Source organism: Synechococcus sp. R55.4 (assembly GCF_047461935.1).
Classification (GTDB): domain Bacteria; phylum Cyanobacteriota; class Cyanobacteriia; order Thermostichales; family Thermostichaceae; genus Thermostichus.
This window is the reverse complement of the sequence record NZ_JANSIF010000003.1, coordinates 1-57671: the sequence shown is the minus strand read 5'-3', so window position 1 is coordinate 57671 and position 57671 is coordinate 1. Positions and strand designations below refer to the sequence as shown.

Below are 57671 nucleotides of genomic sequence, written 5' to 3'. Positions count from 1 at the left end.
CAGGAACACCGCGCTCAAATTGAGACGGTTCCATTCATCCCAGACAAAAAATCCAATGCCAATGCCGCCGGTCAGCATTTCGACAGCCACAATGACCAACCAAGCAATACCCAAGCTGATGCGCAAGCCCGTAAAGATGTAGGGTAGGGCGGCAGGCCAGATGATCTTGAGGATCCGTCGCCAACGGGGCATCTCCAGCACCAGCGCCACATCCAGATAGTCCTGAGGCACACTGGCCACCCCCAAGGCCGTATTGATGAGAGTTGGCCACAGAGAGGTGATGAATATCACGAAAATGGCTGCGGGATCCGCCGAATTAAAAATAGACAGGGCAATGGGCAGCCAGGCTAGCGGAGAAACCGGCCTCAAAATCTGGACAATTGGGTTAAACATCGCCATTGCCGATGGCGACATTCCAATCCAAAACCCCATAGGAATGGCCACCACTGCGCCCAGCAAAAAGCCAATCAAAACTCGCCGCAAACTCGCCAATAAGAGCCAGCCAACGCCCAAATCGCCCGGCCCACGCCGATAAAATGGATGAAGAATGTAGTCGAGATTGTCAACAAAGGCTTGTGGCGGAGTGGGCACCAACTCACTGCGAAAAAGAGCGACAACCCACCAAATTGCCAGTAGCAGGGCAAATCCGGCCATTGGCAAAATGACCTGTTCTCGCCAAACGTACCTTTGGATCCAAAAACTTCCCCTGCGACCGATAGCCACAAGTTGAGAGCGGTTCTGCATGTTGTTTGGTAAGGTGAGGAGAAGTGGGAAGAGTAAGCTAAGCAGCCGCCAGAGGGGGGTAGAAAGTGCCGATGGCAACCCTCAACCCCTTGGAAGGCATCCAGTCGATGTACGCAAAATCCCTCTAGGGCAGACGTACAGCTCTGTAGCCACCTCTTAGTGCCGACGGGGTTAGCTGACGGGCTAGAGCTAAGAGATGCTCTCCCTGGCGTTTGCTCAGAGTAAGCCCCCGAAATGGTTCCCCCGCTCTTGTTCAAAAACTGAACAGGATTAGGCTGGCCAACATGGCTAGATGCTATCAGGGCTGATTCTCGATGTCAAGGCAATGCAATTTTATCCAATTTTATCAATATATGTATATGCAATGTATATGCAAACCTGCTGTGGCAAGTCTCTCGGCTAAGGCTTCCAAGAGCCTCAATCCTCCAGTTGCTTAGCGCAGAGTTTGCAACTCTGAGCCCGAAGCCGTTTTTGAGTAGAACGCACGCATTTCTGTAAACCACTCCAATCGCGAGGGATCCCAGGTGTAGAACATGTGTCCGCCGCGATAATGACGTAGGGTGAGGTTGGCCTTCAACCGCGGATCCAACTTCATCAAATCCACCAGGTGATTCGAGGCAAAGTAGGGCGTGACCAGGTCGTAAAAGCCATGATGAATGCTCACCCGCATGTGGGGGTTGAGGGCCATGCTGCTGCGCAGCTCGTCCATTGCCCCGATGAATCCTTGCTTAAACTCTCCTTTTGGGGTGAACCGCCAGGACTTGAACACCTCCAGGTTCAGTAGGTGATAGGTCAACTCCGTTTCTACTTGCAAGGTCTCCCGCAAGTGGCTGTTGATGGCCGCCGTGAACAAGCGATCTAGCCCATCCAAGGTGGGATCGGATCCCTCGAAGGTAGGCCGATCCGGAAAGGGATCCACCGTGGTTACAGAAGCATCGTAAAGCCCCAGCACCAGTCGCTGCGACCGCAACAGCTCGCGGGCAAAACTGGCGATATCGATCCGCCCGCCTTTGTGGGCCACATACTCTGGAGATAAGCCGATCCCTGCCGCCATCTCCTGATACACCGCTTGCCGTTCTGCCTCTGGCATCGCCTCTCCCATAGCCAAGAGGGGCAGCAGACGTTGCCGGGCAAAGCGTTCTGCTTTGGGCAGCAGGATCTGCAAATCCTCCCCCCAGCCACACCGTCCATGATGAGCTGCTGTAGCTACGTAGGAAGGGAAAAGCGTTGCCCAAGTGCTGAGGTTGTAATCGTTGGTCTCCAGCAACCCAAACTCAAGTGCAGGCGAGATGAGAATGGCCCCCGACAAGCCTACGCCAAACTTGGATTGCAGCTCCTTGGCCAGCCGCGCCACCCGAAACCCACCGTAGCTTTCGCCGGCAATGAAAATGGGGGAAAGCCAGCGTTTGTATCGGGAAAGGAAGCCCTGAATGAACTCGCCCAAGGATTGCAAATCCCGTTCCACATCCCAGAAAGGTGATTCCTTAGGAGGCTCCTCCGCCTTGGCATCCGGCTGAGGGGGCTTGGATGCCGGATCGGATTTCTCCCGGGAATCTTTGGGGTCTTGAGAATCCTTAGGCAGGGCGCGGCTGAACCCCGTCCCCACCGGATCGACAAAGACCAGATCGGAAAAGGGCAACCAACTTTCGGCATTGTCCACCAGCCGCACCGGGGAGGGGGGCAAACTGCCGTTGGGCCCGAAGCAAATCCGTTTGGGCCCCAGCGCTCCCATGTGCAGGTAGGCAGAAGCTGCCCCAGGCCCACCGTTGAACACAAAAGTGAGAGGGCGGTGCTGAGAGGCGGAGTCTTGCTTTAGATAGGCGACGTGAAAGATCTCGGCCACCGGCTTTTCCCGCTGGAAAAGGGTCTGCCAACCGGCCAGCGCTTGGTAGGTGAAGCTTTCCTCTCCAGCCGTAAACCTGTGCTCGGTGGAGGAGAGGGGGGAAGTGGGCTTAGATTCAGTAGCCATGAAAACAGGGATCCGCAGTCTGATCCCCAGTGAATCACAAGTTGCCGACCCTCAACACTCCCAGAGGAATCTCCAAACGGCACCTCACAAAGTCAGCGGAGCTTCCAAAGTTAGATTGAAAGATTGGCCGGGGCGCAGCACCACCACCTGGGGAGCGGTAACATTGCCCACCACCACTCCGGTCACGGCGCCTCCTAAGACATTGCCCACCGAGACTCCGCCCGTGATGGCCCCCAAAATGGCCCCTGCGGCTGCCCCAATGGCTGCATCTTGAGCAATGGCCTCAGCCGAATACTGACGGGGATCCTTTTCGTCGTGGAGGATGTTGGAGGAAGCCCGTAGGCTGTAGGTACGACCGCCGAGAACAATAGAAGTACCGACAAAGCGGGATCCGCCCGGTGCAGGTTCCATCTGTCCAAAAACGCGGCTACCCGCCGGGATCACCAAGCGCCCCTGGCTGTCAAAAATGTTCTGAGTAACGGCCACTTCCAGGGGATAAACGGTGTCCGGGTAAAAGTATTGCGGCTCTTCGCTGCTCAGGCTGCCGACCGGGATAATCGTCCCCTGCTCAAGGCGGTAGGCACCCAATTCAAACAGCGGCTGAGCCGAACTGGGCAAGGGGGCCAACGAAGGGATCCCGGCCAGGCCAAGAATGGCTGCTGTTAAGATAGCTTTCATGAGTAGAGTCTCCAATGCTTCTCCAAGTTCTGCCGAGTTCTGAGCAGTTGCCCGAAGCTATTCCAAGTCAATTTGCTTCCTTGTCTCAGCTTCTCTCCACTTCTAGGTTATCGAATCCTTCCTAGGGCTTGTTTTCTCCCACAAGTCGATTTGTCTTCAACTGTTGGCAGTTTGGGTGGCCATCCTGCAGCACAACTTCTCTCAGAAATGCTGGAAGGCTTGTTGACGGCTGAGGGCCTGCCCGTCCTTCAGCCAGACGGTTCCCTGCGGATCCCAGCCTGTCACTTCTCCAATCCAAACGGCCCCCGGCAATCTTTCCAACAGATGCTTGGCCACCGACACCTCGGCACTGAGGAGCAGCTCAAAATCTTCGCCTCCATAGAGCGCCCATTCCAAGGCTTGGGCCGGGAAAGCCTGCCGCAAAGCTTTTGAAATCGGGATCCGCTCCACGGCAATCCTTGCCTCCACCCCACTGGCCTGACACACCTGCACCAGGGCATCTGCCAAACCGTCGCTGGTATCCATACCGGCAACGCGCAAGGGATCCGGGATCCCTTCCAAGAGGGGCACCAGATCCAGGCGCGGGCGTGGGTATTGGTGAGCCCTGATCAACTGCTCGCGCTCGGCCGCCGTAGCTGAGGATCCCTGTTCAGGATGGAGAAGCAGCTCCAAGCCTGCCCGCGCATCTCCGTGCGGCCCTGTCACCACCAGCCAATCGCCGGGTTGAGCCCGTCTGCGCTGAATGGCCCGCCCCGGCTGCACCGATCCCAGGGCCGTGATTGCCACAAATCGATGCGGCGACCGACACAGATCCCCTCCCACCAGTTGGCATTCCCAGCGGGCGCAACAGTCCCGCATCCCTTGATAAAGCTCCTCCACCCAAGCAACCGGTGTGGAGCCCGGCAAGCCCAAACCCACCACCAACGCCTGCGGACGGGATCCCATCGCGGCCAGATCCGACAGATTGGCGGCCACCGCGCGCCAGCCCACCGCATGGGCCGGGGTCGTCAGATCGCTGAAGTGAACTCCCTCCACCAACACATCGGTTGTCACCACCAACTGCCCCTCCGGAGCAGCTAACACCGCCGCATCGTCTCCCACCACCTGGGCCGGACAGTAGCGCTGCACGATCTGCAGCAGCCCTGCCTCCCCAATTGCCGAGATGGGTAGGGGGGAAGGATCGCCGTTTTGTGGAGAAGCACTGTCAGGAAGACCGGAGAACAAAACAGCCCTCTGAGGGTAGCGAGGATAGCAAAGCTGAAAAAGCTGATGGATGATGGGTTCTTGTTGGATATTTCCAAGGATCCCGCCTGCACGCCACAGGCAAGCTGGAGAATTCTACCCCGCCGTCCGCTGTCCAATCAGGGCATAGAAGGGATCCCCGCCTCCGCCTGCCCAAAAGCCCAGCCAACCCATAGGGGCAGGCCGCTGGATCACCTTCACCACCGCAAACCCTGGCACCGACTCAAAATAGCGCCTGACCAACTCCACTCGCCCCGCCTCAGAGTTGTCCCGCCAAGCCTGGATCGCCTTCTGGAAAAACATGCGATTGGAGAAGCTGACGATGAACAGGCCCTGGGGCTTTAGAATGCGATACACCTCGGCAAACACCTGCTCCGGCTGCTGCAGATACTGCACCGAAACCGTATTCAGCACCGCATCGAAGGAGTGATCGGGGAAGGGCAGAACTGGGTTTTGGTTCAAGTTCTGGATGAAGAAGTGATCCAGCCGGGGGTTGGCCGCCAGTTCCTCCGGGTTCATCCCATGCCCCTCCACATGGGCAAACTCCATCTCAGGCGGCAAATGGGAGACCCAACTGCTCATCAGATCGAGAATGCGGGTCTGGGGCCGCAGATGCTCGCGGTACAGATCGGTGAGCTGGCCGATGAAGCCAGAATCCACATGAGTCACGAAGCGAGGATAGCTGTAAAAGAGGGCATCGTCGCTGGGATCCAACTTGGAGCGCTGCCAATCCTTGAGCACCACCATGGCCGAATGATTTCAAAGCTTAATCAAAGCTAACATTTTGGAACCTTCAGAAAAGGGGCAGGCGTGATAGCTTAGCAGAGCAACGGTGGCAATTTCGCGAGGGACTCCTTGCCATGATGTCTGCATCTCACCCCTCGGCAGCGAGCCGTTCTTCTGCTGAGTCCGGCCTTGGCCTGCGGGAGTACGTAACCGAACTGCAGCTCCACATGGCCCTGCAGGCTCGCAGCCTTACCCCCTCTCTAAGCGTCTCCCCGGCTCAGGACAGCCCCCTGGCTCTGGTGCAGCAGGCACAGGCGGCTATGGAGAAGTCCGCTTCCCGCCGATGGCTTTGAGGGGCACAGCCTGGGCAGAGAGGCTCAGGCCAAACTTTTGCGCAACACCCCCTGCACCAGCAGAACCGACACTACGACAAACCCCGTCAAGAGGCCCAGGGATCCCGCCAGGGTGAGATCGCCCCAGGGAGCCTGCAGCACCACATCGGCCCAGCTCCAGCTATCGCTGCGGTAGACATGGCGAATGGGCTCGATGGCAAAGGTGAGGGGGTTGAGGCTGGCCACCCAACGCAGCCAGGTGGGCATAAAGCTCAGGGGAGCCAAGGCCGTGCTGGAAAAGATCAGGGGCAAGTTCACCAAAAAGATGAAAGCCAGCAATTGCTGGTGCCCCGGCATGGCAAAGGCCAAGCCCAAGCTCAGCGCCGTAAAGCCCAAGACCAACAGGCCCACGATCAGGGCCACCACCGCCAAGCCTGGCCCGTCGGGGATCCCGGCCCCAAGGGCGTAATCTGCCCCCACAATCACCGCCGTCTGCAGCAGCGCCAAGCTGACGATGAACAGGCTAGAGGCGAGAACAATGGAAAAACGAGAGGTGAGGGGAGCCACCAACAGCCGGTTCAAAAAGCCAAATTCTCGGTCGAAAATCACCGGCACCCCAGCATTCAAGGCTCCACCAAAAGCCGTAAACACAATGACTCCCGCCCCCAAAAACTGGGTGTAGTTTTGTCCGGCCCCGAAAATGCCGGCAGGAGCATTCTGAAACAAAGCCCCAAACAAAATTAGCCAGAGCAACGGCTGGATAATGCCAACCAGCAAGGTTGTGGGGCGACGCTGCAGTTGGATAAACAAGCGGCGCGTGAGGGCGAAGGTCTCCTGCCAAAAGTCAGCCGTCAAAAGGGGGATCGGGTTAGATTGAACCGGAGAAGAGGCAGAGGTCATACCCAAGCTCCTGTAGAGTTGTGATCAATGAATGTGTGATGAATGAATGCAGTATCTAATCCATCAACCAATACAACCAATAAATATCTCGATATGCCTTTGTACAGGGATCAATGGGGCTCGATCATGAGGGGATGAAGTTACTTTTTCTTTTTGCCCAGATTGGCCTCGGCAGCGGCCAGCTCCGCATCCATGAGGGTTTGCCCGGTTGCCGCCAAATACACATCATCCAAGCTGGGACGAGATTGGGTGCTGCTGAACACCTCCAGCCCATGAGCTTGCAAGTGAGCGCGGATCTGGCTGAGGGGATCCTCCCCATTCCGCTGCACCACCAGGTTCAGGGCGTTGCCCTGGGCGCTGTTGATCACCACCTTCTGGACAAAGGGCAGGGATCCCAGCAGTTGGGCACCCCGCTGGGCCAGTTCTGCCGGGGCAAATTCCTGCAGCTTGACGGTGATGCGCTCGCCGCCGACGCGGGTTTTCAGCTCCTCTGGGGTTCCCTCGGCGATCACCTTGCCCCGGTCGATGATGGCTACCCGATCCGCCAGCAGGTCGATCTCCTCCAGGTAATGGCTGCTGAGCACCACCGTGATCCCTGTGTTCTTGAGTTGGCGCAGAAAATCCCAGATGGCCAACCGACTGGGAATGTCCAGGCCCACCGTGGGCTCGTCCAAGACCAGCACCTGGGGTTGATGGAGCAGTCCTGCCGCCAGATCCAAGCGTTTGCGCAGCCCGCCGGAGTAGGTACCGATGCGCTGGTCGGCACGGTCGGTCAGCCCCAGCAGCTCCAGGACGGCAGCGATTCGCTCTTGGGCCAGGGGGCGCGGCAGGTGGTAGAGGTCGGCCTGCAACTGCAACAATTCTCGCCCGGTCAGCACCTTATCCAAGGCCACCTCTTGGGCGACAAACCCCAGTTTTTCTCGTACCGCTTTGGGGTTTTCGCTGGCCGGGATCCCGTACACCTCTATCCGGCCTGAGTCGGGACGGAGCAAGGTGCAGAGGCAATGCAAAGTGGTGGTCTTGCCCGCTCCATTGGGGCCGAGAATGCCGTAGATCTGGCCGGGTTCCACCTGAAAGGAGACATCCGCCACGGCCACTGTGGATCCGTAGCGCTTTTGAAGTTGCTCCACCAAGACCGCAGGAGTATCTGACATGGGTATCCACATCTCGCTTCCTCTAGGCTATCAAGCCTGTTCGGGAGATGAGGCCAGGGATCGCCACCATTTCTTGCTCGTCTTGCTCGTTGCCGCCAGCCCCCTAGGGATGGTGGGAGCTGAACCGAGGCTCACGGTATAGTGGTTCAGGCGAATCCGATGAGTGCAGAGGGATCCCCGCCCATCCTCAACTCAGTCCGGTTGGGTTTAACCCTCGCCAAGGTGTCTGTTGTGGAGAGGAGATGAATGCTGAAGCCAAAGCATGCCTGCCGGCCCCTGCTGCCGACTTGTGGGAGCTCGGATTCCCCTATCGAAAAAGGATGCTCTGTTGTAGCTTATACAGCCTTGGCCATTTTAGCGCTTGGCTTGGTCGGTTGCGGCGAGGGAACAACTCCTCTGGGCCCCCTGGAAAATGTCTTCCTGCGGGCGGATGATTTTGAAATCACAGGAGGATCCCCGGCAGCGGGCGCAGTGGGGCCCTACCTACAGTTCAACATGCGGCGGCAGCGGGATAACCAAATCCTAAATCGCCCCCTTAATGTCTATGTGGACAATGCCGGGCTGGCAGAAAGGCGGAATCCCCTTTTGGATAACCAAAACCGTCCTATTCTCTTACAGCGCTCGGTGGCCTTCTTGGGCAATGGGCTGGATCTGAACAGAGATGGCCAGCCGGATCTGCCCCCCAAAGAACCCCCCAACTTCACCAGTGGCCCGCTGCTGCCCTACACCCCGCCCAATCAGTGGCAAAGCCGGGCTGCCCTTGCCTATGTCCCCGGACAGGCCAATATCCCCGGACGGAGTCCCAGCGACCGCTTTGGCATCTACTTTTCTTCCATCCTGCCCTACACCGGGCAGCTTCGCTTTCGCGCCCGCGACGAGCTGGGCAATGCCTTTGCCCGCACCTTTGAGGTCACCTACCCGCCGGCAGCCAGCCGCGCCACGGTCACGGTTACCTTGGCCAACCTCACCGCCACTGCCCAAGAGCCGGTTCTCATTGCCATTTGTAACCAGTTGGGAGCTGCTGCCGTGGTGGGCCTGCGGAGTGGCACGTTCACCGAGCTGGTGGATCTCCTGCCGGCCCCAGGGCTGCCGGTGGATCCCACCTTGAGCGAGCCCATCCGCTATGTGGCCGAGGCTTATCAATTTAACCGCGATCGAGCCGTCATCCGCGTTTCCCAGAATCCCACGGATCCCAGCCGCATGAGCGTTCCTCTACTGGGATCCGAAGGGGCAACCGGTCGGGCAGATCTGACGCTGGTGAACTCCGCAGGGGATCGGCTGACTTGCTTCAACGATCGGCTTTCGGATCTGCGGGATACGTTTTCTGACTTTTTCAGATAGCGATTGATCGCAGTTCTCCACAGAGCCAGTTGGCCGTGAGCTGGCGCCTATGCCTCGGTTTTCTCAGATCGTCTCAAAGTCTGCCGGAGAAGCCTGCAGAAGAAGCTCGAAAAATCTGTTCATAGTGAGCCTTTTTGAACTCTACTTCGCTGCTTCCTTCCGCTGGAACATTCTGTTGCCTTACTGGCAAAATCCGGCCCTAACTTGGGGCTGCCCCCTTTTCCTGTCGGATTGGAGTGCGATATGCTGGTTTTCCACCTCTAAAAGCGTGATTTATTCCAAACTGTTTTGACTCCTATGAATCCCCATCGCTCTCAGGTCTCGGTTCCTATCCTGCAGGAAAACTGGCACTTTCAAGAGCGGGATGCTTGCGGGGTCGGCTTTTTGGTGGATCAGCGGGGAAGAGCCAGCCACGACCTCTTGCAGAAAACCCTTCAGGCTCTCACCTGTATGGAGCATCGGGGTGGCTGTGGCGGCGACGGCCAGAGCGGCGATGGGGCGGGCATTGCGACGGCGATCCCCTGGTCGCTGTTGCAAGCAGAAATGGAAGAAATTCGAGCTTTGGATCCCGCTTACAGCGCGGTGGGGATGGTCTTTTTGCCTCAGGATCCCGCTGAGTGCCAGGCGGTGCAGCAGGTGATCGATGAGTACTTGACCACCACCGACTGGCAGCGGGTGGTTTGGCGGCAGGTACCGGTCAATCCCAATTGCCTGGGGCCGATGGCGCGGCAGACCATGCCCTCCATTTGGCAGATGCTCCTCACCCATCCCACGCTGGAAGGAGACGAGCTAGAGCAGCAGCTCTATCTGTTGCGGCGGCGCATTCGGCGGCGGGTAGAGGCTCGGTTTGGCTTTTATGCTCTGTATTTTGCCTCTTTGTCCTGCCGGGTTGTCGTTTACAAAGGCATGGTGCAATCGTCGGTTCTGGGCCAGTTTTATCGAGATCTGCAAAACCCCCTCTACACCACCACCTACGCCACCTACCACCGCCGCTTCAGCACCAATACCCTGCCGCGTTGGTCGCTGGCTCAGCCTTTCCGCTACCTCTGCCACAACGGCGAGATCAACACCTACCTGGGCAATGTCAACTGGATGGCCGCCCGCGAACAGACCCTTTCCCATCCCCGCTGGGGTACAGCGGTCGAGGATCTGAAGCCGATTATTGACCCCGGCACCAGCGACTCGGCGGGCCTGGACGCCGTGTTTGAGCTGTTGATTCAGTCCGGCTACTCCACTCAGCAGGCGATGATGGTGCTGATCCCGGAAGCCTATCGCAACCAGCCGGAGCTTCAGGATCACCCGGAAGTGGTGGATTTCTACGAGTTCTTCGGCGGCCTGCAGGAGCCCTGGGATGGCCCAGCGATGGTGGTTTTCTGCGATGGCAAAACCATCGGCGCCACGTTGGATCGCAATGGCCTGCGCCCAGCCCGCTACGCTCGCAGCCGCGATGGTCTGCTGGTGGTGGCCTCGGAAGCTGGCGTGGTTCCTCTGCCGGAGACCGACATTTTGGAAAAAGGGCGGCTAGGCCCGGGGCAGATGCTGACGGTGGATCTGCAGAGCGGGCAAATCTGCAAAAACTGGGAGATCAAAACCCAGGTGGCAGCCCAGCACCCCTACGGCGAATGGCTCAAAGCCCATCGCGTTCAGCTCAGCACCCAAGGCTTTGAAAATACCCCTCACCTCTCGGAAGAACAACTGTTACAAGCCCAAACCGCCTTCGGGTACTCCTCAGAAGATGTGGAGATGATCATCGAGGAGATGGCGGCTACGGGCAAGGAGCCCACCTTCAGCATGGGGGATGATGCGCCGCTGGCTGTGCTGTCCACCCAGCCTCATCCCCTCTACGACTATTTCAAGCAGCGCTTTGCCCAGGTCACCAACCCTGCCATCGATCCCCTGCGGGAGAGCCTGGTGATGTCTTTGGATGTGTATCTGGGATCCAAGGGCAACCTGCTGGAGATCCGCCCTGAGCATGCCCGCCTGTTGCAGTTGCGCAGCCCGGTGCTCAACGAAGCGGAGCTGGCCGCTCTGCAGCATACCCCTTTTCCCTGCCACACGCTCCCGATTCTCTATCCGGTGGCTGCCGGCCCAGAAGGACTGGAGGTCCAGGTACGGGCCCTCTGCCAGCAGGCGGCTCAGGCAGTGCGGGGGGGAGCTGAGATTTTAATCCTCTCGGATCGCGGCCTTGATGCCGAGCAGGCTCTGATCCCACCTCTGTTGGCGGTGGGCGCCATCCACCATCACCTCATCCAGGAGGGGCTGCGCCTACGCGCTTCCCTGGTGGTGGAGACTGCCCAATGCTGGAGCACCCACCACTTTGCCTGCTTGATCGGCTACGGGGCCAGCGCCGTTTGTCCTTATCTGGCCTATGAAGCTGTGCGGCAGTGGTGGCACAAGCCCAAGACGCAAACCCAGATGGCTGCCGGCAAGTTGCCCCAGCTTTCCCTGGCCGAGGTGCAACTGAAGTACCGCGCCGCCATTGAGGCAGGGCTGCTCAAGATTCTTTCCAAAATGGGCATTTCTCTGCTCTCCAGCTACCACGGAGCGCAGATTTTCGAGGCCATTGGCCTGAGCCAAGAGGTGATCGATCTGGCCTTCCGCGGCACGGTGTCGCGGGTGGGAGGCATGACGCTGGCGGATCTGGCCCGCGAGGGCATGGTGAATCACCAGCGGGCCTTCCCCGAACTCACCTCGAAAAAGCTGGAGAACTTTGGCTTTATCCAGGCGCGGCCCAAAGGCGAATACCACATCAACAGCCCGGAAATGGCCAAGCTGCTGCACAAGGCCATCGAATCGGGCCAGCCTGCCCACTATGAGATCTACAGGGCCCACCTGCGCAGCCGCACCCCCACCGCGTTGCGAGACCTGCTGGATTTCCGCAGCGACCGGGATCCCATCCCCCTGGAGGAAGTGGAACCGGCATCGGAGATTTTCAAACGCTTTGCCACAGGCGGGATGTCCTTGGGGGCCCTCAGCCGCGAAGCCCACGAGACCCTGGCCATCGCCATGAACCGCATCGGCGGCAAGTCCAACTCGGGAGAAGGGGGCGAAGATCCGGAGCGATATGCCCCCATCACCGATGTGGCCCCGGATGGCACCTCGGCTCGCTTTCCCCACCTGAAGGGACTGCGGATGGGGGACAACGCCAGCTCAGCCGTCAAACAGGTGGCCTCGGGGCGTTTTGGCGTGACACCAGAGTATTTGCTCAACGCCCAGCAAATCGAGATCAAGATAGCCCAGGGGGCCAAGCCGGGCGAGGGGGGGCAACTGCCGGGCAAAAAGGTGAGTCCCTACATTGCCAAGCTGCGCCGCTCCAAGCCGGGGGTGACCTTGATCTCGCCGCCGCCCCACCACGACATCTACTCCATTGAAGATCTGGCGCAGTTGATCTTCGACTTGCACCAGGTCAACCCCCAGGCCCAGGTGTCGGTGAAGCTGGTCTCGGAAGTGGGCATCGGCACGGTGGCGGCGGGGGTGGCCAAGGCCAACGCCGACATCATTCAAATCTCAGGGCATGAAGGGGGCACCGGGGCTTCCCCCCTGAGCTCCATCAAACATGCCGGGGCACCTTGGGAGCTGGGCCTGGTGGAGGTGCATCATGCCCTGCTGGAAAACGGCCTGCGGCAGCGCTCCATCCTGCGGGTGGATGGCGGCATTCGCACCGGCTGGGAAGTGGTGATGGCGGCCATGCTGGGGGCAGAAGAGTTTGGCTTCGGCACCGTGGCCATGATCGCGGAGGGGTGCATCATGGCGCGGGTATGCCATACCAACAATTGCCCGGTGGGGGTGACCAGCCAGAAGGAAGAGCTGCGCAAGCGCTTCCCCGGCACACCGGATCACGTGGTGACCTTCTTCACGTTTGTGGCGGAGGAGGTGCGCCAAGTCTTAGCCCAACTGGGCTACCGCTCTCTGAAGGAGGTGATCGGGCGGGTGGATCTGCTCTGTCCGCGCGCCGATGCGGTTCTGCAGAAGACCCAATCCTTGAACTTGGAGTGTCTGCTGCGAACTCCCCCCGGTTTTGATCCCAACACCCTGCCCGACTGGTTGGAGCATGAGCCGGTTCACGCCAACGGCCCGGTGCTGGATGAGCAGATCCTGGCTCAGCCGGAGGTGCAGAAGGCGGTGGAGACCTGCGGCACGGCCACGGTGGAGATCCCTATCGCCAACACCGACCGCTGCGTAGGCGGGCGCATTGCCGGAACCTTGGCCCGCTTGTACGGAGATACCGGCTTTGCCCAACAGGGGGGGCAGTTGGATCTGCGCTTTGTCGGCAGCGCCGGCCAGAGCTTTGGCGCTTTTACGCTGGCGGGGATGCGCCTGACCCTGACAGGAGAAGCCAATGACTACGTGGGCAAAAGCATGTGCGGGGGTGAGATCGTCATCTTGGCTCCCGGCGATGCGCCACGGGATCCCTCGGAAAATGTGATCTTGGGCAATACTTGCCTGTACGGAGCCACCGGGGGTTACCTATTCGCCAACGGCCAGGCAGGGGAACGCTTTGCGGTGCGCAACTCGGGAGCGCAGGCGGTGATCGAGGGATCCGGCGACCACTGCTGCGAGTACATGACCGGTGGTGTGGTGGTGGTGCTGGGGCGGGTGGGCCGCAACTTGGGGGCTGGGATGACCGGCGGCCTGGCCTATGTGCTGGATGAGGAGGGCGACTTTCCCGCCAAGGTCAACGGGGAGATCGTGCGCATTCAGCGGGTGCAGACGGCGGCAGCAGAGGCACAACTGAAGAGCCTGATCCAGGAGCACTATCGCCGCACCCATTCCCCCAAAGCGGAGCGCATTCTGCAAAATTGGGAATCCTGCTTGCCCCTGTTTTGGCAGGTGATCCCGCCTTCGGAGGAGGGCAGCGAGCTGACGGATCCCTTGCGATCCCAGCCGCTGGCAGTGGAGTCTTAAGGATCTCTCAGAGCCTGCCGGTAACACTTCTTATCCCCACGACGGCCAGAGAGGCTGGTAAACTGCGAGAGTATACCTGGCCTTTTCATCCGCTTTAAATCACTATGAGTCCCAGTTTGCAAGCTGCTCAAACTCAAGCGCGAGTGCCCACCGAGACCATCCTGACGCCGCGCTTCTACACCACCGATTTCGAGGCCATCGGCAAAATGGGCTTAGGGGATCGAGAGGCCGATTTCCGGGCCATCCTGCAGGAGTTTCGCGCCGACTACAACCGCCATCACTTCGTCCGGGGTGAGGAGTTCAACCAAGACTGGGAAAGCCGCCTGGATCCGCAGGCGCGCCGGTTGTTTGTGGAGTTCTTGGAGCGCTCCTGTACAGCCGAGTTCTCCGGTTTTCTCCTCTACAAGGAGCTGTCGCGCAAGCTAAAAGAGACCAACCCCGTTTTGGCCGAGTGCTTTGCCCTGATGAGCCGCGATGAGGCCCGCCATGCCGGCTTTCTGAACCGCGCCATGGGCGACTTCAACATGGCCTTCGACCTGAGCTTTCTCACTAAGCACAAGTCTTACACCTATTTCGCGCCGCGTTTCATCTTCTATGCCACCTATCTCTCGGAGAAGATTGGCTACTGGCGCTACATTCTCATCTACCGCCACCTGGAGGCCCACCCCGAGGATCGCGTTTACCCGATCTTCAACTTCTTCAAGAACTGGTGCCAGGACGAGAACCGCCACGGCGATTTCTTCGCGCTGATGCTTCTGAGCCAGCCCAGGCTGCTGCAGGGGTGGGTGGCCAAGCTGTGGTGCCGCTTCTTCTTGCTGTCGGTGTTCGCCACCATGTACCTCAATGATGTGGGAGAGCGCCCCGATTTCTACCGCCTCATCGGCTTGGATCCCCATGCTTATGACATGGAGGTGATCTACAAGACCAACCGCGAGGCGGCCAAGGTGTTTCCGGTGGTGTTGGATGTGGAAAACCCTGAGTTTGTGCGGCGGCTGCAGAAGTGTGTGGCCAACAACGCCAAGCTGAGGGAGATTGCCCGGGGATCCGGCCCCTTCAAGGGTTTGCGCAAGCTGCCCCTCTACCTGAATAACTTCTATCAGTTTTTGCGGCTGTTTCTGCTCAAGCCCCGCCGTGCCGGCTTCTACTTGTGGGAGCAGCCTGAGCCCCGTTTTGAGGGAGCGGCTGTTTCTGCTTAAGCTGTCTGCTGCCTCGCCTCAGTCGCGTCAGGGGTGTGGAGCACTCTTGCAGGTAGGCCATCACAGGTAGACCATGAACATCGCCACCGAGATTACTCCCCTCTTTTTGCTGGGAACGCTGGCCTTTTTGGGTTGGGGATTTTGGCGGGCTCGCCGACGGGGATCCTTGGCCGTCTGGGTGTGGTTGCAGGGATCCCTGCTCTTGTTGCCGTGGGTGGTTTTCCTGGGGCTGCTGCTGCTGGGGATCTACCTCAATTTTGCAGGCTTCCTGGTGTTGCTGTTGGTCTTTACAGGGCTTTACATTGCTGTGGGGCGCAAGACCCGCCAGTTGGCCCAGCAGGAGCTGCAGGCCCGTCGCGAGCAGTTGGCTCGTCTGGAAGAGCAGGGGGAAGCCCCTTCGGCAGGGGAGGCGCCTTTGGAAGCGCCTGCGGTTCTGCAGCGGATCTCGGCTGAGGATCTGCAGGCCATTCAGTCTATTTTCGGCCTCGATACCTTTTTCGTCACCGAGACCGTCCCCTATGGGGAAGGGGCGATTTTTAAGGGCAACCTGCGCCAGGAGGCGGAGGTGGTGGTACCCCTGCTGGTGGAGAAGCTCAAAGAGCAGGTGGGCAGTCGCTACCAGCTCTTTTTGGTGGAGGATCCGGCGGAAAAGCCGGCGGTGGTGGTCTTGCCGGATCCCATCGTCAATTACCGCGCTTCCGTGGGGGCGCAGATCCTGGCGGGGGCGTTGCTGGTCTTCAGCTTCGTCGCCACGTTGGAGGTGGGGGCCAATCTCTTGGGCTTCCGGCTGTTGGATGCGCCGGGGCGCTGGGTGGAAGCCCTGCCGGTGGCAGCCGGGATCTTCGCCATCTTGCTGGTGCACGAGACCGGACACCGCTGGATGGCGGGCAAGTACGGGGTGCGCCTCAGCCCTGCCTTTGTTATCCCCAGCTTGGGCATTGGCACGCTGGGATCCCTGAACCGCATCCAATCGCCAGTGCCCAACCGCAAGGCTTTGTTCGACATTGCCTTTGCTGGCCCGGCGGCGAGCGGGATCCTGTCGCTGCTGGTGCTCTTGGCTGGCCTGAAGCTATCCGGCTCAGGAGGGCTGTATGTGCCTACCGAGATATTCCGCAGCTCCATCCTAGTGGGCACTCTGGCCCGGCTGGTGCTGGGATCCGAGTTTCAGTCGGAGCTGATCCCCATTCATCCTTTCGTCGCCGTGGGCTGGATCGGCCTGGCGATAACGGCCTTGAGCCTGCTGCCTGCCGGCCAGTTGGATGGAGGTCGCATTGTGCAGGCGGTGTACGGGCGGAAGACGGCGGCCCGCGCCACCTTCATCACCCTCATTGCCCTGGCGGTCGCTTCCTTTAGCAACGTCTTGGCCCTCTATTGGGCGCTGCTGATCCTGTTCATTGCTCGCGAGCCAGAGCGTCCCCCTCAGGATGAAATCACAGAGACCGATGGCCAGCGGGATGCGCTGGCTTTGCTGGCCCTCTTTTTGATGGTGATGACCCTGCTGCCGATTGCCCCGGCTTTGGCGGGCTTTCTCAATTTCCCCAACGGCTGATGGGGCACAGGCTCAGGATCCGCCCGCGCGAGGAGCGCACTGCCATCCATGCCTAGACCGGGGAAAGGCTTTGGCCCAAGCAGAGCTGGAAAGGGCAAAGGAGAGCATCTGCAGCGTCTGTTGGCCCAGGCCGTTCGCCATCACCAAGCGGGGCAATGGCCACAGGCCGTCTCGCTTTACCAGCAGGTGCTGCAAGCCCAGCCCACTCACCCGGAGGCGCTGCACCTCTTGGGGGTCTGTCGGCAGCAACAGGGATCCCTAGAGGAAGCAATTGCCCTGATCCGGCAGGCCCTTGTCCAACAGCTTTGGTTCCCCGATGCCCACTTTAACCTGGGGATTGCCCTCAAGCAGGCGGGGCGGCTGGCGGAGGCGAAAACTCACCTGCAACTGGCCCTAGAGCAGGGGGGGCCGGATCCAGAAGTCTTCTACCAGTTGGGGCTGGTGCTGCGGCAGCAGGGAGATTTGGAGGCGGCCCTTGTCCCCTTAGGACAGGCCCTAGAGCTGCAGCCGGACTTTGCCGATGCTGCCTACACCTTGGCCATTGTGCTGCGGGATTGTGGCCAAGAGGAAAAAGCGGCGGAGCTGTTTTACCGCCTTTGGCAGGCCGATCCTGCCGACTTGGCCGCGGCCCTGGGCTGGTGTGTTAGCCAGTTGCCCTTGCTGTACGCCTCGGCAGACCAAGTTTCCGTGGCTCGGGAGCGCTACCGCCAAGCCCTACAACAGGTGAAGGGCCGCTGGGAACACCTGCCGCGGGATCCCGAAACCCTGGAGCGAGCAGCTGCCGGGATCGGCTCCGTCCAACCCTTCTTTTTGCCCTACCAAGGCCAGAACGACCGCGATCTGCAGCAGCTCTACGGATCCTTGGTGAGGGACGTGATGGCGGCCCGCTATCCCCAGCCCTCCGTCCTCTGGCAGCGACATCCTGGCCGAGTGCGGGTGGGCATTGTCTCCGGCCTGTTTCGGGATCACTCCGTTTGGAAGATCCTGACTCGCGGCTGGGTAGAAGCCCTGGATCGTGCTCAAGTGGCCCTCTACGGCTTCCACACCTCGGTCATCCAAGATGAGGTCACGTGCTCCCTGCCCCCTCGTTTTGAGCACTTTGTGGCCGGATCCCGCAGCATAGAAGAATGGCAAGCGGCTATTCGAGAGGCACAGCTGGATGTGCTCCTCTACCCGGAAGTGGGCATTGACCCGGTCTGTGCCCAACTGGCCGCCCTCCGCTTGGCGCCGGTACAGGCGATGGCCTGGGGCCACCCGCAAACTTCTGGCCTGCCGACAATAGACGTTTTCCTCAGCAGCGAGCTGATGGAGCCGCCGGACGGGGCCGGCCATTACACCGAGCAGCTCCTGCCCCTGCCTGGCATCGGCACCTACTATATTCCCCTAGAAGTTGACCCCGCCCCTGTGGACTGGCAAGCTTGGGGGGTGGATCCCGACAGGGTGCTCTATCTCTGCGCCCAATCCCTATTCAAGTACTTACCTCAGTACGACGAGGTGTTCCCCCGCATCGCCCGGGAAGTGGGGAAGTGCCAATTTCTATTTTTGCGGGGCCGCCTCTCCCAAGGGATCCGCGAGCGCTTTTGGCAGCGGCTGCGACGAGCCTTTCAGGCCTATGACCTAGCTGCCGAAGAGTATGTGGTGCTCTTACCAGAACTCTCCCCCGCAGAATATGCGGCCTACAATGCCCTGGGGGATATTTACCTGGATAGCCTCGGCTGGTCAGGGGGCAACACCACCCTGGAAGCCCTGCCCCACGGGCTGCCCATCGTCACCCTGCCGGGATCCCTGATGCGGGGCCGCCACACCTACGCCATCCTGCAGCAGATGGGGATTCTCGATACCATCGCTCATAACCTCGATGAATACGTCCAGATTGCCAGTCGGTTGGGCTTGGATCCAGAGTGGCGAGAGCAAATGGGCCAGCAGGTGAAAGCACGTCAAGATCGCGTCTACCGGGATCCCGCGCCGATCCGCGCTCTGGAAGAGTGGTTGCGAAGCCTGAAGACCTGAGGGGGCAGTTTGGGTGAAAGGATAAACGGGCGAGTGTTGTCCTCTTGAAGGGATCCCGGACAGATGGCAGGATAGGCGGGGTTGTCTTGCCGGGCTTTGCCCATGTCTTCTGAGTCTGCTCCCGGTCAGTTCCCCAGGCCGGAAAACGCCCCCGACAACTTGCCCTCCCTTTCAACGCGCCTGAAAGAGATTGCCGTGGTATTCCTGCGGCTGGGATCCCTGGGTTTCGGCGGCCCCCAAGCCCACATCGCCATGCAACACGATGAGGCGGTGATCCGGCGGGGCTGGATGAGCCAGGAACAATTTACCGAAGGGGTGGGCCTATGTGAAATGTTGCCAGGGCCAGCTTCTACCCAGATGGGGATCTATGTCGGCTATGTGCGGGCAGGCTGGTTGGGGGCGGTGCTGGCGGGGATTTGCTTCATTGCCCCTGCTTTTGTGATCGAGGTGATTTTTTCTTGGCTTTACTTTCGCTTTCAGGGGGTGCCGCAGCTAGAGGGGATGTTTTTTGGGGTGGCCCCGGTGGTGATCGCCATTATCCTGGCCTTTTGCTGGAAACTGGGCCGTAAAGCTGTGAAGGATTGGAGCCGGGGGCTGATCGCGGTGGCGGCCTTTGCCCTGCTGCTGATTGGGGGGGTGAATATCCTGTTGCTGTTCGGGCTGGCGGCTCTGGTGGGGCTGCTGCTGTATGGGCCCAAAAAAGGCCCACTATCGGGGATCCCGATTTTACTCCCTTGGCCAGTATTGACGTTGGCCCAGACGGTAGTGGCCACGGTTCCACCGGAAACCCTTATCCTGAGCAGCTTTTGGGGTCTGGAGCGGATTGGTGCCTATTTCTGGCCTTTGACCTTGTTTTTCCTGAAAGTAGGCGGCGCCATCTTCGGGGGAGGGCTGGTGATCATCCCCTTCATCGCCGACGAGGTGGTGGATCAGTTGGGCTGGTTGACGCCGACAGAGTTCTTGGATGGGGTGGCCATTGGGCAATTTACTCCTGGCCCGGTGGTGCTGACGGCAGCCTTTATCGGCTACAAGGTGGCAGGGGTGCTGGGGGCCCTGACGGCAACAGTGGCCATCTTTGCCCCTTCTTTTGCCTTTATTTTGCTGGCAGCTCCGGTTCTGTTGCGCATACGGCACAATGCTTGGGTGAAGGGATCCCTGCAGGCAATTACCCCAACGGCCCTGGGGGCTGTTGCTGCGGCTACAGTGCCCTTGGCCCAAAATGCGCTGCTACAACAAACAACTCCCGCTTCGCTGGTGGCTTTGGGGATCGGGGTAGCGGCCTTCATTGCCTTGATGCGCTTTCGCCAGCCCACTTGGCTGTTGGTGTTGATGGGAGGGGGGGCGGGTTTGCTGGCCCGAGGTCTGCTGGCCTAAAGGTTTTGCTCCCTGGCCCTGCTTTCTCCTTGGGGGTGAGGGAATGACCCTGATTCAGCCTGATGGCCACGGCACTAACTGGCTTGGGCCAGCCCTTCCTCAGAGGGATCCCTGCCTTCCAGGCGACAAAACAGTTGCCGCATGAGCAGCTCCCGTTGGCCAAGAGACAGGTGAGGGGCAAGGGTGCCGGGAAAGTGGGGCATGGCGAGGGTGACACGATCCAACAGGTCGGCGCGGCGATGTCTCTGTTGAATAGCCCAAGCCCGTTCCAGAAGGTTTTGGGCTGCTTCTGGCGCTAATCCCGCTTGCTCCGATAACCACGCTGCCAGTTGTTCCAAATCGGGGTCGAAGCGCAGCCGGTACATGTAGATCAACATGCCGATCCCGATCACCAAGCCCAAGCCACTGGCTACATAGGCGGCTTTGATGGAAGTTCCCGGCAGATAGGCCACCGCCGACACGCGCAAGATTTCGTAAGGGATGCGAATCAAGCTGTAGCCGACCACATACGTCCAAACCCAAGTGCCATCTTTAAGCTTGGGGAATCGCCAGAACATCCCCATCAACAGAGCAAACAGGGCCAGATTGAGGATGCTCTCGTAGAAAAAGATCGGGTGGAAAAACTCAAACTGGCTGTATTCCGGCTCGCGAGCTTGGGGAGGAATGTACACCCGCAGCGGCCAAGGGCTGTCCGGGGGAATAGGGGCACCATAGGCCTCGGAATTGAAAAAGTTGCCCCAGCGCCCAATGGCTTGGCCCAAAATTAACCCAGGGGTGAGAACATCGGCATACTTCCAGCCGTGGATCCCGGTGGCGCGGCAATAGAAGTAGAGAGCCAGAGCACCGGCCAGCACCCCGCCATGGATGATAAGGCCCCCCTGCCAAATGGCGAAGGCCGAGAGGGGGTTATCTCTGAACTCTGACCAATGGGTGATGACGTAGTAGAGTCTGGCCCCCAGAAACCCAGACACCACCAGCCACAGGGCCAGTAGCTCCACCCGTTCGCCGGCTTTGCCGGGTTCTTTCTCCAAATGACGGGATTCGGCCAGTGCTTTGGTCAAGATCAAGCCGACCAACACGGCCACTGCCATCAATAGGCCATACCAGCGCAGGCCCAGCCCTCCCACCAGCGGGGTGCCAGGGGGAAAACGGAAGACAAATTCTCCAGGTGAGCTGAAGGTGAGACCCAACAGCCCTGCACTCCATAGGTTCATCAACAACACGCTCTGCACCCCAAAATCCCTCAATTCAACTAACCTCACAGGCAAGATTCCACTGGGGGGTTTTGGACCCCATACCCCTACTCCCGCAGCACGTAGCCCACCCCACGCACGGTCTGGATGAGGCGCTTTTCCCCTTGGCCTTCGATCTTGAGGCGCAAATAGCGAATGTAGACCTCGATGATGTTGGAGTCGCCCATGTAGTCCAGCCCCCACACATGCTCCAAAATCTGCTGGCGGGTGAGCACCTGTCGAGGGTGTTCCATCAAGTAGCGCAGCAGGTCGTATTCTTTGGCTGTTAACTCCACTTGCCGCTCTCCCCGAGTGACCTCCCGCGTTACGGGATCCAGAATCAGATCCATGAACACCAACTGGCCATCGCGGGATCGCCTTGGCTGCCGCAAATAGATCCGTATCCGAGACAGCAGCTCCTGAATGCTGAAGGGTTTGACCACGTAATCATCCGCCCCGGCATCCAACCCCGCTGCTCGATCCGACACCTCATCTCTGGCGGTCATCAACACCACCGGCACGCGGTTGCCCGTTGAGCGCAGTCGCCGACAAATTTCCAAACCTGAGATGCCGGGCAACATCCAGTCCAACAGCACCAAGTCGGGGTTTTGGTCGCAGGCTGCCCTCAACCCGGCCATGCCATCGCTGGCTACGCTGACTCGATATCCCTCACAGGTCAGCTCCGTTTCCACAAAACGAGCCAGCTTAGCTTCATCTTCGATCACCAGAATGTGGGCAGAAGAGGGTTCAGGCTCTGGCATACGCTCTCTTGCTGAATCCAAGGAAGACGCCGAAAAACTTGCTCATTGCCCCCAAGCATATCTCAACCGTATGGATTGGCAGTCGAGATGACTGAATCCGTCCTAGCCTGCAACAGCCTTGTGGAATTGCCTGGGGTTGATATCAGCAAGTGCTTTGAGTTATTCAAAAGGCATTCATGTACCTTATCACCATGAGTATCCTAAGCCATGACCCTCTCTCCTGTTCGGCTCACCCCGCCCCTACCTCCCATTCGATGGGAAAAACTGCCGGAAGACTTTCCCTTGCCGGATGAGCCTGTGGAAAGCACCTTACAGCCCCTTTTGGCTGCTGCTCTGCGTGAGGCATTGGAACTCGCTCAGATGATCCCTGCCCAGGCTTTGATCGCCTCCAACTTTGGCCTTTGCAGCACTGTCGGGGACAAGGTGGTGGTGAAAGCCCCCGACTGGGTTTATGTGCCCGCAGTACAGCCGATTCCCGAAGGAGAGATCCGCCGCAGCTATACCCCCCACCTAGAAGGGGATCCCCCGGCGATTGTGATGGAATTCATCTCCGAAACCGAGGGCGGCGAGTACTCCATCAATCCCCACTATCCCTATGGAAAATGGTATTTCTACGAGCGCATTTTGCAGGTGCCTGTCTATGTAATCTTTCATCCCAAAACCGGTGAGCTGGATGTCTACCGCCTGGAGAATGGCCGCTATACCCCTGTATCGGCGGATGAAAACCGTCGCTACTGGATCCCGGAGATTGGCTTGTTTTTGGGGGTGTGGCGGGGACAAAAAGCCGAGACCAAAGCCAACTGGTTGCGGTGGTGGACTGCCGATGGGAGTTTGCTGCTGTGGGGGAGTGAACATATAGAGCAGGAGCGGCAGCGGGCCGAACAGGAGCGGCAGCGGGCTGAACAGGAACGGCAACGGGCCGAGGCGGCAGAGGCAGCTCTCGAACAAGCCCGCTCGGAGCAACGACGCCTAGCGGCAAAGTTGCGGGAACTGGGGTTGGATCCTGATGCGGCAACCGACTATTGTTGACTATCTGTTGATATCCCCCCATTTCCCCAGTAGGTGCGCCCTCGCCAAGACCGGGGTCGGCTGAGAGCAGACAGGATCACCCGCAAGACTGCCAAGGGATCCGCCAGCGGAGAGATCCAAAACGTCCAGGGGGGGTCTTGATAGGAGCCGCGAATCCCCACGAGCACACCCAACCGTAGGGCAAGCAACCCCAAGTTCAGCCCCAACAGCAATTGCTCCGTCAGGGAGAGGGAAAGCCCTAAGCCGATCATGCCCAGTAAACCCACCGCCGCCAGCCCAGGGATCCCTTGGGTGAGGACGAGGAGAGCTATATCCCCCCACAACTGGGCCACAGGGGTGGCATCTTTCAAATCGAGGGATCGGCCCCACTCTCGCCAAGTTTCGCCAAAAGAAGTGTACATGCGCACCTTGAGCAGGTGCCGACCGTCGTAAAAAGCTACTTTAAAGCCGGCTGCCGCAATCTGCCGCACCAAGGTGACATCGTCACAGAAGGAGGCCCGCGCCAGCGTGTAGCCGTTCATGGCTTCCAGCACCGACCGGCGCACTAGCATACATTGCCCATTGGCCATCGTCCGTTCTGGCAGGGTAGCCCTGTCTCCGGCTGCCCCATAGCGATAGATCAGGGTCACCAAAAGAGCCGGTTGCAGCCAGCCTTCCCCCCAGTGCTGCAAGATAAACTGCGGTGCCAGGGTGATCAGGTCGAGCCTTTGGGCCTGGGCGGTTTCCAGCAGGCGCTCCACCAAGCCTGGCTGGGGACGGGTATCGGCATCAATGCCCAGGATCCACTCAGAGGCCGGATCCGACTGGAGAAATCCGTAGTGCAAAGCCCAGGGGCGGCCCACCCATCCGCCGGGGAGGGGATCGTCGGTTACCAGACGGAAGCGCGGATCCCGCTTGGCCATCTGCAGCACTTTTTCGGGGGTGCCATCTTGAGAGCGGCTGTCCACCACCAGCACCTCCCGCAGGACGGAGCTCTGTTGGTGTAATCCTTCCAGGCAGGGATCGATGCGTTCCGCTTCGTTGAGGGTGGGCAACAACACGCTGACCAAGCCCGGCTGCAAAGGGATCCCAGGCTGACCGGGAGGCAGAGGGGAAGGGCGCCGCAAAGAGGGCAGCAGCCGCGCCAGCAGCACCGCCAGCATCGGCACTTGCATAACCAATAGACTCAGGGCGGCAGCATCTCCAGCCCAGGCAGGGATCCCGTTCATGCCAGTTCTAACCTGTAAGGGAAAAGTGTCCAAGAATGCTTGCAAGAGAAGCCCAGGGAGGACAAACTCATACTCATGGTGATTTAGCAATTCAAAATCAGTCTGGTTGCATCGTGCCTGTGCTCATTCCCCCTCAAACCTGCCGGGCTCTTCATGGATGTCTTCATCCGGCTCAGCCACAAGGGATCCCCTGTTACAGTTGTGAAATTGCACAGTGAAAGGCTCAACGCCGCGATTGCCCGCGAGGTACGGAAAGAGCTAAGCCAAATTCTCACCGAGAAACCGGGACATTTCTTGTTGGATCTTAGTCAGGTTAGCCTGATCGACAGCATGGGGTTGTCGGTTCTGGTTTGGGCGCATCGCCATTGCCGCGCTTCGGGCTATCAACTCAAGTTCTGCAGCCTGCAGGAGCAGGTCAAGCTGCTCTTCTCCATCACCGGCTTGGATGCCATTTACGAGATCTACCCCTCTGTAGAAAAGGCACTTGAGTCTTTTCCGTAGCTCTCCCTATCGGGTCAACTGAGAACCGTCAGGGATCAGCTTCTCAACACCTGGATTAGCCTAACGGTTGAAAACCTGCTCAGGGGGAGGGGTTGCTGTTTTGGTTCTCGACCGTCTGGGGCCGGTTCACCTGGGCATAAACTTCTGCCTGTTGCCGAATCTGCTCCCGAACTTGGGGTGGGGCCAACCGCGCTGCTTGCTCAAACAACTCAGGTGCTTTTGCCCGTAGGTTTTCATCGGTGGCGGAGCTGAGGGCTATGGCTTTGCCCAACACGGGGGTGAAATCACTGGGATCCGCCGCAATCAACTTGTCGTAGAGGACTACAGCTTTCTCAGTCTGGTTGTTGCGGGCGTAGACAAAAGCCAAGCGCAAACGTACATCATTATCTTCCGGCACTTCTTCCAGATGCTTCTCCAGCAGGGCAATGGCCTCAGAGGTGCGGCCCAGGGTTAGCTGCACATCCACCAACTGTTGTAGCACTTGCCCATCTTTGGGATCCCTGTCGTGAAGGAGCTGGAGCTGTTCTAACGCCCCTTCAAAATCCCCCGTATCCTGCTGGATTTCGGCCAAAAAAGCTCGCAGTTGCCGATTTTCGGGCTCCAGTTCCACCAGCTTCTTCAGCGGCTCGATTGCCCCTTGCGGCTCGTTGAGCTGCAGTTGGGTGTCGATCAACCCCCGCAGGGCAATGGGGTTATCCGGCTCCCGCTCCAGCACGACGCGATAGCCGTCTGCCTGGGCCCGCAGTTGCTCGGTTACCAGGCTGGCCTCTGGAGATTCGGAAGGCCCGAGGGCCTGGAATAGCGGGCCAAAGGAGAAGCCCAAGAAAGTTACCGTGCCCACCACCAGCAGCAAAATGTTGAGGAGCTTGCGGGCTGGGGATTCTTGGGGTTTGGACTGAGGCATAAAGGGCTCGCGCAGAAGACTCCTCTGTACTCTATCATCGGCGCCGGGGCAGGCTGCGGGGTGAGGTTACCCAATACCCAAAACTTTTGAAAACAGCATCCAAGGGGAGGGCAATGCCGTACTGAATTTAGGTAGTGCTGAATCTTTTTGCCACCCCTCACTCCCTCTTAACCATGCGGATCACCTGTTACCCCGACAACCTCACCTTGGAAGCCAATCCCCTGCTCACGGTTCTGGAAAATCTGCTCAAGGCGGGGGTGCACCATGTCCATGCCTGTGGGGGCAATGCCGCCTGCTCCACCTGTCGCATCCTGATTTTGGAAGGCAGCCAAAACTGCCGCAGCATGACTCCTGCCGAGAAGAAGTTAGCTCAACGGCTAGACCTTCCTGTACATATTCGTCTGGCCTGTCAAACCCGCATCACTGGAGATGTCACCCTGCAACGGCTGGTGATCGATAAAGCAGATGTGGAAGTAGCTCAACATCAATTGCAGGCCCATTCGGTCGGCAGCCAAGTCACCGCCGCCATTCTCAGCGCTTCCCTGCGGGGGACGGCCAACTTCGACGAGGAGAACTTTCCCTACGATGTTGTCTACACCTTGGGTCGCTACTTCGCCCAAATGGGGGCCTTGGTGCAGCAATATGGGGGAGTACTGGCCAACCAGAGTGGGCTGAGAAGTTTGGCCTTGTTTGGCTTAAAACAACCCGAGCTGGCCGTACAGCAGGCACTGCAGGCGGGATTGGCGCTTGGACAGTCGGTGGCGGAGTTGAACAGGTCTCTGCGGCAACTCTCCTACCCCCAGGTTAAGCTCACCCTCGGGATCCACTACGGCCCAGTCCTTTTGCTGCCCCTCGATCCCCAAGATCCGCAGCGGTTGTCCGCCTTCGGGAAGTCGGTTCAGTTTGCCACCTGGCTGGAGTCGGTTGAGGATGTTTCGCAAGGGGGGGAACAGACTGAGGAACAGAGCTTTCGGTTGCTCATCTCGGCAGCCGTGTATCGAGCCGTGGAAGGGCAACTCCTGCAGGTGGAGCCTCTTTCGGTGAAACCTTTTCCCAACGCCAAACCCATCCGAGTTTACAGGGTGCACCCTGACCAAGTTAGCTTGCCGGCTGGCGAGGAGGAAGCTCCAGAAGCAGCCAAGCCCGAACCGATTGGATGGCTGGAAGCGCTCCGGGAATGGCTACAGGCTTGGTCTCGTTTTTGAGGGATCCCTTCAGGCAAAAACGCCATCCCTTTGCTTAACTTGGGCCTGCAAATAGGGGATCCCCATCCGGTGGCAGTAATCTCCAAAGCTCTCGCCAGGACGGCGCTCCTGCTTGTAGGCCTGCAGGAGAACTCTCATGAGCGGCACGATCTGGCTGATGTGTACCCGATCCTGAAACACTTGCGCCAGGCGATCCCCCTGCGGGCTGGCTCCCAGCCAAAGCTGGTAGTAGCCATCGGGGGCGGATCCCACCAATCCCAGTTCCGCCAAGTAGGGTCGGGCACAGCCGTTGGGGCAGCCGGTCATGCGCACCAAAAAGGGCGAATCCTGCAGATCCAGCTCCTGCAACAGCCGATCCAACTGGCGAACCAGCCCCGGCAAAGCCCGCTCCGACTCGGTAATCGCCAACCCACAGGTGGGCAGGGCAGGGCAGGCCATCGACAGCCGCACCAGTTGGGGGATCTCTTCCTTGGAAAGCACCCCGTGGGATTTGAGGATCTGGTTGATGGCCTCCCGCTGGCCATCCTCGATGTCAATAAAGATCACGTCCTGAGTGGGGGTCAGCCGCATGTCCAGAGAAAACGCCTCCACAATCCGGCGCAGTGCCGTCTTGAGCTGTCGCTCTGGGGTGTCCTGGATACGGCCATTTTCGATGGAAATGCCCAAAAACCAACGGCCATCCCCCTGCTCGTGCCAGCCCAGGTAGTCGTCGCTGTTGGGAACAAACTTGGGTAGGGGGCGAAACCGGGGCAATTTTTCCCCCACATACTCCTCGACAACGCGGCGAAACTTGCGGATCCCCCAGTCTCTCACCAAGTATTTCAACCGCGCCTGCTTGCGGTCGTAGCGGTTGCCGTAGTCTCGCTGCACGGCCAAAACCGCTTGGCAAACCCGATACACCGATTCCGGCGGGGCAAAGCAGAGCTTCTGGGCCAGCAAGGGCTGGGTTTCTTCCTTGCCGTGAGTGCGTCCCATCCCGCCACCTACCACGATGTTGAAGCCCTTGAGGTTGCCCTTGCGGTCGGTGAGCACAATCAAGCCCAGGTCCTGGGAGTACACATCTACCGTGTTTTCCCCAGCTACGGTGATGGCTGTCTTGAACTTGCGGGGCAAATATACGGGGCCATACAGAGGTTCTGGCCCCTCCAGGCGCACCCCGTTGCCCACAAACTGCTCTGCTTCCCGCACTTCCTCATCCACCGGTGGGATGGGAACCGGCTCCCCATCCACCCAGATCTCGTAGTAGGCAGAGGTCTTCGGAGCCAACAGATCCGCCAGCTTGCGGGCATACTCTTGGGCATAGCGATAGGCAGGGCGATTTTTGTAGGGGGCAACCGGTGCCATCACGTTGCGGTTGACATCGCCGCAGGCGGCCAGGGTGGATCCCATCTGTTTGAGAATGCTGGCTATGGTGGCCTTGAGGTTTTTCTTGAGGATCCCGTGCAACTGAAAGGTTTGCCGCGTTGTGGCTCGCAGGGTGCCATTGCCGTACTCATCGGCCAGCCGATCCAGGGTCAAGTAAAGCTGGGGGGGCACGTGTCCCCCGGGGATGCGGGTGCGCAACATCATCGAATAGGCCCGCTCCAGCCCCTCCTGCTTTCGCTGCTGCCGCCGATCCCGGTCGTCCTGCTGGTAAGCCCCGTGAAACTTCAGCACCTGCACCGCCGCCTCGCTGAAGTGGGTGGTGTCTTGGGCCAGCTCCTGCTGAAGGGGATCCCGTAGAAAGTGGCTGTCTGCCTTGATCTGCTCCACCTTGGAGCGCTTGGCCTCGGATGGGATCATGGGGGGCATTGGTGATCTCCGGTAAACCGGTCGGAATACTTGTGAATAACAGGCTATCACCTCCTTTGAAGAGCGTCCAGTTGGAAAAGTCAGCCTCCTATCCGGGTTTTGTCCCAAACCCGCAAAACTTGTTATTTGAGTCAGCTGGAGATGTCGGCGCTTCTAGCTAGCCAGGGCTAGGCGGGCACCATACTCCTGCACCGACCACAGTTGCCAGGCACAATTCCCCTGCAGCTCCAAAACCAGGTCGTGGTAGGCCAAGAGGGTGGGACGATGGCCGACGCTGATGTAGGTGGTGTTCAAGTGTTGCAGTTGCAGGTAGAGCAGTTTTTCGTTGGCCACATCCAGGGCGCTGGTGGCCTCGTCCAAGATGGCGTAGCGGGGCTGGGTGATCAAAATGCGGGCGAAGGCAAGGCGCTGCTGCTCCCCAAGGGAGAGGGTGCTGGCCCAATCTTTCTCCACATCAAAGCCGCCCACCCGCTCCGGCAAGTCCCCCAAGTTCACCTGGGCCAAGACTCGGATGAGATCTTCATCGGTGAGGTCTCGGCGGCGTTTGGGATAGAGCAGTTGATCCCGCAGGGATCCCAGCAGCATATAGGGTTTCTGGGGCAAAAAGAGCATCTCCTGAGTATCTGGGCGGGCGATGGATCCCTGGCCGTTGGTCCATAGGCCGGCAATGGCCCGCAACAGGGAACTTTTGCCGCTGCCGCTAACACCGACAATCAAAAGCCGCTGGCCGGCTTCCAAGGCGAAGGAGAGATCCCGCACCAGGGTTCGTTCTGAATTGGGGGTGAGCAAAGTGACGTGGTTTAGCGCCAATTGCTGGGCAATGCGAGTTTGAATGTTGCTTTCCCGAGCGCCGGTGTGGCGCAGCGCCGGATCTTCCAGAGACTCGTGAAAGGAGCCTAAGCGGTTGATCCCAGCGGCAAAACTGGAAATGCTTTGAATCTGGTTGGCCACAATGGAGAGGGCGCTCAACACCTGGCTGAAGGCAATGGTGGCTTGGGTAATGGTGCCGAAATCTCGCACGCCGCTGAAGTAAAGGGGGGCGACGATGACATAGGGCACAATGCGGGTGAAATAGTTGTAGGCGTATTGGAAAATATCGATGATGGCCTGCCAGATGATCAGCAAATTAAAATTGCGCAAGGCCGCACCAAAGCGATGCAAAATTTGCCTGAGTTCTTGATCCTCTCCCTGGTAGAAGGCAATGGACTCGGCATTATCCCGCACGTGCACTAAGCTGTAGCGAAAATCAGCTTCGTAGCGCAGTTGATCGAAGTTAATTTTGATCAGCTTGCGACCGGCCAAAATGGCGATGGCAGTACCGATAGTGGCATAGACCACCAGACCCAACGCCAACGGACGAGAAATACCATAGAGAATGCCAGTAAAAGCATAGAGGGTGAGAATCGAGTCGAGAATGTCCAACAGGAAGGAGAGGGTGGTGCCGGTAAAGGAGCGAACATCCTCGGAAATGCGCTGGTCGGGGTTGTCGATTTCGGTGTTGGCGGCGTTGGAATCCAGCTCGTAGTAAGCCCGCTGATCGAAGTAGCGATCCAGAAAATGATCGGTCAGCCATTCTCGCCAAAACAGCCCTAGCTTGAGGCGAGTGTAGCGGTAGATCACCAAAATGGGAATAGCTGAGATAATCAGCACTCCATAAATAATCAAAAATTGCCAGAAAGTGGGCTCTTCTTTTTGCTGCAGAGCTGTGTCGATAAACCGAAAGATAAAGCTGATCATCACGTTCAGCCGGTTGACCGTCAGCGACAGAAACAGCAAAAAGGTGAGCAGCACCCACTGCAACCAGCGCTGGCGAAGCTGCCGCCACACTGCCCCAAAACAAAGGCTGCTCAAAGCCAAGCTGACCGAGGCCACCCACAGCACTGGCGAGGACAAGTTTCTCTTCGTTTGCGCCACCAATCCGGCTGCCACATTGGTGAAAAACTCCGGGAACAGGGCTTGACCGACCAAAGTTACCCCAATCTCCACAAAGAACATCAGGGCAACCACAAACACCATGGCCGCTGCCAGCAAGCCCAAAAAGATCCAGCCCCCATAGCGCACTCTGGGGTAAAAGTAGGGCTGGGCCACGGTGATAAACCGATCCCACAGTTTGCGGTCGAAGTTAAATTGAGAGGCTTGGGATTCCATTTTTGCGGTCGGCGGAGAGAGCAAGATCGACATCTCCCAGGCTAGCAGGCCATGGGTGCCAATCTGTGTTCAACAGGAGCGGATTCATTGGGGGTGAAACGCGGATCCCCCTTGTCCCATCCAAACCGTCTTGGCTCTGGGTCTTGCTCACCCACACACCCCTTGCTTAAAGCCAGTGTCCCTTCAACCTTGCAACCGGCTTTGCCAAGCCGATTGGGCCGCCAGCCACACCGTCTGAACCGGCACGTGAAACTCCTGGGCGCGGGCCACACAGTCGCGAAACTCCGGCTGAGCGTTGACGATGCGGCCATGGTGGCGGGCCACTTTGATGTCTACCAGGCCGTAAGGGGTTTCCACCCGCTCAATGACCCGCTCCAGTAGGGTGCGCTGCTGTTGGAAGTGGCGAATGCCCAGGGTGGTGGTCTCCCGGAAGATGAGATCTTGACACTCCGGCACCCGATCCGGCGGACAGATGACGGTAAGCAGGATCCCCGGCCGCCCCTGTTTCATGGTGATCGGCTGGGTAAACACGTCCCAGGCCCCCAGGGCCAACAACTGCTCGCAGGTGTAGGCAATCACTTGGGGGTTGAGATCGTCAATTTGGGTCTGCAACACCGATACCGTTTCCGTTAGCTCTCCCCCATCGGCTTCCCCAATCCAGAGACGAAACACGTTGGGAATAGGCAGCTCTTGGGCACCGGCCCCACGCCCCACTTTTTCCACCCGCATCGGCGGACAGGGGCCAAACTCTTCCGCCAACGCCACGGCCAAGGCTGCTCCTGTGGGGGTCACCAGCTCCGCTTCCACCCCGTTGCTGAACACCGGCACGCGGCCCATTTCCCACAGCTCGATCACCGCCGGCACCGGCACGGCCAATTTGCCATGCTCTGTGCTCACCCAGCCGCCCCCAATAGGATGGGGGGATGACAACACCCGCTCCACCTGCAGCCAATCCAGGCCGATGCAAGTGCCGACAATATCCACCAAAGCATCCACTGCCCCCACTTCGTGAAAGTGCACTTTTTCCACGGGCACTTGATGGACTTTTGCTTCTGCCTGCGCCAACTTTTCAAACACCGCCAGGCTGCGGGTCTTGATGGCTGGGGAAAGCTGGGATCCCGCGATCAAAGCCTGAATCTCTGCCCAATGCCGAGCAAGGGATCCCCCACTCTGGGATCCCAGCACCTCCACCACAGCTTGCAGAGCAGGCTGCCCACACCGCTGCACCCGGCTCACCTGCAGGCTATATTCCCCCTCGATGCCCAACGCCTGGAGCTGACGGTTGAGGTACTCCAAAGGCACCCCGCAATCCAGCAGGGCTCCTAGACACATATCGCCGGCAATGCCCGCCGCACAGTCGAAGTAGGCTATTTTCATGCTGGAGAACTGGGGGTAGCCGCTGCCGCCAGAATGGACTTGGATCCCTCTTGATTGTAGGCAGCAACCGGCCTGGAAAAGGCGACGGGAGAGCAGTTAGGCTTCCCTAGAGTCAGAAGATTCAGAAGATCGGGCAGCAGATTCCCGCCACTGTTGGATGACGTTGCCCAAATTGCGCCGAAACTCTCCAATGCCCAGCAGGGATCCCGGCTCGGGATCCCAGGAAGCTGAGAACACACCGTAGCTGATGCCCAAAAAACCAAGGCCAAACAAGGTCAGCGACTCTGCCAAGGTGAAGTAGGGGGGCAGAGCGACCACATGGTTGGTCAAGAGATAGTAATTCACAAAAAAGCTGCTCAGGCCCAGCCCAGAAGGGATCCCAGAAAACACCAGAATCCGCCGCACCATCCGCCGGCTGACCTCAGGGGGAATCACGGCAACAGGCTCCTTCTTGGCCGGCTTCTTCTCCACCTCAACAGAGGCGGAGGGGGAGCGACGGCGAAAGGTTTTGGACTGGCGGCTGGATTTGCCCACGAAGACAGATCTCCGATAGCGTTTTGGATGGGCTGCCTACTTTTTCACCCGGATGTTCAGCCGTTCGGCCAGCTCCCGGAAGCGGTCAGGAGAATGCTTGGCGATGTAGTTGAGCAAACGCTTGCGACGACCGATCATCATCAGCAGGCCGCGGCGGGAGTTGAAATCCTTCGGGTTTCTCTGAAGGTGCTGAGAGAGCTGGTTGATGCGACTGGTGAGCAGAGCCACCTGAACCTCGGCAGAACCGGTGTCGGTGTCGTGCAGTCGATAGCTCTCAATGATCTGCTGCTTCTCTTGTTGCAATAAGGCCATAAGATCAAGGGACTGGATGCACTGCTTCAAGATAATAACATCGGCTTTTCCTCCCTCGCTATGGCCGAGGAGGGTTATGGAGAGAATGGGATATGACAACAACCTCTGGGGATCCTCCGGCACTGCCCGCTTTGCTGGAGCTGTTGAACTCACAAGACTTGGGAAATCGGCTGCGCGCTGTCAACAAAGCCAGAGAACTGCCTGGGCCAGAAGCCCTGACATTGCTGCAGCGAGCGATTCACGACGGGAATGCCCGCGTCCGTTATGCTGCCATCAGCCAGATGGGCACCCTGTCTGGCGTCGATCCGAACCTACTGTTGCCCATTTTGCAGCGCTCTTTGCGAGAGGATCCGGAGTTCGATGTGCGGGCTGCTGCCGCCGCTGCCCTGGGGGATCTCAAGCAGCCACAGGCCCTGGCCGATCTCCTGGAAGCTTATCGGCGAGAAACGGAGTGGCTGGTACGGTTTAGCATCATCGCTGCCCTGGGAGAGCTGGGGAACCCTGCCGCCTTCGACACTCTGGTGGAAGCTTTGCAGGACAAGAGCGAGCTGATCACCACAGCCGCTGCCGCTGCCTTGGGCGATCTGGGGGATCCGCGGGCCATCCCCTACCTGGATCCCCTCATTGATTCCGACGACTGGCAACTGCGCTACCGCGTCTGCATTGCCCTGGCCAAGTTGGGAACAGAAGCCGCTCGCGCCGGACTGACCCGGCTGGCCCAGGATTCCCAAGAACAGGTGGCCGTACATGCCCGGGCTGCCTTGGGATCCCTGTAGTTTCCTAGCTCATGGCATTGATGATGTAGTCAAAGTAAGGGGCGGCTTCAGCGGCTGCCGCCGGCTCCAACAAGCTGAGGGCAGCTTCCTTCAAAAAGACAATCGCATCGATCATGCCGGCGATGGGTACGTTGAGGGCATTGTACATTTCCCGCACCCCTATCAGGCCGATAGACTCAATCGGCTCTTTGCTGCCGGCAATAATGCCATAGGTCACCAGACGCAGGTACCAGTCGTAATCTCGCAAACATTGGTTGTAGCGCTTGTCACCGTAGGCATTGCCACCGGGTTGCACGTACTCGGGCCGCTTGGCGAATAGCTGCTTCTGGGCCTGGTCAATGATGCGCTTTTTGTTTTCTGCTAACACCTGAGCGATTTGCAAGCGCCTCTCGCCGGTGGTCATGTAATTCCTGATGGCTTCCAGTTCGCTAACTGAGAGGTAACGCAGCTGGTCATCCGCGGTCTCGATGATCTGGTTGATCACGCTCACGGTAGGGATTCTCCTGTTTTCTAACTTGCTTTCAATTCGGTTCATCAATTCGCAACCCATCCCCCCAGCCCAAGGTCGGCCCAAGAGATGAGCAGGTAGCTCGGCAAGCCAGCGCCGCCGGCTGCTCCCAGTTTAGGATAGGGCAAACCTTCCCTCAAGCACTTTGGCGTGACTCCATCTCGAGACTGGCCCTAGATCCGGCCTCGCAGCCATTGGGCCATCTCATTGCGGCGTGGGGCAGCCTCCAGACACACCTCTTCGGTAATCCGCCCCTCTTGGTAAAGCCTAAACAGGGATTGATTCATGGTACACATGCCCTCATAGGAGCCGTCGGCGATCAGTTCCTCAATTTCGTCCACCGCCCCCCGCTTGATGTAGTCGCGAATGGCATCGGTGTTGCGCATGATCTCGTGGGCCGCAGCTCGCTTGCCATCGGTGGTGCGCACCAGGGTTTGAGCGATGATCGCCACCAGGGTTTCTGCCAGTTGCAGGCGCATCGGCTCCTGTTCCTCCGGCTTGTAAATCCCCAGCAGACGCTCGATGGTGCGGACGGCGCTGTTGGTGTGCAGGGTTCCAAAGACCAAGTGGCCCGTCTGGCCGGCCTTCAGGGCAATATCCACCGTCTCTCGATCCCGCATCTCCCCAATCAGGATGATGTCCGGATCTTCCCGCAGAGAGGCTTTCAGGGCATTGGCAAATTCCAGGGTGTGGATCCCGACCTCCCGCTGCCGCACCATCGATTTCTTGCTCTGGTGGACGAACTCGATGGGATCCTCAATGGAAATGATGTGTTTGGGAAAGTTGGAATTGATGTAGTCCACCATCGCTGCCAAGGTTGTGGACTTACCGGATCCGGTGGGGCCGGTCACCAAAACCAAGCCTTTGTGCTCTTCGGCAATGCGCTTTAGCACTTCCGGTGCCCGCAACTGCTCCAGCGTCAAAATTTTCAACGGGATCAGACGCATCACCATAGCCGGGCCAAGAAGGGAAACAAAGCAGTTGACCCGACACCGCACCAAACCCTCGTACTGGATGGCAGTATCCAGTTCCAAACATTCCTCAAACTGGCGAATTTGGCTCTCCGGCAGGCTTTCCCGCAGCCAGCCATAGAACATCTCGGTGGTGGTGACCGGGTAGTTGGTCAAAAGCATTTGCCCCCGATCCCGAAAGCGAGGCACTTCCCCCACCCCCAAATGAATATCGGAGTAGCCTTTGTCATAGGCTTCCTGCACCAGTTGGCGCAGAGTCAGGCCCGCAGGAGCAGCTGGAGCCACTGGGATCCGACCGGCAGCCGTTGGGCGAGCTGGTGGCGCAAAAGGCGGGGCAGCAGGATTGGGGCTGGGCGGCGGCACTGGAGGCCGAGCAGCAGCAGCCGGAGCCGGGGTGGGCGGGGGCATCTGAGGAGAAGCGGCAGAGCCCGGCACAGGCACCGGTACCTGAGGGGGAGCGACAGCCACACCAGGAGGAAGGGGCCGACCCAGAATGGGGTTGGGGGGGCTTTTGGCGTTGACAGGCCGGGATCCCATCCCTTGGGAAGCTGAACCGAGCACCGGATCCAGTTGCGTTGGAGGCTCCACCGGGGGCACCGGAGCAGCCGGACGAGACGGACGCTGCATGACCGGCGGAGCCGGGGGCTGCCAATTGGAGTCCAAATCGGTGGGAAACTGGTTTTCGGGGCTGACCTCGCTCATGACAAGCCTCGCTTCTGGCAGGGTTTGCGTCGATCTTAGGCTAGTATTCCCAGCCTGAGCAGAGGGTTAACTCAACCCAACCACCGGCAAAGCTCCGGGAAGCTCCCTAAAAATTGGACGGATGGCGAATAAGACTCAAAAACTCCTCACGGGTACGGGGATCCTCCTGAAACACCCCCACCATCGAGCTGGTGACCGTCCAGGAGCCGGCCTTTTGTACCCCCCGCATCACCATGCACATGTGGGTAGCCTCGATAACCACCCCCACCCCGTAGGGATCCAGCACCTCCATCAAGGCCTCAGCAATTTGCCGTGTCAGGCGTTCCTGAACCTGCAGGCGGCGGGAGTACATCTCGACGATACGGGCAATTTTGCTTAGGCCCACCACCTTTTGCCTGGGGATGTAGGCCACATGGGCTTTGCCGATAAAGGGCAGCAGATGGTGCTCGCACAGGCTAAACAGAGACACATCCCGCAACAGCACCATCTCGTCATGGCCCTCATCAAAGATGGCACTGTTCAGTAGCTCCTCCAAAGACTGCCGATACCCACTGGTCAAAAACTTCAAAGCCGCAACCACTCGTTCCGGGGTTTTTCGCAGCCCCTCCCGTTGGGGATCCTCCCCGATCCCCCGCAGCAGCGTCTCCACCGCCGCCACCATAGCCGGATCTGAGACATCCGAGCTACCCAATTCTTCTTCCGCAAAAGTGGCTCGATCTCGAATCACCCGAGACTTGAAATGGGCTTTGTCATCCATTCGAGATTGCGAGCCAGATCCGGGTTTCGCAAGGGTCATAGCAGGATATTCCTTGGTTAACGAAAGGCTAAGAGAACTCGGTGCATGCAACTCAGCTCAGGTGGCATCCAGTCAAAGGCTGCGATAGCCAAAACCCTCCCAAGTCACGGGCAACCCCAAACCAGCCAGGTCTAAAAGGCTCCCACCGCAGGCATGAAGGTGAGATCTTCCACCACCGCACCTGTGGGCAACCGAACAATATAGGTAATCAAATCGGCTACCCATTCCGGCGAGAGCATTTTGGAACGGTCGAAGTTGACCCCTACCGTGCCCGTATCCCAGAGGGACGTGTCCACGGCACCAGGGCACAGGCTGGTGACCCGAATGCCATGCTGTCGTTCCTCTTCGGCCAAAGCTTGAGAAAAGCCCATTAGGCCGAACTTGCTGGCACAGTAAGCTCCCCAGTTGGGAAAAGCTCGCTTGCCCGCAATCGAGATGACGTTGACAATCGTGCCGCAGCGCTGCCGGCGCATTCCGGGAAGTACGGCTTGGGCACACAGAAAAGCTGCCGTCAAGTTCAAGTCGATCACTCGCTGCCAATCCGACAAAGGTAAGGTGGCCAAAGGGCCAACGTGGGCCATGCCCGCATTATTGACCAAGACATCGCAGACGCCAAATCGATCCAGGAGAGCCTGCAACTGCTGGGGCAGAGCTGCTAAGTCGGCCAAGTCCATGGGAAAAACCGCTGCCTTACCCCCCTGGTCTTGGATTTGGGCCTGCACCGCTAGCAGATCAGGTTGGGAGCGGGCCACCAGAGCCACCGCTATCCCTTGTCGGGCTAGGGCTAGGGCTACCGCTCTGCCGATCCCTCGACTGGCCCCTGTAATCAGAGCACGTTCGGGAAACTTTGTCTCAAAACTCATTTACAACAAGCCTCTGGCGTGCGCCACACAAGCAAGCGCCGCCCAGGCCTGAGAAACTTCGTTAACTAAGTTTAACACTGATTTTCCGCTGCTTCGCTTGGAATCAGGGCGAGGCGTAGAAACCTTATTCTGTCCTGCTCAAGATCTGGCTGCTGGCTGTTGGATCTCGATCCGGTTGGACGGGATCCGGGGACATGGTAGTGTGGTAAAAATAGTGAAAATCTTTTGCAACAACAACCGTCATGGCTGAGTTCTTGTTTTCTCCAAGTCCCACTGCCGTGCGCGAGGATCCCTCCTACATCCTTCAGCTCGAGGGCATCAGCAAGGGGTTTCCCGGCCAGCGGCAGTTGGTTTTGCGGGAAGTCGAGTTTCGCCTGCCCCAAGGAGACATCCTCAGCATTGTGGGCCCATCAGGTTGTGGGAAAACCACCTTATTGCGCACCATTGCCGGATTTGAGCAGCCGGATAGCGGGCGGATCCTGCTGGGGGGGCAGGTTGTGGCTGGGGAGGGGCAGTGGATCCCACCGGAGCGACGGGGAGTGGGGCTGGTGTTTCAGGATTTTGCCCTGTTTCCCCACTTGAACGTGTTGGCCAATGTGATGTTTGGCCTCCGACCCACTACCCCGTTTGCGTCGGCGGCAGGGGGTGGCAATCGCTCCTCCCCAACTGAGTTGCGAGCTGAGTTGCGAGGCACTGCCCAACAGGCGCGGGAACGCGCTTACGAGGTGTTGCGGTTGGTGGGCCTGGAAGACTACACCCATCGTTATCCCCACGAGCTTTCGGGCGGGCAGCAGCAGCGGGTGGCTTTGGCGCGGGCTTTGGCCCCCAGGCCTAGCTTGATCCTGTTGGATGAGCCGCTGAGCAATTTGGATGTGCAGGTGCGCTACTACCTGCGGGAAGAAATCCGCAAAATCCTCAAGCAAACCCAGACCTCGGCCATTTTTGTCACCCACGACCAAGAGGAGGCTCTCTGCCTCTCCGACTGGGTGGCGGTGATGCGGGAAGGCCGTATTGAGCAATGGGGATCCCCGGAGGAGGTCTATCGGGAGCCGGCTACCCGCTTTGTGGCAGAGTTTATTACCCAGGCCAACTTTCTGCGCTGTGAGCGGCGGGAGTTGGGTTGGCAGGCTGAAGAGCTGCTGCACATCCCATTCCAGGCTTTGAGGGATCAGCCCGACCCCAGCTTGCGCTGCGCAGAGTTGATGGTTCGACAGGAGGAGTTGCATTTGCATCCTGATCCTCAGGGCGGCATTGTCATTCGGGATCGACAGTTTTTGGGGCGAGAGTACCGCTATTGCCTGATCACAGCAGCCGGCAAAGAATTGCACGCCCTAGCCCGGGAAGCCCTGCCTGTGGGCGCGCGGGTTCACATTGCTGTTGGGCAAGGTCGGCTGTTCCCCCTCGCTGAGGGGTCCTCCGTGGCTGAAAAAGAGCCAAATCGCGCAAAAAGTAAAAGTGTTGCCTGAGTCGGGGTTCTTTTGCACACCTTTAGCAACCCATCTTCCCCGCGACACGAAAGCCTTCGCCCCAGATAGGGCTTAGACTGGCAAGACGGTGGTCCAGGCTGGTAGCTCCCTCTGGAGGGACAAACTGGGTAGGCTGTTGGTGGAGGATTCAGTGCCAAGCTATGCAGGGATCCCGCATCGTGGCAGGCCCATCGGAGAACCGGATCGCCTTGGCGGAGTTCCGGGTGGGCGTGGATGCGGTCATTTTCTCCATCGACACTGAGCAGAATCGCCTCCTGGTGCTGCTGGTGCGGCGGCGGGAGGATCCCTTCCGCGGTTGCTGGGCCCTGCCAGGAACACTGGTGCGGCGCTCAGAATCCCTAGAAGCAGCGGCCTACCGCATCTTGGCGGAGAAAATTCGTGTTAAAAACCTCTATCTGGAGCAGCTCTACACCTTCGGGGGGCCGGAGCGGGATCCCCGCGAGGCCGAGGATGGCTATGGAGTGCGCTACCTGTCGGTCAGCTACTTTGCCCTGGTGCGGTTCCAGGATGCTGAATTGCTGGCAGACGGAGTGGAGGGCATTGCCTGGTATCCCGCCGACCAAATTCCCTCTTTAGCCTTTGACCACGAAGAGATTTGCCGCTATGCCCGCCGTCGCCTCTGCGCCAAGTTGGAGTACAGTCCGATTGCCTTTGACATTTTGCCCGCCACCTTCACGCTAGGGGAGGTCTACCAGCTCTACGGCACCGTTTTGGGCGAGGGGTTCTCCGACTACTCCAATTTTCGCGCCCGCCTACTGAAACTGGGTATCTTGCAAGATACCGGCCAGAAAAGTTCCCAAGGAACAGGCAGACCGGCAACCCTCTACCGTTTTGATGCGGCTGCTTTCGAGAAAATCCGTCATAAGCCAATGGTATTTGTCTGAAGGCCGTCTAAGGGATCCCAGCTCACCAATACTAATCCGGCCAGTCCAGCCAGATCGTTAACGTTCTCCCCACGGCTAAAGCCGGGGGATTTTTTCCATCGCTCCACGCTCCTCGCGCTTCGTTGCAATGGGCTACACGAGGGCCTATATCCTCGTGGGGGACGCCATCTCCTCAACTACTGAGATGCCAAAACACCCCAGATACTTCTACTTCACCTTTAACGCTGCACCCTTCCATAAGCGGGTGGAGCGAGTCTCCCGTCCTGTCATGAGACGGTGACTTATCCCCAGGCATGAATGCCGGGGCCTGCGACGCCGAGTTTTCGGTCACCAGCAGCCTGGGGGCTGTGCTAAGATCAGAGACCGTGACAGGTGTTGTTTCAGGAGTTATCCAGGCATGTCTGCAGCAATAGATATCGCTGATGCCACCTTTGAGGCAGAGGTGCTGCGCAGCGATATTCCAGTTCTGGTTGATTTTTGGGCACCTTGGTGTGGCCCCTGTCGGATGGTGGCTCCTGTGGTTCAGGAGATAGCTGAGCAGTATGTTGGCAAAGTTAAGGTTGTAAAAATCAACACCGACGAGAACCCTCAAACTGCCAGCCAGTACGGTATTCGCAGCATTCCCACCCTGATGTTGTTCAAGGGCGGCCAGAAAGTGGATGTGGTGGTTGGCGCCGTACCCAAGGCAACTCTAACCACGATTTTGGAAAAGCACTTCGACACACCTGCCGAAGCCTGAGGGCTATGCCTTGGGTGTTTCAGAATGTAACTTTTGGGTTCTGGATTAGAACCCAGCTACCATTTTGTGCCGAGAACTGATTAAAGTAATTCCAGAGAACTTTAGGATCCCAGCTTGACCGATTCCGTTTCTTCCCTTCTGCAAGAAGTTTTTTCCAACGCTGAGACCCGCCTAAAGCAGTTGGAGTATCATCCCAACCGGACGGCCTGGCTGCGTATTTTGCAGTCGCTGCAGCGCATGGGATCCCTGGAGCTGAGCCGTTTAGATGCCAAGATCTTGGCGGCTACTCTTGAGGATCTGGAGCAGGGGTTTGCCGCCTTCCAAAACTATGCCCACCAACGCAAGATCACCGTTTTCGGGTCGGCACGACTGGGGCCAGAAAGTCCCGAATATCGCCAGGCCCAGTTGTTCGCCTACTGCATCAGTCAACGGGGATTCATGGTGATGACGGGGGGCGGCGGCGGCATTATGGAAGCCGGCAACCGAGGGGCAGGGCTGGAAAACTCTTTTGGGCTCAATATCCAGCTTCCCTTTGAGCAAATGGCCAATCCCGTTATTGCTGCCAGCGATCGGGTTATCAACTTCAAGTATTTCTTTTCCCGCAAGCTCTTTTTTGTTAAAGAAACCGACGCGCTGGTGCTTTTTCCCGGCGGTTTCGGCACTCAGGATGAAGCCTTTGAATGCCTAACCCTGATGCAAACCGGCAAAACCAAGCTCATGCCCTTGGTGCTGGTGGACAGAACAGGTGGCTGCTACTGGAAAGAATGGGACGAATACGTGCGGGAGCACCTGCTCGGTCGCGGCTTGATCAGCCCAGAAGATCTCTTCCTCTACACCCTAACCGACGACGTGGAAGATGCCTGCCAGCAGATTGTCGATTTTTATCGCGTCTTTCACAGCAATCGCTACGTGCGGGAACTCCTGGTTTTGCGCTTGAACACCAGACTCTCACCGGAAGCCCTAGACATCTTAAACGAAGAGTTTGCCGATATTCTCGATTCGGGCCGGATCGAGCAAACTGGGGCTTTGCCGGAGGAAGCCGAGGAAGATATTGCCCATCTGCCACGGCTGGTGATGCACTTCAACCAGCGCAACTTTGGACGGCTATGGCAAATGGTGCGCCGGATCAACAAGCTTCACCCGGAACAGCCGGATCCTCTGCAAATGCGCCCTGAACAAAAGTAGATGTATCAGCGCTCTCAGAACCATCCAAGAACCAGCAGCCAATTGTTTTGGTGGTGCTCCCAATGGGCCGGTTGTTTGTCAAAATCTGCGGCATCACCCGTCAGGATCAGGCGGAGGCCATCGCCGCGCTGGGGGTGAGTGCCCTTGGGTTCATCGCGGTGCCCAATACCCCCCGCTATTTGCCCCTCTCGGAAATGGCTCGTTGGGTGGGATCCCTGCCCGACCACGTGGAAAAAGTAGGGGTCTTCCTGGATCAGGATCCCCGCGCCATCGCCGCCTGGGTAGAAACGGTGGGCCTCACGGCTGTCCAGTTGCATGGCCAAGAATCCCCGCAGGATTGTCAGCAATTGGGGAAATGGCTTCCCGGGATCCGCCGCATCAAAGCCCTGCGCATTCGCCAGCCGGCGGATCTGGAAGTAGCCCATCTCTACCGAGACTGTGTGGAGGTGCTGCTTTTGGATGCCTATCACCCCCAACAGGCGGGGGGAACGGGGCGAACCCTGAATTGGCCAGAACTTGCCCACCGCTCCCTGCCCTTGCCTTGGCTACTGGCCGGTGGTCTGAACCCGGACAATGTTCTGCAGGCACTCAGCCACCTGCAGCCAAGCGGCATCGACCTCTCCAGTGGTGTGGAACGCCACCCCGGCGATAAAGACATAGACAAAGTCCGGCACCTGCTGCAGCAGCTTGGCTCCCAAGGGTGGGAGATTGCTCCTACTCTGCCGCCGATAACGCCAAGCGCAACGGGATGATCATTTGGCTGGGTTCCTACTGCAGCGACTGAATATCCAACCCCGGCTCGAACATCAGCTCTTTCACTTCCCCAAATCGGCCCATCACTCCAAGCTCCCGGTCGTTAAAGGTCACCAACACACCGCCCGCATTGCCGGTACGCAACACGATTGACTGCTCCGCTTCCCAATTCAACTCGGCCCCTGGCTGTAAGGTGGCCTCAAAAACCGTTTGCCCATCGGCGATGACCCGCAACCAGGAAGGGCGCTCCACAACGCGAATATCCAGACGCACCGGCTTGCGCCCCGCCCCCCCTGAGTGAGCTTCCAAGACCTCGGGGAAGACGCCCTGAATGCGCGTCCATTGGTCGAGGGTGGGAAACAGTTGGCGGGCCGTGGGCTGAGCTGCCGACAGAGTGGGATCCGGGGAGTTGGCAGCAGGCGGTTGCTGGCCGGATCCCTCCCGACTGACCGTTGACAGGCTCACCAGCCAACGCCCAAAGGGATTGCCTGTGCCTTCCAAAAGAGCCGACAATCCCCCCACCGTCAGCACAATCAGCACCACATAAGCGGCCCAAAGGTGGAGAGGACGCAGGGCAAAGGCAGGTTGCTGGCCGACAACGGCAAGAGGAGCTGGCGCGCGGGGGGTTTTGGCCGATAAAAGCGGAGAGGCACGCCGAGAGAGGGTTTCGCCATCCAACCCCAAATAGTCGGCATAGCGCTTGAGAAACCCTTGCACATACACCGGCTCCGGTAACCGGCTCAAGTCAGCTTCCTCCAGCGCCTGCAGATATTGGCAGCGAATGAAGGTATCGTTAGCTACTTCTGTCAACGTCAGTCCCCGTGCCTCCCGTGTTTGCCGCAACAGGGATCCCAGGGCTTCTAAAGAGTGTGCTGGCTCTTGCATCATTTGGCCACCTGCGGAAGAAAGGAGGCTACTGTGAGAGTTTGCACTCAGTTAGAGGCTCTGACGAGCTAATCGCGTGAGCGGGCCGGAGGCCTTAGAGGGCGCTTCCCGAGCGAGGATGAGCTGCTGTGCCCGGTGAGAGGGGCCAGCAAAGCTTGGAGCTCATGGGGATCCAACTGGCGGAACTGGCCTGCTTTCAGGTTGCCCAAGCCCAGTGGGCCAATGGCTTCCCGATGTAAGCTGAGCACCGGATGCCCAAGACGCTCCGCCACCCGCCGAATTTGCCGGTTGCGTCCCTCAAACAACACCACCCTCAGCCAGGAGCAATTGGGATGCTCCCTTTGCCGGAAATCCGGGGCAGGACAAAACTCCACCTCCGCCGGCAGAGTGGTGTACCCCTCTAAGTCTACTCCGTCTCGCCAATGTTGCAGAGTGGCCTGACTCGGATGCCCTTGTACCTGTACCCGGTAGGTTTTGGGCAGATGATAGCGCGGATGGGTCAGCTTCAAGGTCAAGTCGCCATCATTGGTGAGCAGCAAAGCGCCACTGCTGTCCGCATCCAGCCGGCCCACCGGGTAGAGGCGGGTTTGCCGTTTCCAAGATGGGGGGAGCAGATCCAGCACCGTCTTGCGTCCCCAAGGATCTGCACAGGTTGACAAAACCCCCACCGGCTTGTGCAGGAGCAAAACATAGCGCGCCGGATCCTTGGCCAAAGGGATCACCTGACCATCCACCTCGATGCGATCCCGCTCTGGATCGGCTTTGGAGCCCAGCTCAGTGACCACCTTCCCGTTCACTCGAATGCGCCCGGCCAGGATCCAAGCTTCCACCTGGCGACGCGAGGCCAATCCCTGCTGAGCCAAGAGCTTCTGTAGCCGTTGGGGTTCTGCCATGGGGATTTGAGCAGCAAAAGCAGCAACCGAAGCTGAGGGTACTAGGCGGCGGAGCCTGAGGCGTCTGGCCCGCTTGCGCGAACGGGGTTGGAGAGTCGGTCGGACACACCAGCAGAATTGGGGGGCAACAGCAGCATTTCCGACTGAGACTCTGAGTTTTCTCCTAGAGAATAGCTGAGGCCACAGTCAAACTCTTCTGCCAGCCGGCAGACTTCCTTGAGATCTCCCACCGACCAAATGCTCCAACTGCTGCGAATTTGGTTATCCACCCACACTTCCACGCGGTTGCCTTCGATGTGAAGGATGCGCTTGGGCTGGGCTTCTGAAGGGCAGCCTGCAGGCTCGGCCAAGACCTCCGGCCCGCTTACGCGAACGGAAGATTTTTGCCTCAAGGCCCCCAGAGCTGCCATGAGCTGCGGCAGAGCCAGCAAAAGGTGCTGAGTGGCCTGTTGGGGTTGCCCTTTCAAGCAGGAAACCAGAGCTTCGGCAACACTCTGGTTGAGGGCCTGCAGAGCTTGGAGTGGAGTAGCACCCGCTAAAGAGGGATCCGGTTGCAGTGGGCTTTGAACATCCATGAAAAGGCAGAAAAGGCATGAACAGCAACTTTACAGCCCTTTCGCAGGTTGACCACAACAACGCCGCTGCCCATTGGAGCAGAGCGCTCTGGTTTGCGCAAGCGTGCCGCAGACATTGAGTCCTGTACAGATGGATGACCAGAGGAAGGGCTGTATGGCTCCCTTAAGCCTAACAAATCCAAGAACTTCAGGGCCTCCGGCCCGCTTACGCGAACGTCAAAAACTTTTCTTGGATGTTGTCCGCATTGCTGCAAAGCAAAGGCCCCTCTATCTAGTGGCCATCAAGGCAGATCCTTTGCTCTCTCGTGCAAAGCAGGCTGAGCTCCAGCGCGGATCCCTCGAAATGGTGCAACTATTCGCCGCTCGATTCGTTTTCTTCGCCCTCGGCGGTGTCCTCAACCCCAGCTTGGGATCCCTCCGGTTCCTGGGCCTCAGAGGTCTGTCTCAGTTGGTTAAGCAGAGCCAAAACGCGGGATCCCCGCTCCAAAGAGCGATCCTGCAAAAACACCACTGTTGGCACCCGTCGCAGGCTGAGGCGCTGGCCGATTTCCCGCCGCACAAAGGGTGTGGCCGCCGCTAACCCTTCCATGGCCCGGTGTTGAGCTGTCTCATCCCCATAAATGCTGACGAAGATGCGAGCATTTTGCAGGTCATTGGAAACCTCGACATCCACAATGCTGACCATCCCTGCCCCGACCCGGTCATCTTTGATCTCCGAGAGCAGGATTTGGCTGACCTCTCGTTTGATCAGTTCTGCTACCCGTGCCACTCGTCGCGCTGTCGCCATTTTTGGATACCTAGGCTAACATCATCCGCAAGCCTGCTCTGGTCGGTGTGAAGCATAGCCCCCGCCAGCTTGGCCCCAAGAACAGTAGCCAATGCTACGAGCATCTCTTCCTTCCACCTTTATCCTGAGTCCATGTCCATCTTGCCTTGAGTATGAATACCTAAAGCCATCGATGGATGGATGGAGACGTGATGATCAAGATGCCAGAGGCGCTGCGGCGCTCCATTGAGCAGTTCATGCTGAATGTGACGGAGCCGCTTGACCCGTTGCTTTCCCTGAAGCTGACTCAGCTGGTGGTGATGTTGGGGGATACAGCTTACGCGATGGGATACAGCGATGGCCAGCAAAAGCCGGATGAGCGCTGCCGCTATTGTCCCAGTCGGGTGTTCGACAGTCTAGAGCTTTGATAGGGTTCTTCAAGGTTCTTTACAACGCAGTGTAGCTTCTGGCTGCCCAGGATCCCGGCCTTGGGGGGGGTGAGTTGAAAGAGGCGGTGGAAACCAGCCAAGATGGGATCCCATTGCTTGGCAGCCTATGACTTCCCCCGTTTTGCTTTGGCATCGTCGCGATCTGCGGTTAGAGGACAACACAGCCCTGCATGAGGCAGCCCAGCGCAGCGCTCAGGTGGTGCCTGTCTTCATTTTCGACCCGCAGATGCTGAGACGGTCGGACATGGCCCCAGCTAGGGTGGCCTTTTTGCTTCAGGCTCTGCAAGAGCTCCAAGAGCGCTACGCCCAGATGGGGATCCCGCTGATCTGGCGGCTGGGGGATCCCCTGGTGGAGTTGCGATGCTTGGCCATTGACCTGGGAGCCAAGGCCGTATTTTGGAATGCCGATGTGGAGCTGTTTGCCCTGCAGCAGGACAGTTGGGTGCGGGCCGGTTTGGCCGAAGCCGGGATCCAGTCCTTCTCTTACCAAGACATGCTGCTGCATGGGCCGGGGGAAGTGCTGACCCAAGCTGGAGAGCCCTATTCGGTTTTCACTCCCTTCTGGCGCAGGTGGTCGAGCTTGCCCAAGCGGGATCCCTACCCAACCCCCGAGGGTCTGCAGCCGGTATCGGGACTAAAAGCGCAGCCTCTACCGACTTTGGCAGATTTGGGCTTTGTCTGCGACCAGCGGATCCCAGCAGCGGGGGAAGCAGCGGCTCAAGCCCTTTTGGAAGACTTTTGTCAGGGTTTGCGCATTTTGGACTACGAGCGAGCCCGCAACTTCCCGGCTGAGCCGGGCACTTCTCTGCTCAGCCCCCACTTGTGTTGGGGAACCCTCGGCATTCGCCAGGTTTGGCAGGCCACGCGAGAAGTAGAGGCCGAGGTGCGCAGCGAAGAAGCCGAAAGCAGCTTGCAAACTTGGCGGCAGGAGCTGTGCTGGCGAGAGTTTTACAAGCATGTCTTGGCCCACTGGCCCCACGTGGAAACCGGAGCCTATCGACGAGCCTTTGATGCACTGGAGTGGGACAATCGGCAGGACTGGTTTCAGGCTTGGTGTGCGGGGCAGACGGGATACCCCATTGTGGATGCGGCCATGCGCCAACTGAACGAAACCGGCTGGATGCACAACCGCTGCCGCATGATTGTAGCCAGCTTTTTAACCAAGGATCTGCTCATCGATTGGCGCTGGGGAGAACGCTACTTTATGCAAAAGCTGGTGGATGGGGATCTGGCGGCCAATAACGGCGGTTGGCAGTGGAGCGCCGGTGTGGGAACGGATCCCAAGCCCCTGCGCATTTTCAACCCGGCCACGCAAGCAGCCCGCTATGACCCGGAAGGAGAGTACATCCGCCGCTATCTGCCGGAGCTGGCAGGGCTGGATACGCCTGCTCTGCTGTGGGTGGGGGATGACCCCAAGGGATCCTGGGCTTTGCGGGAACGGCGAAGCTGTGGCTATCCGGATCCCATCGTGGATCACAAGGTGCAGCAGCAGGAGTTCAAACGGCGCTACCAGGCGGTGCAGCAGGGGTACTCCAAGTCTGTTCAACGATCAAACGATCATAGAAATCCAAGCGTTGTGTAGTCTCGTAAAAAAAGGGGATCCAATGGATCCCCCGTGGCTACCAGAGCTTAAGGCAAATGCCCGTCCAAAGCAGGTAACTGCAGCACTAGGGCTTCAGCTCGCTGGGGATGCGCTCCCCGAAGAGCACGAAGTAGAGAATCCGATAAATGTCCGTGTTCAGGATCCCGGTGGTCGGCACCAACTCTTGGGCGTTCAAGCCCGCAGCGCGAGCAATGACTCCACTGCCGACGTCATCTCCGGTAGCCCAAGCCACGGCAAAGGGATAGCGCTTGCCATTCTTGTCAGGAGCAGAAATAAACGGCTTTGTGCCCGTGCCGTCAACTCCGTCAATGGGGGCACCACTGCCTTCGGGGTCAGTAGGGGGCAGCGGCTCCTCGGCGGATTCGATATCCACCAACTGCATCCCGCCGGCGTTGCTGTCGCTGGTGGTAATCATGAAGGTCTTGGGATTCTTCTCGATAAAGTTGAGAATCACCCCGATGGCATCGTCGGCCCGCTTCATGGCCTCCAGGCAGCCAGAGGCATTGAGGTTGTTGCACATGTTATCAGTGCCCTCTTCTTCGATGACGGCGAAGAAGCCCTTAGGATTGCGGGAGATCCGCGCCAGGGCAAATTCGGTCATCTCGGCAATGGTGGGGGCGCTGGCAATGTAGTTGGGCAGGTTTTGGGCGCGCAGCTCTTCCTCTGGCTTGTCGTAGAAGGTGTCCTCCACGTTGAACACCCCCAAAACTTTGGAAACATCAGCCGGCAGCTTCAGCAGCTCGTCGCGGGTGTAGACAACGGCGTACCCTTTTTTCTTGGCCTCCTCAATCAGGTTGCGGCCATCCTTGCGCTTCCCTTGGCCAAAGCGGCCCTGGACACCTTCCGGCAGCAGCCATTCCTCGCCAGCGCCGAGGATGATGTCTACCCCTGACTCCACCACCTGCAGGGCAATCTCCTCATAGTCGCTGCGCTTGGCAGCTTTGGCAACGAAGGCAGCCGTCCCCGGCTCAATGATGGATCCCGTTTGCACCAGAGCCGTACCCAAGCCTGCCGCCACGGCATCTTCCATGATCGTGTTCAGGGTACCGTTGGCAGAAGGATACTCCTTGCCGTCCGGATCCAACCCAAAGCTCTTGGCGTGGGCACGGGTTCCCGTGGCATGGATCACCGCTCCGGCGTTGGAAGTTCCTCCAAGCTGGTCAAGAAGGTGCCCGCGATAGGGGGCAATCACGGGGAGACGATCCCAGTTCAGAAAGCCATCAGGGCCGTAGTGGAGAATGCGCGTAATGTCCCAGTGGGAAGCTGAGGTTCCATCTGGGTGAAAGAAGATTGCACCGTTGCCGGTTGGCTTAGGCGCCGCTTGAGCCACACTAGAGGAAAAAACTGACGAGGACAGCAGACACAAAGTTGCAGCCAAAGCCGCCCTCAAAGAATAGCTACGCATAGCTAACACGCCCTTGCTCGTTCGAAGCTGAACGTTAAAAAACGTAACACAGCTTCAGATGAGTTTGCAAGGGCATAGCAATGCAGCAGCGCGAAACGTGCCTGAAGCGAGTGCGCCACTGAGCGATTTCCCCGTCTGACAGTGCAGCTTACGGGGTCTATAACTAACGTTAACTATCTCTTAACTGTCTCATAACTGTCAAGGCTTCTCGCAGGGCTTTTGGGGTACCTGTTCTAAGGCGCAGCCGTCCCTCTGGTCAAGTGGCTCTTCTGGAGGTGATGGCGGGGTTTTTGGCCAGTGGCTGCCATGCTTGCCTAAGCTGTCTGAGTTGCTGCTGCCAGCGCTGCAGTTCCCCCACCTCCAACGGGATCCCACCGAAGCGCACCTCCATGTAGCGCTCCAAGAACCGGATGGCCAACTGGGCTTGTGGCAAATCGGAGTGGCGCAGGTGCTCAACCCGTTGCGCTGGCCCCAAGTGCTCCGGGATCCCCACTGCTGTCGAAGCCTCCCGCAGTTGCAGGTACAGCTTTGAGATCGCCTGTCGCCGGTGCTGGGATCTGGGCAGAGCTGCCGGACTCCAGCGCACCAGAGCAAAGGTCAGCCCTGGCAGCAGGATCCCTACCATCCAGGTAGGCCATGCAGGGGGCGGCTGCCACAGGGATCCCAGCAAAACCCCATTGCCGGCAGTGGCCAACAGAATCCACCCCCCATCCTGCCAGCGCAAAGCCCGATAGCGGCGGCGGCGACCCCAATAGGCCATGGATCCGGTGATCAAAACCACCCCCAACACCGGCAGGCCATTCTGCTGCAACGTTTGCCCCAAGGCAACCAGGCTGCGACGGAAGCCAGCACCGGCATCCTCTCGATCCGGAGAGGCGGCTACAGCGCTGGCCAGCTCCTGGATCTGCCGCCAGATCTGCCGCTGGGTGGATAGGTCGTACTGGATGACGTACTTAAACCAGCGGAAGCGCAAGCTGTCGTAGAAATCTTGAAGGGGATCCCACCAGGTTTCCCGCCGGCTGACATTGGCCTCTGCCGGTGTGGCATCGAAAATGATCCACCCGTAGGAGCCAAAGGGGATCTCCGTCCAGGAATGGGCGTCGGCATTGCGTACTGCCAGATAATTTTCCTGCGCCACCCAGCGCCCGCCCAAAAAGCCATTCACCATCCGGGCCGGGATGCCAATGCTGCGGGCCAGTATCGTCAGGGCTGTGGCGAAATATTCGCAGTGGCCCCGCCGATGGGTGAACAGAAAGGCTTCCAAAGGCGGTTCAGGGCCGGGATCCGGCAGATCGGTGGTATAGGCGTAGTTCTCCAGCAGGTAATTCTGCAAGGCGGTCATCTTGCTGAAAACGTCAGGGATCCCAGCGGTAACGTCTTCAGCCAAGGCGGGAATGCGCGGATCCAGGTCTGCTGGCAACTGCAGATAGGCTGCCTGTTGGACTGGGTCGAGAGCACTGAACAGCTCCGCGTGGCCTAGCCGGCGCAAGCGCGGGCTTAACTCCCTTGAGATCCGGCTCCGGGCGCGGTAAAGATGGGGCACCTGCCGAGGCAGAGAATGGCCAACATCTCCGGTCTCGCTCAGGATGAGGCGGCGATTCTGCCGTTGCCAAGCTTGTTGCACCGTCGCTGCTCCGCCCCGCTCCAGCCATTCCATCTCCACCAGCGGGGCCACCCCAAAAACGGTGTTGGTGACCAGCGGCTCCAGATAGATAAGCTGCTCCAAGGGGAGAAGCAGCAGGTCGGGAGCAGTGGGGATCAAGCTGGAGGCAGAGAGATCAAATACCCCTGCTGCGTTGGGGAAAATGGGGATGAAGCGGTCTAGCGTTCGCGACCAGGCCCGTCCATCGTAGCGATCGAAGCTGATCCCGCGCCAGTAGAGGGACTCCACACGGGGCGGCACCCCTGCCGGAAATTCCACCCGCATGACAACGGTGTTATCGGTTTTGAGGGTGCCGAATGCTCCCAGGCTGACTTCCTCGGCAAAGCCAGTGGTCATCACCGGCGAGCGGGCCTGGCGACCCAGAATTCCTAAACTGACCCGCGGGAACAAGAAAAACAAAGCCACGGACAGGATCACCGCCAGCAAAGCCAGGGATCCGAGAAAGCCCAAAAAGTTGAGGTTGATGCCACGGGTTTGGCTGGCTGCCTGCGGGTGCTGTTCCGTTTGTAGGCGCAGGTGGTAAAGGGTGAGGTTGATCAGTCCCACCCCCACGTACAACAAAAACAGCAGCCCAAAGCTGATGTCTTCGTTGAACAGAGTGGCAATGGCCATCAGCAGCAGAGACAGCACCGCCAACTGAATGTGATCCGCCGCCCGTTCCCGCTGAAACAGCTTGGCCCCTGTTAGGTAAAGCACCAAGCCAATGGCCCCATCGGAAAAGGCAAGGATCCCGGAGATGACCAAAGCCAGCAGGCTAAGCAACACCGCCACCGTCAGGGGCATCCACAGGGGGGCATAGCGGGCAAAAGCAATCCTTGGCGGCTCCCAAAACCAACTGCAGGCCCCTGCGGCCAAGCAAACGGCAATGACCGGTGGCGACAGAGCCTGATCCCCCAGACAAAGGGCCGTGAAGGCGATCCCCACCAACAGGTAAACAAACACCTTTTGAACGGATGGCAGTGTCCAGGTCATGGCCCTTGGGATTCAATCCTTTCCAGCATAGCCAAGTCTTTTTTGCTACCGGTTTGCCCTCCCTGGGATCCCCTTCTGGACAAAGCGAAGAGCATTAGAATCGTTAGCTAAGAATCGTTAAGATTTTGTTACTCGCCGGTCTCGACGGGATACCTGTGACACGCTGCGCGAAAAGGTGGTGAGATGTCCAGCCAAAACGAAATTCATGTGGTGGGGGCGCGGCAGCACAACCTCAAAAATGTCAACCTGCGGATCCCGCGCGATCGCCTGGTGGTGTTCACCGGCGTCTCCGGATCGGGCAAGTCCTCCTTGGCTTTCGACACCATCTTTGCCGAGGGACAGCGGCGCTATGTGGAATCCCTCAGTGCCTATGCGCGGCAGTTTTTGGGGCAACTGGACAAACCGGATGTGGATCGCATCGAAGGGCTAAGTCCGGCCATCTCCATCGATCAAAAGTCCACCAGCCACAACCCCCGTTCCACCGTCGGCACCGTTACCGAAATCTACGACTACCTGCGGCTTCTGTACGGAAGAGCTGGGATCCCGCACTGCCCCCATTGCAACCGGGTGATCGCCCCGCAGACGGTGGATCAGATTGTGGATCAGATCATGGCTCTGCCGGATCGGACGCGGTTTCAGTTGCTTTCGCCGGTGGTGAAAGGAAAAAAGGGCACCCACGCCAACTTGTTACAAAGCCTGCGACACCAGGGGTTTGTGCGGGTGCGTGTCGATGGCCAGGTGCGGGATCTGAGCGAGGAGATCGAGTTAGCCAAAAACAAAACCCACACTCTTGAGGTTGTGGTGGATCGGCTGGTCAAGAGCCCCGACATAGCGGAGCGACTGGCCGATTCTCTGGCAACCTGCCTGCGCCAGTCGGGAGGAATTGCGGTGGTGGAGCTGCTGCCGCGGGAAGAGGAGCGAGAACAGCTGCTGCAAAAGGTGGCCGAGTCGGCGGGGCAATACCTGAACAGCAAGCCAACGGAGCTGATTTTTTCTGAGCAATTTGCCTGCCCGGAGCACGGTTCGGTGATGGGCGAGCTGTCGCCGCGCCTGTTTTCCTTCAACTCGCCGATTGGGGCCTGTCCTGTCTGCCACGGGCTGGGTTTTGAGCCCATCTTCGACCCCGAGCGGATCGTGCCCGATCCCAAGCTCCCCTTGTACGCGGCCATCGCCCCTTGGGCAGAGCGGGAGAACCCCTACTATCTGGCTTTGTTGGCGGGAGCCGCCAAGGCTTTTGGCTTTGACCTCAGCAGCCGCTGGTGTGATCTCACCCCCCAGCAACAGCAGATCATCCTCTACGGCGCCGACCAGGAGGTCTACATCGCCGAGGTAGAATCTCAGTACCGAGGCCGGGGGTACTATCGCCGCTATGAGGGGGTGATTCCCCAATTGCAGCGGCACTACCAGGAAACCACTTCCGAAATCTATCGGCAAAAGCTGGAAGCCTACCTCACCTACCGTCCCTGTTCCGCCTGTGGGGGATCCCGTCTCAAGCCGGAAGCTCTGGCCGTGCGCATCGGCGGCTACCGCATTACCGATCTCACCGAGATCTCCATCCGCGACTGCCTGCACCGCCTGGAGCAGTTGAAACTTACCCCGCGACAAGTGCAGATCGGCGAGCTGGTGCTGCGGGAGATCAAAACCCGGCTGCAGTTTTTGGTGGATGTGGGCCTCGACTACCTCACCTTGGCCCGTCCGGCCATGACCCTCTCCGGCGGCGAAGCGCAGCGGATCCGGCTGGCCAGCCAGATGGGCTCCGGCTTGACGGGGGTGCTCTACGTGTTGGACGAACCCTCGATTGGCCTCCACCAGCGGGACAACGAGCGCCTGTTGCAAACCCTGTTTCGCCTGCGAGATCTGGGCAACACCCTGATCGTGGTGGAACACGACGAAGAAACCATCCGTGCCGCCGACCACATCGTCGATATCGGCCCTGGGGCCGGCATCCACGGGGGGGAAGTGGTGGCCCAGGGATCCCTGGCGGACATCATGGCCTGCGAGCGCTCCATCACCGGAGCTTATCTTTCGGGGCGGCTGCGGATCCCTACCCCTGCGCAGCGGCGGGCTGGGAAAGCGGTTGCCCTCAAGCTCACCAATGCCCACAAAAACAACCTCAAGCACATCGATGTGGAGATCCCTCTGGGCAAGTTGGTCTGTGTCACGGGGGTCTCTGGCTCCGGCAAATCCACCTTGGTCAACGAATTGCTCTACCCTGCCCTGCAGCACCATCTTGGACACAAGGTGCCCCAACCCACGGAGATGGGAGCACTTGAGGGCATCGAACACATCGACAAGGTGATCGTCATCGACCAATCTCCCATTGGCCGTACCCCCCGCTCCAACCCTGCCACCTACACGGGTTTGTTTGATCCCATCCGCCAAACCTTTGCCCAAACCTTGGATGCCAAGGCCAGAGGCTACCCATCCGGCCACTTTTCCTTCAATGTCAAGGGGGGGCGCTGTGAAGCCTGCAAAGGGCAGGGGGTGAACGTGATTGAAATGAACTTCCTGCCCGATGTGTACGTCACCTGCGAAGTCTGCGGGGGCAGCCGTTACAGCCGCGAAACCCTGCAGGTCAGGTACAAGGGCAAGAACATCGCCGAAGTCCTGGATATGACGGTGGGGGAGGCGCTGGAGTTTTTCGCTGCCCTGCCTCCTGCCGCCAAGATCCTGCAGACTCTGGCCGATGTGGGCCTCGATTACATCAAGCTGGGCCAGCCAGCCCCGACCCTCTCCGGTGGGGAAGCGCAACGGGTCAAGTTGGCCGCAGAACTGGCCCGCCGCTCCACCGGCAAAACCCTCTATCTGCTGGATGAGCCCTCCACCGGCTTGTCTTTTTACGATGTCCACAAGCTCTTGAACGTCCTGCAACGGCTGGTGGATACGGGCAACACCGTGCTGGTGATCGAGCACAACCTGGACATTCTCCGCTGTGCTGATTGGGTTATTGACTTGGGGCCAGAGGGCGGCGACCGCGGCGGCCAGATCATCGCCGTTGGCACTCCAGAACAGGTGGCTGAGCACCCCGGATCCCATACAGGGCGATATTTGAAGCAGGTTTTGCAACAACATCCCCCAGGTCGCTGAGCAACTCAGCCTGCTCCAGGGAGAAAGTTGACCGAAAGCGGCTGTCGGGATCCCCTTTCGCTTTTTGCTCTGCTCACCTCAGCCATGGCGGTGGAGGACTGATGCGGCGAGGACTCTATCCCACCCAGGCGCTCCGCACCGTGAACGCAAGGGTGAACGGTTAGCCTGAGTCTCACGTCGCTATGGCATGATGGGTCGGAAGGAAAAGGTTCGCACTCTCCCCATGGTAGGGCAGACCCTGGGTGGCCGCTATCAGATCTTGGAAGCACTGGGATCCAGCGGACAAACCTACTTGGCACAGGATAGCCATCATCCTGAGCGGCTTCGGGTGGTGCTCAAACGCTGGCAGGCCGGCCAAAATGCTCCGCACCGCGAACACAGTGAGGACTCCGCCTCGCTGCGGCATCTCTTTCAACAAGAAGCGGCCCTGCGGGAACACCTGGGATCCCACGAGGGTATCCCCCGCCTGTTGGCCTGCTTTGAGCAAGAGGGGGAGTTTTATTGGGTGGAAGAATGGGTTGAAGGGCCCACCCTGGAACAAGCTCTATTGCTAGGTAACGCAACCGAGAGGGGCCAGCTAACGACTCCGTCCCGCCAAATGCACTGCCATTGGGGGCACGACTGGACAGAGGCTGAGGTACGAGCCTTGTTGCAGGATGTGCTGCAAACCTTGGCCTTCCTGAATGGGGAAGGGGTGAGCTGCTGCAACCTGCAGCCCTCTCGCTTGATCTACCGTCAGGCGGATGGCCGATGGGTGTTGTTGAAGTGGGGGGGTGAGGAACAGGGTCTGGCTTTTTCCGGCTCTGGCTTCGGGAACCCCTATGGCCCCAGGCATTGCAGCGACCTCTATGCTCTTGGGCTGATTGCCCTGCAGGCCCTCTGCGGGATCCCGCCCCAGAAGCTGTTTCGCGACCCGTTGACGGGGGAGTTGCGCTGGCACGATCTGGCCTCTACTAGCGCTCCTTTTGCTGCTTTTCTGGATCGTTTGGTGAGCTGCAACCCACAACAGTGCTTTCCTTCAGCAACAGCAGCTCTGGCCGCTTTGCAGGCTTTGCCCCCCGCCGAGAGCCCCCCTGCCGCCGAACTCCTGTCCCAGCCCAGCCCTGTCGCCGCCGAGCCCTTACAGGAGCCAACCACCCCACCGCGTTCTCCGGTATCGCTGCGGGCGCGTCCCCGGATCCCACCGGTTTGGGCAGGAGGCAGCTTGGCGGCTTTGCTGGCGTTGACGGTGGCAGGGGTATGGCAGATGAGGGCGAACCTTGGCCTGCGGGGGGAGCCCAAGGATTCTGTCCCCCTCACGAGAACGGGATCCTCTGGCCCGGCAAAGCGCAACGGCCTGGGACTCCGTCCTACTCGCGAGAACGGTTCTCATGCCTCCGTCCCCACCGCCGTCACGGTCGCGGAAGCGTCGCGTAGCGATAACGACCCGGCAGACTGGGCCAAGTCTTTGCAGCTCAAGGCTACGCTGGAAGGCCCTGTCGCCGTCACTGCTCTGGCCATCAGCCCGGATGGAAATCTCCTTGCTGCCGGGGGAGACGACGGCGTGATCCGGCTTTGGGATCCCCAGGCTGGCCAACTGCTCCAGAGCTGGGCAGGCCACGAGGGATCCGTTGAGGCACTGGCCATCAGCCCAGATGGTACCTTTTTGGTGAGTGGGGGGGCAGACAAGACGGTACGGGTCTGGGATCTGGCGACCCTGGGGGATCCGGCTCTCTCGCCTGGGGATGTGCTGGCGCGGCTGCAGTTGCAAGGGCACACCGGGTTGATCAACAGTGTCGCCATTAGCCCCGATGGTCGTTGGATTGCCAGTGGCAGCGCCGACCGCACCATCCGCCTTTGGCAGGCCGACAACGGCCAGTTGATCCGCACCCTGGCGCCTCCCACTGCCGCCGCCCAGGAGACCCCTCAGAGGGCAGGCATTACAGCAGTGGCCTTTGGCCCAAGACCTACCCGTATGAATACTTCCCACCAATCTGAAGGGATCCCCCCTTGGATCTTGGTGGCCGCCAATGGAGATCCCACCGTTCACCTTTGGGATCCTGGCAGCGGGGCCTTGCTGGAAACCCTAAAGGCCGACTACCCCATCGAGCAGGTGCTTCTGAGTCCAGATGGCCGCTATTTGCTTGCCGGCAGTACCGGTGGCATCTTGGTCTGGAACTTGGGCACGGGATCCTTGGAGCGCACCTTGCCCCAGACTTTGTCCGGCTTGGCCGCCCTTGCCCTCAGCCCTGATGGCCGCTTGCTCGCCAGCGGCACCGATTACCGTGCCCACCAGATCAAACTCTGGGATCTGCGCAGCGGAGAACAGTTGCGCACCCTGGGCGGCCAGACTTGGATGGTGAGCGTCTTGCTGTTTGGCCCCGGTCGCGGAAGCGTCGCGCAGCGATATGGGCAGACCCTTCTCAGTGGTGGCGCCGATGGCTCAATTCGCATTTGGGGGCCAGCCGACCCAGCTCAGCCCTAGTGGGATCCAAGCAGATAAAATACTCGACGAAGAAGGGATCCCGGCAGAGCATGACTCTAGTCAATAATAAGCTCAACTATACTGAAAATAATGTATAATATGTTCAGTACGGATTACTACCAG

At 59.0% G+C, this 57671-nt stretch carries 46 protein-coding genes, 1 pseudogene and 1 riboswitch (1 of these 48 running past the window's edge); of the genes and pseudogenes, 20 read left to right on the top strand and 27 right to left on the bottom strand.

The genetic code is table 11. The features are described from left to right. The 5 genes from ntrB to NW842_RS01215 all read right to left on the bottom strand — a co-directional run. Window positions 1-744 carry the 5' portion of a nitrate ABC transporter permease gene (gene ntrB / locus NW842_RS01235; protein WP_414356816.1) on the bottom strand. It extends 96 nt beyond the left edge of the window, so 744 of the gene's 840 nt are visible here — the first part of the coding sequence; its start codon is at window positions 742-744; its stop codon lies off the left edge, out of view. A gap of 145 nt (window positions 745-889) precedes the next feature. Continuing rightward, window positions 890-1031: riboswitch (cyclic di-AMP (ydaO/yuaA leader) on the bottom strand. A 146-nt stretch (window positions 1032-1177) separates the two neighbouring features. Then, complete coding sequence (locus NW842_RS01230) at window positions 1178-2713, bottom strand: S10 family peptidase (RefSeq protein WP_414373766.1); 1536 nt, start codon at window positions 2711-2713, stop codon at window positions 1178-1180. 84 nt (window positions 2714-2797) lie between these two features. After that, on the bottom strand, window positions 2798-3391 hold the full coding sequence (locus tag NW842_RS01225) for a hypothetical protein (protein WP_414417320.1): 594 nt from the start codon (window positions 3389-3391) through the stop codon (window positions 2798-2800). Between the two features lie 201 nt (window positions 3392-3592). Further along, complete coding sequence (thiL, locus tag NW842_RS01220) at window positions 3593-4615, bottom strand: thiamine-phosphate kinase (protein ID WP_414417319.1); 1023 nt, start codon at window positions 4613-4615, stop codon at window positions 3593-3595. A gap of 114 nt (window positions 4616-4729) precedes the next feature. Next, window positions 4730-5380: a class I SAM-dependent methyltransferase gene (locus NW842_RS01215; protein ID WP_414417318.1), complete on the bottom strand. Its 651-nt coding sequence runs from the start codon at window positions 5378-5380 to the stop codon at window positions 4730-4732. Window positions 5381-5493: 113 nt separating this feature from the next. Between NW842_RS01215 and NW842_RS01210 the strand changes: the two genes are divergently transcribed. Then, on the top strand, window positions 5494-5712 hold the full coding sequence (locus NW842_RS01210) for a hypothetical protein (RefSeq protein ID WP_414399141.1): 219 nt from the start codon (window positions 5494-5496) through the stop codon (window positions 5710-5712). Between the two features lie 24 nt (window positions 5713-5736). On the opposite strand, the gene NW842_RS01205 is transcribed toward NW842_RS01210, so the two are convergent. Together NW842_RS01205 and NW842_RS01200 are read right to left on the bottom strand one after the other, a co-directional pair. After that, window positions 5737-6591 (bottom strand): ABC transporter permease, encoded by an 855-nt coding sequence (locus tag NW842_RS01205; protein ID WP_414356806.1) that lies wholly within the window; start codon window positions 6589-6591, stop codon window positions 5737-5739. Between the two features lie 140 nt (window positions 6592-6731). After that, the gene (locus NW842_RS01200; RefSeq protein WP_414417317.1) at window positions 6732-7745 is read right to left on the bottom strand and encodes an ATP-binding cassette domain-containing protein; all 1014 of its coding nucleotides are present in this window, start codon (window positions 7743-7745) and stop codon (window positions 6732-6734) included. Between the two features lie 345 nt (window positions 7746-8090). Here NW842_RS01200 and NW842_RS01195 point away from each other — a divergent pair, with 345 nt between their 5' ends. The 6 genes from NW842_RS01195 to chrA all read left to right on the top strand — a co-directional run bounded on the left by NW842_RS01195 (window position 8091) and on the right by chrA (window position 20120). Further along, window positions 8091-9086 (top strand): hypothetical protein, encoded by a 996-nt coding sequence (locus NW842_RS01195; RefSeq protein ID WP_414417316.1) that lies wholly within the window; start codon window positions 8091-8093, stop codon window positions 9084-9086. A 297-nt stretch (window positions 9087-9383) separates the two neighbouring features. Then, window positions 9384-13991: a glutamate synthase-related protein gene (locus NW842_RS01190; RefSeq protein ID WP_414417315.1), complete on the top strand. Its 4608-nt coding sequence runs from the start codon at window positions 9384-9386 to the stop codon at window positions 13989-13991. 104 nt (window positions 13992-14095) lie between these two features. After that, window positions 14096-15187, top strand: coding sequence for a magnesium-protoporphyrin IX monomethyl ester (oxidative) cyclase (gene acsF, locus NW842_RS01185; protein ID WP_414408010.1), 1092 nt, complete (start codon window positions 14096-14098; stop codon window positions 15185-15187). Between the two features lie 73 nt (window positions 15188-15260). After that, window positions 15261-16736, top strand: a complete 1476-nt coding sequence (locus NW842_RS01180; RefSeq protein WP_414373771.1) for a site-2 protease family protein — start codon at window positions 15261-15263, stop codon at window positions 16734-16736. A 48-nt stretch (window positions 16737-16784) separates the two neighbouring features. After that, on the top strand, window positions 16785-18746 hold the full coding sequence (locus NW842_RS01175; protein WP_414417314.1) for a tetratricopeptide repeat protein: 1962 nt from the start codon (window positions 16785-16787) through the stop codon (window positions 18744-18746). 102 nt (window positions 18747-18848) lie between these two features. Continuing rightward, window positions 18849-20120, top strand: coding sequence for a chromate efflux transporter (chrA, locus tag NW842_RS01170; protein WP_414373773.1), 1272 nt, complete (start codon window positions 18849-18851; stop codon window positions 20118-20120). A gap of 74 nt (window positions 20121-20194) precedes the next feature. On the opposite strand, the gene lgt is transcribed toward chrA, so the two are convergent. Further along, on the bottom strand, window positions 20195-21334 hold the full coding sequence (lgt, locus tag NW842_RS01165) for a prolipoprotein diacylglyceryl transferase (RefSeq protein WP_414373775.1): 1140 nt from the start codon (window positions 21332-21334) through the stop codon (window positions 20195-20197). Window positions 21335-21420: 86 nt separating this feature from the next. Continuing rightward, window positions 21421-22113: a response regulator transcription factor gene (locus NW842_RS01160; protein ID WP_414373777.1), complete on the bottom strand. Its 693-nt coding sequence runs from the start codon at window positions 22111-22113 to the stop codon at window positions 21421-21423. A gap of 207 nt (window positions 22114-22320) precedes the next feature. On the opposite strand from NW842_RS01160, the gene NW842_RS01155 reads away from it, so the two are divergent. Then, window positions 22321-23142 (top strand): Uma2 family endonuclease, encoded by an 822-nt coding sequence (locus NW842_RS01155; RefSeq protein ID WP_414357528.1) that lies wholly within the window; start codon window positions 22321-22323, stop codon window positions 23140-23142. On the opposite strand, the gene NW842_RS01150 is transcribed toward NW842_RS01155, so the two are convergent. Continuing rightward, window positions 23133-24350, bottom strand: a complete 1218-nt coding sequence (locus NW842_RS01150) for a glycosyltransferase (RefSeq protein ID WP_414373779.1) — start codon at window positions 24348-24350, stop codon at window positions 23133-23135. The genes NW842_RS01155 and NW842_RS01150 overlap by 10 nt on opposite strands. A 153-nt stretch (window positions 24351-24503) precedes the next feature. On the opposite strand from NW842_RS01150, the gene NW842_RS01145 reads away from it, so the two are divergent. After that, window positions 24504-24851, top strand: coding sequence for an STAS domain-containing protein (locus NW842_RS01145; RefSeq protein ID WP_414332321.1), 348 nt, complete (start codon window positions 24504-24506; stop codon window positions 24849-24851). 79 nt (window positions 24852-24930) lie between these two features. Here the strand turns inward: NW842_RS01145 and NW842_RS01140 are convergent, their stop codons facing one another. After that, a complete protein-coding gene (locus NW842_RS01140) occupies window positions 24931-25755 on the bottom strand; it encodes a tetratricopeptide repeat protein (protein ID WP_414417313.1) in 825 nt (274 codons plus the stop codon). A gap of 173 nt (window positions 25756-25928) precedes the next feature. Here NW842_RS01140 and NW842_RS01135 point away from each other — a divergent pair, with 173 nt between their 5' ends. Beyond that, window positions 25929-26960: a 2Fe-2S iron-sulfur cluster-binding protein gene (locus tag NW842_RS01135; protein ID WP_414417312.1), complete on the top strand. Its 1032-nt coding sequence runs from the start codon at window positions 25929-25931 to the stop codon at window positions 26958-26960. 9 nt (window positions 26961-26969) lie between these two features. Here the strand turns inward: NW842_RS01135 and NW842_RS01130 are convergent, their stop codons facing one another. The 5 genes from NW842_RS01130 to rpsO all read right to left on the bottom strand — a co-directional run bounded on the left by NW842_RS01130 (window position 26970) and on the right by rpsO (window position 33122). After that, a complete protein-coding gene (locus NW842_RS01130) occupies window positions 26970-28751 on the bottom strand; it encodes an NADPH-dependent assimilatory sulfite reductase hemoprotein subunit (protein WP_414417311.1) in 1782 nt (593 codons plus the stop codon). Between the two features lie 153 nt (window positions 28752-28904). Further along, complete coding sequence (locus tag NW842_RS01125; protein ID WP_414417310.1) at window positions 28905-30932, bottom strand: ABC transporter ATP-binding protein/permease; 2028 nt, start codon at window positions 30930-30932, stop codon at window positions 28905-28907. A 150-nt stretch (window positions 30933-31082) separates the two neighbouring features. Next, the gene (gene larC, locus NW842_RS01120) at window positions 31083-32276 is read right to left on the bottom strand and encodes a nickel pincer cofactor biosynthesis protein LarC (RefSeq protein ID WP_414417309.1); all 1194 of its coding nucleotides are present in this window, start codon (window positions 32274-32276) and stop codon (window positions 31083-31085) included. 96 nt (window positions 32277-32372) lie between these two features. Beyond that, entirely contained in the window at window positions 32373-32810 is a 438-nt protein-coding gene (locus NW842_RS01115) for a PAM68 family protein (protein ID WP_414341879.1), read from the bottom strand. Between the two features lie 36 nt (window positions 32811-32846). After that, window positions 32847-33122, bottom strand: a complete 276-nt coding sequence (gene rpsO / locus NW842_RS01110; protein ID WP_011431855.1) for a 30S ribosomal protein S15 — start codon at window positions 33120-33122, stop codon at window positions 32847-32849. A 92-nt stretch (window positions 33123-33214) separates the two neighbouring features. Between rpsO and NW842_RS01105 the strand changes: the two genes are divergently transcribed. Beyond that, the gene (locus tag NW842_RS01105) at window positions 33215-33898 is read left to right on the top strand and encodes a HEAT repeat domain-containing protein (RefSeq protein ID WP_414417308.1); all 684 of its coding nucleotides are present in this window, start codon (window positions 33215-33217) and stop codon (window positions 33896-33898) included. Window positions 33899-33902: 4 nt separating this feature from the next. On the opposite strand, the gene apcD is transcribed toward NW842_RS01105, so the two are convergent. The 4 genes from apcD to NW842_RS01085 all read right to left on the bottom strand — a co-directional run bounded on the left by apcD (window position 33903) and on the right by NW842_RS01085 (window position 37738). Continuing rightward, a complete protein-coding gene (apcD, locus tag NW842_RS01100; RefSeq protein ID WP_011431857.1) occupies window positions 33903-34388 on the bottom strand; it encodes an allophycocyanin subunit alpha-B in 486 nt (161 codons plus the stop codon). Between the two features lie 191 nt (window positions 34389-34579). Continuing rightward, window positions 34580-35914, bottom strand: coding sequence for a type IV pilus twitching motility protein PilT (locus NW842_RS01095; protein WP_414341906.1), 1335 nt, complete (start codon window positions 35912-35914; stop codon window positions 34580-34582). A 271-nt stretch (window positions 35915-36185) separates the two neighbouring features. Next, window positions 36186-36875, bottom strand: coding sequence for a GTP cyclohydrolase I FolE (folE, locus tag NW842_RS01090; protein WP_414341874.1), 690 nt, complete (start codon window positions 36873-36875; stop codon window positions 36186-36188). Window positions 36876-37006: 131 nt separating this feature from the next. Beyond that, the gene (locus tag NW842_RS01085) at window positions 37007-37738 is read right to left on the bottom strand and encodes an SDR family oxidoreductase (RefSeq protein ID WP_414341872.1); all 732 of its coding nucleotides are present in this window, start codon (window positions 37736-37738) and stop codon (window positions 37007-37009) included. Between the two features lie 242 nt (window positions 37739-37980). Between NW842_RS01085 and NW842_RS01080 the strand changes: the two genes are divergently transcribed. From NW842_RS01080 to NW842_RS01060, 5 genes are all read left to right on the top strand, one after another. Further along, the gene (locus NW842_RS01080) at window positions 37981-39204 is read left to right on the top strand and encodes an ABC transporter ATP-binding protein (RefSeq protein ID WP_414341870.1); all 1224 of its coding nucleotides are present in this window, start codon (window positions 37981-37983) and stop codon (window positions 39202-39204) included. A 161-nt stretch (window positions 39205-39365) separates the two neighbouring features. Further along, the gene (locus tag NW842_RS01075) at window positions 39366-40109 is read left to right on the top strand and encodes an NUDIX hydrolase (RefSeq protein ID WP_414417307.1); all 744 of its coding nucleotides are present in this window, start codon (window positions 39366-39368) and stop codon (window positions 40107-40109) included. Window positions 40110-40506: 397 nt separating this feature from the next. Beyond that, window positions 40507-40848, top strand: coding sequence for a thioredoxin (gene trxA, locus NW842_RS01070; protein WP_011431863.1), 342 nt, complete (start codon window positions 40507-40509; stop codon window positions 40846-40848). A gap of 114 nt (window positions 40849-40962) precedes the next feature. Next, window positions 40963-42033, top strand: coding sequence for an LOG family protein (locus NW842_RS01065; RefSeq protein ID WP_414417306.1), 1071 nt, complete (start codon window positions 40963-40965; stop codon window positions 42031-42033). A gap of 62 nt (window positions 42034-42095) precedes the next feature. Further along, complete coding sequence (locus tag NW842_RS01060) at window positions 42096-42785, top strand: phosphoribosylanthranilate isomerase (RefSeq protein WP_414412796.1); 690 nt, start codon at window positions 42096-42098, stop codon at window positions 42783-42785. Window positions 42786-42801: 16 nt separating this feature from the next. Here the strand turns inward: NW842_RS01060 and NW842_RS01055 are convergent, their stop codons facing one another. The 5 genes and pseudogenes from NW842_RS01055 to rbfA form a co-directional block, all read right to left on the bottom strand. Beyond that, on the bottom strand, window positions 42802-43464 hold the full coding sequence (locus NW842_RS01055; RefSeq protein WP_414328967.1) for a DUF4115 domain-containing protein: 663 nt from the start codon (window positions 43462-43464) through the stop codon (window positions 42802-42804). Further along, window positions 43462-43671 (bottom strand): annotated as a pseudogene (locus tag NW842_RS01050) (helix-turn-helix domain-containing protein); the annotation flags it as partial. The gene NW842_RS01055 and the pseudogene NW842_RS01050, both read right to left, overlap by 3 nt. Window positions 43672-43739: 68 nt before the next feature. Continuing rightward, a complete protein-coding gene (locus tag NW842_RS01045) occupies window positions 43740-44564 on the bottom strand; it encodes a pseudouridine synthase (RefSeq protein WP_414417305.1) in 825 nt (274 codons plus the stop codon). Window positions 44565-44605: 41 nt separating this feature from the next. Further along, window positions 44606-45139: a hypothetical protein gene (locus NW842_RS01040; protein ID WP_414357651.1), complete on the bottom strand. Its 534-nt coding sequence runs from the start codon at window positions 45137-45139 to the stop codon at window positions 44606-44608. Window positions 45140-45491: 352 nt separating this feature from the next. Beyond that, complete coding sequence (gene rbfA / locus NW842_RS01035) at window positions 45492-45926, bottom strand: 30S ribosome-binding factor RbfA (protein ID WP_414328963.1); 435 nt, start codon at window positions 45924-45926, stop codon at window positions 45492-45494. 191 nt (window positions 45927-46117) lie between these two features. On the opposite strand from rbfA, the gene NW842_RS01030 reads away from it, so the two are divergent. Together NW842_RS01030 and NW842_RS01025 are read left to right on the top strand one after the other, a co-directional pair. Next, window positions 46118-46333: a hypothetical protein gene (locus NW842_RS01030; RefSeq protein ID WP_414357659.1), complete on the top strand. Its 216-nt coding sequence runs from the start codon at window positions 46118-46120 to the stop codon at window positions 46331-46333. Window positions 46334-46460: 127 nt separating this feature from the next. Then, entirely contained in the window at window positions 46461-47936 is a 1476-nt protein-coding gene (locus NW842_RS01025; protein ID WP_414373793.1) for a cryptochrome/photolyase family protein, read from the top strand. An 85-nt stretch (window positions 47937-48021) separates the two neighbouring features. Here NW842_RS01025 and NW842_RS01020 read toward each other — a convergent pair whose 3' ends face one another. Beyond that, a complete protein-coding gene (locus tag NW842_RS01020) occupies window positions 48022-49287 on the bottom strand; it encodes an alkaline phosphatase (protein ID WP_414417304.1) in 1266 nt (421 codons plus the stop codon). A gap of 331 nt (window positions 49288-49618) precedes the next feature. Beyond that, window positions 49619-51997: a transglutaminaseTgpA domain-containing protein gene (locus NW842_RS01015; protein WP_414417303.1), complete on the bottom strand. Its 2379-nt coding sequence runs from the start codon at window positions 51995-51997 to the stop codon at window positions 49619-49621. A 183-nt stretch (window positions 51998-52180) separates the two neighbouring features. Between NW842_RS01015 and uvrA the strand changes: the two genes are divergently transcribed. Both uvrA and NW842_RS01005 read left to right on the top strand, forming a co-directional pair. Next, window positions 52181-55084, top strand: coding sequence for an excinuclease ABC subunit UvrA (gene uvrA, locus NW842_RS01010; protein ID WP_414417302.1), 2904 nt, complete (start codon window positions 52181-52183; stop codon window positions 55082-55084). A gap of 187 nt (window positions 55085-55271) precedes the next feature. After that, window positions 55272-57548 (top strand): hypothetical protein, encoded by a 2277-nt coding sequence (locus NW842_RS01005; RefSeq protein WP_414417301.1) that lies wholly within the window; start codon window positions 55272-55274, stop codon window positions 57546-57548. Window positions 57549-57671: the final 123 nt, after the last annotated feature.

What these genes read in the sequence shown, in the direction of transcription:
- NW842_RS01230 (WP_414373766.1), bottom strand. Translation starts at nt 2,713, where the DNA reads ATGGCTACTGAATCTAAGCCCACTTCCCCCCTCTCCTCCACCGAGCAC.
- NW842_RS01225 (WP_414417320.1), bottom strand. Translation starts at nt 3,391, where the DNA reads ATGAAAGCTATCTTAACAGCAGCCATTCTTGGCCTGGCCGGGATCCCT.
- NW842_RS01215 (WP_414417318.1), bottom strand. Translation starts at nt 5,380, where the DNA reads ATGGTGGTGCTCAAGGATTGGCAGCGCTCCAAGTTGGATCCCAGCGAC.
- NW842_RS01210 (WP_414399141.1), top strand. Translation starts at nt 5,494, where the DNA reads ATGATGTCTGCATCTCACCCCTCGGCAGCGAGCCGTTCTTCTGCTGAG.
- NW842_RS01205 (WP_414356806.1), bottom strand. Translation starts at nt 6,591, where the DNA reads ATGACCTCTGCCTCTTCTCCGGTTCAATCTAACCCGATCCCCCTTTTG.
- NW842_RS01200 (WP_414417317.1), bottom strand. Translation starts at nt 7,745, where the DNA reads ATGTCAGATACTCCTGCGGTCTTGGTGGAGCAACTTCAAAAGCGCTAC.
- NW842_RS01190 (WP_414417315.1), top strand. Translation starts at nt 9,384, where the DNA reads ATGAATCCCCATCGCTCTCAGGTCTCGGTTCCTATCCTGCAGGAAAAC.
- acsF (WP_414408010.1), top strand. Translation starts at nt 14,096, where the DNA reads ATGAGTCCCAGTTTGCAAGCTGCTCAAACTCAAGCGCGAGTGCCCACC.
- NW842_RS01180 (WP_414373771.1), top strand. Translation starts at nt 15,261, where the DNA reads ATGAACATCGCCACCGAGATTACTCCCCTCTTTTTGCTGGGAACGCTG.
- NW842_RS01175 (WP_414417314.1), top strand. Translation starts at nt 16,785, where the DNA reads ATGCCTAGACCGGGGAAAGGCTTTGGCCCAAGCAGAGCTGGAAAGGGC.
- chrA (WP_414373773.1), top strand. Translation starts at nt 18,849, where the DNA reads ATGTCTTCTGAGTCTGCTCCCGGTCAGTTCCCCAGGCCGGAAAACGCC.
- lgt (WP_414373775.1), bottom strand. Translation starts at nt 21,334, where the DNA reads ATGAACCTATGGAGTGCAGGGCTGTTGGGTCTCACCTTCAGCTCACCT.
- NW842_RS01160 (WP_414373777.1), bottom strand. Translation starts at nt 22,113, where the DNA reads ATGCCAGAGCCTGAACCCTCTTCTGCCCACATTCTGGTGATCGAAGAT.
- NW842_RS01155 (WP_414357528.1), top strand. Translation starts at nt 22,321, where the DNA reads ATGACCCTCTCTCCTGTTCGGCTCACCCCGCCCCTACCTCCCATTCGA.
- NW842_RS01150 (WP_414373779.1), bottom strand. Translation starts at nt 24,350, where the DNA reads ATGAACGGGATCCCTGCCTGGGCTGGAGATGCTGCCGCCCTGAGTCTA.
- NW842_RS01145 (WP_414332321.1), top strand. Translation starts at nt 24,504, where the DNA reads ATGGATGTCTTCATCCGGCTCAGCCACAAGGGATCCCCTGTTACAGTT.
- NW842_RS01140 (WP_414417313.1), bottom strand. Translation starts at nt 25,755, where the DNA reads ATGCCTCAGTCCAAACCCCAAGAATCCCCAGCCCGCAAGCTCCTCAAC.
- NW842_RS01135 (WP_414417312.1), top strand. Translation starts at nt 25,929, where the DNA reads ATGCGGATCACCTGTTACCCCGACAACCTCACCTTGGAAGCCAATCCC.
- NW842_RS01130 (WP_414417311.1), bottom strand. Translation starts at nt 28,751, where the DNA reads ATGCCCCCCATGATCCCATCCGAGGCCAAGCGCTCCAAGGTGGAGCAG.
- NW842_RS01125 (WP_414417310.1), bottom strand. Translation starts at nt 30,932, where the DNA reads ATGTCGATCTTGCTCTCTCCGCCGACCGCAAAAATGGAATCCCAAGCC.
- larC (WP_414417309.1), bottom strand. Translation starts at nt 32,276, where the DNA reads ATGAAAATAGCCTACTTCGACTGTGCGGCGGGCATTGCCGGCGATATG.
- rpsO (WP_011431855.1), bottom strand. Translation starts at nt 33,122, where the DNA reads ATGGCCTTATTGCAACAAGAGAAGCAGCAGATCATTGAGAGCTATCGA.
- NW842_RS01105 (WP_414417308.1), top strand. Translation starts at nt 33,215, where the DNA reads ATGACAACAACCTCTGGGGATCCTCCGGCACTGCCCGCTTTGCTGGAG.
- NW842_RS01095 (WP_414341906.1), bottom strand. Translation starts at nt 35,914, where the DNA reads ATGGGATCCCGGCCTGTCAACGCCAAAAGCCCCCCCAACCCCATTCTG.
- folE (WP_414341874.1), bottom strand. Translation starts at nt 36,875, where the DNA reads ATGACCCTTGCGAAACCCGGATCTGGCTCGCAATCTCGAATGGATGAC.
- NW842_RS01085 (WP_414341872.1), bottom strand. Translation starts at nt 37,738, where the DNA reads ATGAGTTTTGAGACAAAGTTTCCCGAACGTGCTCTGATTACAGGGGCC.
- NW842_RS01080 (WP_414341870.1), top strand. Translation starts at nt 37,981, where the DNA reads ATGGCTGAGTTCTTGTTTTCTCCAAGTCCCACTGCCGTGCGCGAGGAT.
- NW842_RS01075 (WP_414417307.1), top strand. Translation starts at nt 39,366, where the DNA reads ATGCAGGGATCCCGCATCGTGGCAGGCCCATCGGAGAACCGGATCGCC.
- trxA (WP_011431863.1), top strand. Translation starts at nt 40,507, where the DNA reads ATGTCTGCAGCAATAGATATCGCTGATGCCACCTTTGAGGCAGAGGTG.
- NW842_RS01060 (WP_414412796.1), top strand. Translation starts at nt 42,096, where the DNA reads ATGGGCCGGTTGTTTGTCAAAATCTGCGGCATCACCCGTCAGGATCAG.
- NW842_RS01045 (WP_414417305.1), bottom strand. Translation starts at nt 44,564, where the DNA reads ATGGCAGAACCCCAACGGCTACAGAAGCTCTTGGCTCAGCAGGGATTG.
- NW842_RS01040 (WP_414357651.1), bottom strand. Translation starts at nt 45,139, where the DNA reads ATGGATGTTCAAAGCCCACTGCAACCGGATCCCTCTTTAGCGGGTGCT.
- rbfA (WP_414328963.1), bottom strand. Translation starts at nt 45,926, where the DNA reads ATGGCGACAGCGCGACGAGTGGCACGGGTAGCAGAACTGATCAAACGA.
- NW842_RS01030 (WP_414357659.1), top strand. Translation starts at nt 46,118, where the DNA reads ATGATCAAGATGCCAGAGGCGCTGCGGCGCTCCATTGAGCAGTTCATG.
- NW842_RS01025 (WP_414373793.1), top strand. Translation starts at nt 46,461, where the DNA reads ATGACTTCCCCCGTTTTGCTTTGGCATCGTCGCGATCTGCGGTTAGAG.
- NW842_RS01015 (WP_414417303.1), bottom strand. Translation starts at nt 51,997, where the DNA reads ATGACCTGGACACTGCCATCCGTTCAAAAGGTGTTTGTTTACCTGTTG.
- uvrA (WP_414417302.1), top strand. Translation starts at nt 52,181, where the DNA reads ATGTCCAGCCAAAACGAAATTCATGTGGTGGGGGCGCGGCAGCACAAC.
- NW842_RS01005 (WP_414417301.1), top strand. Translation starts at nt 55,272, where the DNA reads ATGATGGGTCGGAAGGAAAAGGTTCGCACTCTCCCCATGGTAGGGCAG.